The 55347-nt window shown below is 59.9% G+C and carries 55 protein-coding genes (1 of these 55 only partly in view); 27 read left to right on the top strand and 28 right to left on the bottom strand.

Annotated features, from left to right (window positions below; all coding sequences use genetic code 11):
- The 7 genes from V0R60_RS18095 to exaC form a co-directional block, all read right to left on the bottom strand.
- On the bottom strand, window positions 1-397 hold the beginning of the coding sequence (locus V0R60_RS18095) for a M90 family metallopeptidase (protein WP_136474310.1). The gene continues 419 nt to the left of window position 1, outside the view; only the first 397 of its 816 coding nucleotides appear in the window; its start codon is at window positions 395-397; the stop codon falls past the left edge of the window.
- A gap of 9 nt (window positions 398-406) precedes the next feature.
- Entirely contained in the window at window positions 407-1054 is a 648-nt protein-coding gene (locus V0R60_RS18090) for a DedA family protein (RefSeq protein ID WP_203479772.1), read from the bottom strand.
- A 268-nt stretch (window positions 1055-1322) separates the two neighbouring features.
- Window positions 1323-1781 (bottom strand): GNAT family N-acetyltransferase, encoded by a 459-nt coding sequence (locus V0R60_RS18085; RefSeq protein ID WP_330080442.1) that lies wholly within the window; start codon window positions 1779-1781, stop codon window positions 1323-1325.
- Between the two features lie 104 nt (window positions 1782-1885).
- A complete protein-coding gene (eutC, locus tag V0R60_RS18080; RefSeq protein ID WP_330080441.1) occupies window positions 1886-2707 on the bottom strand; it encodes an ethanolamine ammonia-lyase subunit EutC in 822 nt (273 codons plus the stop codon).
- An 11-nt stretch (window positions 2708-2718) separates the two neighbouring features.
- Window positions 2719-4113, bottom strand: a complete 1395-nt coding sequence (locus tag V0R60_RS18075; RefSeq protein ID WP_330080440.1) for an ethanolamine ammonia-lyase subunit EutB — start codon at window positions 4111-4113, stop codon at window positions 2719-2721.
- Between the two features lie 51 nt (window positions 4114-4164).
- Entirely contained in the window at window positions 4165-5613 is a 1449-nt protein-coding gene (eat, locus tag V0R60_RS18070; protein ID WP_330080439.1) for an ethanolamine permease, read from the bottom strand.
- Window positions 5614-5725: 112 nt separating this feature from the next.
- Window positions 5726-7246, bottom strand: coding sequence for an acetaldehyde dehydrogenase ExaC (exaC, locus tag V0R60_RS18065; RefSeq protein ID WP_330080438.1), 1521 nt, complete (start codon window positions 7244-7246; stop codon window positions 5726-5728).
- A 267-nt stretch (window positions 7247-7513) separates the two neighbouring features.
- Between exaC and V0R60_RS18060 the strand changes: the two genes are divergently transcribed.
- From V0R60_RS18060 to V0R60_RS18045, 4 genes are all read left to right on the top strand, one after another.
- Window positions 7514-9442: a sigma-54-dependent Fis family transcriptional regulator gene (locus V0R60_RS18060; protein WP_330080437.1), complete on the top strand. Its 1929-nt coding sequence runs from the start codon at window positions 7514-7516 to the stop codon at window positions 9440-9442.
- Window positions 9443-9508: 66 nt separating this feature from the next.
- Window positions 9509-10858, top strand: coding sequence for a UDP-N-acetylmuramate:L-alanyl-gamma-D-glutamyl-meso-diaminopimelate ligase (gene mpl, locus V0R60_RS18055; RefSeq protein WP_203479777.1), 1350 nt, complete (start codon window positions 9509-9511; stop codon window positions 10856-10858).
- Window positions 10855-11484 carry a flavin prenyltransferase UbiX gene (gene ubiX, locus V0R60_RS18050; protein WP_136474319.1) on the top strand — a complete coding sequence of 210 codons (630 nt, stop codon included), beginning with the start codon at window positions 10855-10857 and terminating at the stop codon, window positions 11482-11484. Before mpl ends, ubiX begins: the two co-directional genes overlap by 4 nt.
- On the top strand, window positions 11481-11768 hold the full coding sequence (locus V0R60_RS18045; protein ID WP_136474320.1) for a YceK/YidQ family lipoprotein: 288 nt from the start codon (window positions 11481-11483) through the stop codon (window positions 11766-11768). The genes ubiX and V0R60_RS18045 overlap by 4 nt, the downstream gene beginning before the upstream one ends.
- A 32-nt stretch (window positions 11769-11800) precedes the next feature.
- Here the strand turns inward: V0R60_RS18045 and V0R60_RS18040 are convergent, their stop codons facing one another.
- From V0R60_RS18040 to V0R60_RS18030, 3 genes are all read right to left on the bottom strand, one after another.
- The gene (locus V0R60_RS18040) at window positions 11801-12442 is read right to left on the bottom strand and encodes an oxidoreductase (RefSeq protein WP_136474321.1); all 642 of its coding nucleotides are present in this window, start codon (window positions 12440-12442) and stop codon (window positions 11801-11803) included.
- 26 nt (window positions 12443-12468) lie between these two features.
- The gene (locus tag V0R60_RS18035) at window positions 12469-14199 is read right to left on the bottom strand and encodes a C13 family peptidase (RefSeq protein WP_330080436.1); all 1731 of its coding nucleotides are present in this window, start codon (window positions 14197-14199) and stop codon (window positions 12469-12471) included.
- Window positions 14200-14286: 87 nt separating this feature from the next.
- Window positions 14287-14742: a MaoC family dehydratase gene (locus V0R60_RS18030; RefSeq protein WP_136474323.1), complete on the bottom strand. Its 456-nt coding sequence runs from the start codon at window positions 14740-14742 to the stop codon at window positions 14287-14289.
- 169 nt (window positions 14743-14911) lie between these two features.
- Here V0R60_RS18030 and V0R60_RS18025 point away from each other — a divergent pair, with 169 nt between their 5' ends.
- The 3 genes from V0R60_RS18025 to V0R60_RS18015 are packed head-to-tail and all read left to right on the top strand — an operon-like array spanning window position 14912 to window position 16587.
- Window positions 14912-15274, top strand: coding sequence for a CidA/LrgA family protein (locus V0R60_RS18025; protein ID WP_136474324.1), 363 nt, complete (start codon window positions 14912-14914; stop codon window positions 15272-15274).
- Window positions 15271-15987: an LrgB family protein gene (locus V0R60_RS18020; RefSeq protein WP_136474325.1), complete on the top strand. Its 717-nt coding sequence runs from the start codon at window positions 15271-15273 to the stop codon at window positions 15985-15987. Before V0R60_RS18025 ends, V0R60_RS18020 begins: the two co-directional genes overlap by 4 nt.
- Window positions 15988-15996: 9 nt before the next feature.
- Complete coding sequence (locus V0R60_RS18015; protein WP_136474326.1) at window positions 15997-16587, top strand: LON peptidase substrate-binding domain-containing protein; 591 nt, start codon at window positions 15997-15999, stop codon at window positions 16585-16587.
- Between the two features lie 4 nt (window positions 16588-16591).
- Here V0R60_RS18015 and V0R60_RS18010 read toward each other — a convergent pair whose 3' ends face one another.
- Together V0R60_RS18010 and V0R60_RS18005 are read right to left on the bottom strand one after the other, a co-directional pair.
- Window positions 16592-17908, bottom strand: a complete 1317-nt coding sequence (locus tag V0R60_RS18010) for a bifunctional DedA family/phosphatase PAP2 family protein (protein ID WP_136474327.1) — start codon at window positions 17906-17908, stop codon at window positions 16592-16594.
- A gap of 4 nt (window positions 17909-17912) precedes the next feature.
- Window positions 17913-18605: a DNA-3-methyladenine glycosylase gene (locus tag V0R60_RS18005; RefSeq protein WP_136474328.1), complete on the bottom strand. Its 693-nt coding sequence runs from the start codon at window positions 18603-18605 to the stop codon at window positions 17913-17915.
- 241 nt (window positions 18606-18846) lie between these two features.
- Here V0R60_RS18005 and V0R60_RS18000 point away from each other — a divergent pair, with 241 nt between their 5' ends.
- The 13 genes from V0R60_RS18000 to V0R60_RS17940 all read left to right on the top strand — a co-directional run bounded on the left by V0R60_RS18000 (window position 18847) and on the right by V0R60_RS17940 (window position 31213).
- Window positions 18847-20118 (top strand): glutamate-5-semialdehyde dehydrogenase, encoded by a 1272-nt coding sequence (locus tag V0R60_RS18000; protein WP_330080483.1) that lies wholly within the window; start codon window positions 18847-18849, stop codon window positions 20116-20118.
- A gap of 31 nt (window positions 20119-20149) precedes the next feature.
- The gene (nadD, locus tag V0R60_RS17995; protein ID WP_375547289.1) at window positions 20150-20806 is read left to right on the top strand and encodes a nicotinate-nucleotide adenylyltransferase; all 657 of its coding nucleotides are present in this window, start codon (window positions 20150-20152) and stop codon (window positions 20804-20806) included.
- Window positions 20807-20851: 45 nt separating this feature from the next.
- Entirely contained in the window at window positions 20852-21280 is a 429-nt protein-coding gene (gene rsfS / locus V0R60_RS17990) for a ribosome silencing factor (RefSeq protein ID WP_136474329.1), read from the top strand.
- 9 nt (window positions 21281-21289) lie between these two features.
- Window positions 21290-21757: a 23S rRNA (pseudouridine(1915)-N(3))-methyltransferase RlmH gene (rlmH, locus tag V0R60_RS17985; protein WP_136474330.1), complete on the top strand. Its 468-nt coding sequence runs from the start codon at window positions 21290-21292 to the stop codon at window positions 21755-21757.
- Between the two features lie 16 nt (window positions 21758-21773).
- Window positions 21774-23663 (top strand): penicillin-binding protein 2, encoded by a 1890-nt coding sequence (mrdA, locus tag V0R60_RS17980; protein ID WP_330080435.1) that lies wholly within the window; start codon window positions 21774-21776, stop codon window positions 23661-23663.
- 38 nt (window positions 23664-23701) lie between these two features.
- Window positions 23702-24805 carry a rod shape-determining protein RodA gene (gene rodA / locus V0R60_RS17975; RefSeq protein WP_168198505.1) on the top strand — a complete coding sequence of 368 codons (1104 nt, stop codon included), beginning with the start codon at window positions 23702-23704 and terminating at the stop codon, window positions 24803-24805.
- 17 nt (window positions 24806-24822) lie between these two features.
- Window positions 24823-25833 carry a lytic murein transglycosylase B gene (gene mltB, locus V0R60_RS17970; RefSeq protein WP_136474333.1) on the top strand — a complete coding sequence of 337 codons (1011 nt, stop codon included), beginning with the start codon at window positions 24823-24825 and terminating at the stop codon, window positions 25831-25833.
- The gene (locus tag V0R60_RS17965; protein ID WP_330080434.1) at window positions 25833-26831 is read left to right on the top strand and encodes a septal ring lytic transglycosylase RlpA family protein; all 999 of its coding nucleotides are present in this window, start codon (window positions 25833-25835) and stop codon (window positions 26829-26831) included. The genes mltB and V0R60_RS17965 overlap by 1 nt, the downstream gene beginning before the upstream one ends.
- Before the next feature lie 134 nt (window positions 26832-26965).
- Window positions 26966-28126 carry a D-alanyl-D-alanine carboxypeptidase family protein gene (locus tag V0R60_RS17960; RefSeq protein ID WP_136474335.1) on the top strand — a complete coding sequence of 387 codons (1161 nt, stop codon included), beginning with the start codon at window positions 26966-26968 and terminating at the stop codon, window positions 28124-28126.
- Between the two features lie 76 nt (window positions 28127-28202).
- Window positions 28203-28475, top strand: a complete 273-nt coding sequence (locus tag V0R60_RS17955) for a DUF493 domain-containing protein (RefSeq protein WP_038606559.1) — start codon at window positions 28203-28205, stop codon at window positions 28473-28475.
- A complete protein-coding gene (gene lipB, locus V0R60_RS17950) occupies window positions 28475-29122 on the top strand; it encodes a lipoyl(octanoyl) transferase LipB (protein WP_136474336.1) in 648 nt (215 codons plus the stop codon). The genes V0R60_RS17955 and lipB overlap by 1 nt, the downstream gene beginning before the upstream one ends.
- Window positions 29123-29124: 2 nt before the next feature.
- A complete protein-coding gene (gene lipA, locus V0R60_RS17945) occupies window positions 29125-30123 on the top strand; it encodes a lipoyl synthase (RefSeq protein WP_136474337.1) in 999 nt (332 codons plus the stop codon).
- A gap of 133 nt (window positions 30124-30256) precedes the next feature.
- On the top strand, window positions 30257-31213 hold the full coding sequence (locus V0R60_RS17940) for a S66 peptidase family protein (RefSeq protein WP_330080433.1): 957 nt from the start codon (window positions 30257-30259) through the stop codon (window positions 31211-31213).
- Between the two features lie 76 nt (window positions 31214-31289).
- On the opposite strand, the gene V0R60_RS17935 is transcribed toward V0R60_RS17940, so the two are convergent.
- From V0R60_RS17935 to leuS, 5 genes are all read right to left on the bottom strand, one after another.
- Window positions 31290-32606 carry a lytic murein transglycosylase gene (locus V0R60_RS17935; RefSeq protein WP_136474339.1) on the bottom strand — a complete coding sequence of 439 codons (1317 nt, stop codon included), beginning with the start codon at window positions 32604-32606 and terminating at the stop codon, window positions 31290-31292.
- A gap of 61 nt (window positions 32607-32667) precedes the next feature.
- Window positions 32668-32823 (bottom strand): alternative ribosome rescue factor ArfA, encoded by a 156-nt coding sequence (gene arfA, locus V0R60_RS17930; protein ID WP_136474340.1) that lies wholly within the window; start codon window positions 32821-32823, stop codon window positions 32668-32670.
- A gap of 90 nt (window positions 32824-32913) precedes the next feature.
- The gene (holA, locus tag V0R60_RS17925; protein WP_136474341.1) at window positions 32914-33951 is read right to left on the bottom strand and encodes a DNA polymerase III subunit delta; all 1038 of its coding nucleotides are present in this window, start codon (window positions 33949-33951) and stop codon (window positions 32914-32916) included.
- A 36-nt stretch (window positions 33952-33987) separates the two neighbouring features.
- A complete protein-coding gene (locus V0R60_RS17920) occupies window positions 33988-34593 on the bottom strand; it encodes an LPS-assembly lipoprotein LptE (RefSeq protein ID WP_136474342.1) in 606 nt (201 codons plus the stop codon).
- A 65-nt stretch (window positions 34594-34658) separates the two neighbouring features.
- Window positions 34659-37265 (bottom strand): leucine--tRNA ligase, encoded by a 2607-nt coding sequence (leuS, locus tag V0R60_RS17915; protein WP_136474343.1) that lies wholly within the window; start codon window positions 37263-37265, stop codon window positions 34659-34661.
- Window positions 37266-37503: 238 nt separating this feature from the next.
- On the opposite strand from leuS, the gene V0R60_RS17910 reads away from it, so the two are divergent.
- Together V0R60_RS17910 and V0R60_RS17905 are read left to right on the top strand one after the other, a co-directional pair.
- The gene (locus tag V0R60_RS17910; protein ID WP_136474344.1) at window positions 37504-37821 is read left to right on the top strand and encodes a hypothetical protein; all 318 of its coding nucleotides are present in this window, start codon (window positions 37504-37506) and stop codon (window positions 37819-37821) included.
- Between the two features lie 121 nt (window positions 37822-37942).
- Complete coding sequence (locus tag V0R60_RS17905; RefSeq protein ID WP_330080432.1) at window positions 37943-38701, top strand: YdcF family protein; 759 nt, start codon at window positions 37943-37945, stop codon at window positions 38699-38701.
- On the opposite strand, the gene lnt is transcribed toward V0R60_RS17905, so the two are convergent.
- The 5 genes from lnt to miaB form a co-directional block, all read right to left on the bottom strand.
- The gene (gene lnt / locus V0R60_RS17900) at window positions 38698-40215 is read right to left on the bottom strand and encodes an apolipoprotein N-acyltransferase (protein ID WP_330080431.1); all 1518 of its coding nucleotides are present in this window, start codon (window positions 40213-40215) and stop codon (window positions 38698-38700) included. The genes V0R60_RS17905 and lnt overlap by 4 nt on opposite strands.
- An 8-nt stretch (window positions 40216-40223) precedes the next feature.
- The gene (locus tag V0R60_RS17895) at window positions 40224-41063 is read right to left on the bottom strand and encodes an HlyC/CorC family transporter (RefSeq protein WP_136474347.1); all 840 of its coding nucleotides are present in this window, start codon (window positions 41061-41063) and stop codon (window positions 40224-40226) included.
- A 5-nt stretch (window positions 41064-41068) separates the two neighbouring features.
- Complete coding sequence (ybeY, locus tag V0R60_RS17890) at window positions 41069-41563, bottom strand: rRNA maturation RNase YbeY (protein WP_136474348.1); 495 nt, start codon at window positions 41561-41563, stop codon at window positions 41069-41071.
- Complete coding sequence (locus V0R60_RS17885) at window positions 41556-42557, bottom strand: PhoH family protein (RefSeq protein ID WP_136474349.1); 1002 nt, start codon at window positions 42555-42557, stop codon at window positions 41556-41558. The genes ybeY and V0R60_RS17885 overlap by 8 nt, the downstream gene beginning before the upstream one ends.
- A gap of 124 nt (window positions 42558-42681) precedes the next feature.
- The gene (gene miaB / locus V0R60_RS17880) at window positions 42682-44010 is read right to left on the bottom strand and encodes a tRNA (N6-isopentenyl adenosine(37)-C2)-methylthiotransferase MiaB (protein WP_136474350.1); all 1329 of its coding nucleotides are present in this window, start codon (window positions 44008-44010) and stop codon (window positions 42682-42684) included.
- A gap of 129 nt (window positions 44011-44139) precedes the next feature.
- Here miaB and V0R60_RS17875 point away from each other — a divergent pair, with 129 nt between their 5' ends.
- Window positions 44140-44466: a DUF1820 family protein gene (locus V0R60_RS17875; protein ID WP_038606593.1), complete on the top strand. Its 327-nt coding sequence runs from the start codon at window positions 44140-44142 to the stop codon at window positions 44464-44466.
- A gap of 9 nt (window positions 44467-44475) precedes the next feature.
- Here V0R60_RS17875 and V0R60_RS17870 read toward each other — a convergent pair whose 3' ends face one another.
- The 4 genes from V0R60_RS17870 to V0R60_RS17855 all read right to left on the bottom strand — a co-directional run bounded on the left by V0R60_RS17870 (window position 44476) and on the right by V0R60_RS17855 (window position 47955).
- On the bottom strand, window positions 44476-45024 hold the full coding sequence (locus V0R60_RS17870) for a tetratricopeptide repeat protein (RefSeq protein ID WP_330080430.1): 549 nt from the start codon (window positions 45022-45024) through the stop codon (window positions 44476-44478).
- A gap of 186 nt (window positions 45025-45210) precedes the next feature.
- Window positions 45211-46497, bottom strand: coding sequence for a glutamate-1-semialdehyde 2,1-aminomutase (hemL, locus tag V0R60_RS17865; RefSeq protein WP_136474352.1), 1287 nt, complete (start codon window positions 46495-46497; stop codon window positions 45211-45213).
- A 15-nt stretch (window positions 46498-46512) separates the two neighbouring features.
- Window positions 46513-47139, bottom strand: a complete 627-nt coding sequence (gene thiE / locus V0R60_RS17860) for a thiamine phosphate synthase (protein ID WP_136474353.1) — start codon at window positions 47137-47139, stop codon at window positions 46513-46515.
- Window positions 47140-47154: 15 nt separating this feature from the next.
- Complete coding sequence (locus V0R60_RS17855) at window positions 47155-47955, bottom strand: hydroxymethylpyrimidine/phosphomethylpyrimidine kinase (protein WP_136474354.1); 801 nt, start codon at window positions 47953-47955, stop codon at window positions 47155-47157.
- Between the two features lie 263 nt (window positions 47956-48218).
- Between V0R60_RS17855 and V0R60_RS17850 the strand changes: the two genes are divergently transcribed.
- The 4 genes from V0R60_RS17850 (at window position 48219) to V0R60_RS17835 (ending at window position 54110) form a co-directional block, all read left to right on the top strand.
- Window positions 48219-50201, top strand: coding sequence for a sensor histidine kinase (locus V0R60_RS17850; protein ID WP_136474355.1), 1983 nt, complete (start codon window positions 48219-48221; stop codon window positions 50199-50201).
- 82 nt (window positions 50202-50283) lie between these two features.
- On the top strand, window positions 50284-51936 hold the full coding sequence (locus V0R60_RS17845) for an acyl-CoA dehydrogenase family protein (RefSeq protein ID WP_330080429.1): 1653 nt from the start codon (window positions 50284-50286) through the stop codon (window positions 51934-51936).
- A gap of 32 nt (window positions 51937-51968) precedes the next feature.
- Window positions 51969-53474: an AMP nucleosidase gene (amn, locus tag V0R60_RS17840; protein WP_371922240.1), complete on the top strand. Its 1506-nt coding sequence runs from the start codon at window positions 51969-51971 to the stop codon at window positions 53472-53474.
- A 6-nt stretch (window positions 53475-53480) separates the two neighbouring features.
- Entirely contained in the window at window positions 53481-54110 is a 630-nt protein-coding gene (locus V0R60_RS17835; RefSeq protein WP_136474358.1) for a pseudouridine synthase, read from the top strand.
- Here the strand turns inward: V0R60_RS17835 and V0R60_RS17830 are convergent.
- Window positions 54107-54310, bottom strand: a complete 204-nt coding sequence (locus V0R60_RS17830) for a DUF2788 domain-containing protein (RefSeq protein WP_045182665.1) — start codon at window positions 54308-54310, stop codon at window positions 54107-54109. The genes V0R60_RS17835 and V0R60_RS17830 overlap by 4 nt on opposite strands.
- A gap of 55 nt (window positions 54311-54365) precedes the next feature.
- A complete protein-coding gene (locus V0R60_RS17825) occupies window positions 54366-54842 on the bottom strand; it encodes an Lrp/AsnC family transcriptional regulator (protein WP_136474359.1) in 477 nt (158 codons plus the stop codon).
- Window positions 54843-55347: the final 505 nt, after the last annotated feature.

Genomic DNA, 55347 nt, shown 5'->3' with positions numbered 1-55347 from the left:
CCGGGCCCTGTTGCCAGGCTTCACCGCTGTGCTCGCCGTTCCACTCATGCTCAACGCCGCTGGCATCGCGATGGCGCTGGGGGCTGAGGAAGTCGTCGGGGTAAAGCACTATTTCGTGAAAGCCCTGATACCAGTTCAGTTCACCCAGGTGCAGCAACGGCAGTTGGGCCTGGGCAGCCAGAAACAACCGCTGCTCGCCATCCAGTTCTACGCCGGGCAGGGCGCTCAGGTGTTTTTCATGCAGAAACAGTACGCAAGCTTCACGCAGCCAGTGGTCTTCGTCAGATGTCAGGCCGTCAAGCATCGGCAAGCGCTCACGAACCCGCTGCCAGCGCTGCGGGTCGATGGGATGGCGTGCCAGGGTACGGCGACGGCGCCAGGCGCTCAATGACCACATGGCCAGGGCTTAGTTGACCTTGGCGGGGCGGTGCATGCGGCTGCGCACGATGCCAATGATCATCGGCACCAGTGACAACAGGATGATGGCGACGATCATCAATGACAGGTTCTGTTTGATAAACGGGACGTTGCCAAAGAAGTAGCCGAGGGTTACCAGGCCGCCAACCCAAAGCACGGTGCCAGCAACGCTGAACCCCAGGAAACGTGGGTAATGCATTTTCGCGATACCCGCCACGAATGGGGCAAAGGTACGCAGAATCGGCAGGAACCGCGCCAGGGTTACGGTTTTGCCGCCGTGGCGGTCGTAGAAATCGTGGGTTTGCTGCAAGTAGTCGCGGCGGAAGATTTTCGAGTTGGGATTGCGGAACAATCGTTCCCCGGCTGTTCGGCCGATGACGTAATTGGTGCTGTCGCCAAGTATCGCCGCCACCATCAGCAGACCGCCTAGCAGTACCGGGTCCATACCGCCGCCAGCCGCCACTGCACCGGCGATGAACAGCAGGGAATCACCGGGCAGGAATGGCATAACTACCAGACCGGTTTCGCAGAAAATAACCAGGAACAGAATCGCGTAGATCCATGGGCCATAGTTGTTGACCAGTAAATCGAGGTAGGCGTCGAGATGCAGAATAAGGTCTAGCGGGTTGAAATCCATGTACAGCACCTGTGTTCTTTGAACCCGGTCGAGGGCATGCGATGGCTGGCAGTGCGGATGCGATCAGCCGCTACCCGAGTGATGGGTAAAGTTTCACACATTTAGGAGGGCGCATTATACGGAGGCGACGAGATTGTGCCTGAGCAGTTTGTAGCGGCGGGTTACCAAGATAGGAAGGTAGCGATATCAAATTCCGTAGGAGTGGGCTTGCCCCGCGATTGCAACATGGCTGACATCTGCAATCGCGGGGCAAGCCCGCGCCACTGGTTCAGTCTGAGCTGATCGGCAAAATGTAGCTTTTGAATTCCTGATCTTCGCGAAAACCGATGGATTCGTAAGTTTTCATCGCCACATCGTTGTCGAGGCTGGTGGAGGCCCGCAAGCGTACGGCATTGGTCTCTTTTGCCAGCTTTTTCGCTGCGCGCATGAGGTTGTCGGCCACCAACATGCGGCGGGAGTCTTCAGCAACGTAGATGTCGTTGAGAATCCATACGCGCTTGAGCGACAGTGAAGAGAAGCTTGGGTAGAGCTGACAGAAACCCATCAATTTGTTGTCGTCATCGTCGGGCAGCGCCAGGTAGATGATCGATTCGCCTCGGTCCAGGCGTTTTTCCAGAAACGAACGGGAGGAGTCCGGGTAGGGCAGCTGACCGTAAAATTCGCGGTATTTGACGAACAGCGGGGCGAGCAGGTCCAGATGTTCCAGGGTTGCTTTGATAATCCGCATTAGCAGGCCTCAGGGTCCATGGGAATTCGCGGCTAGTCGCCGGCCGCCTCGGCAGATGCTGCCTGAAGATAATTAGAAAGTGCAATCTACGAAGCGTTTGCCTTTCAAGGTTTGCTTAGCAGGAAGTTTCCTTTCTTCGATATGTCGGTGTCTGACTCAAGGGTGTGCACCTGTGCTTCGTCCTTCAGGTTGACCCCCGACAGTTGTCGGCGACAGGCTTCGCGCATCAGGTACAACAGGCGGTGCGCGGCCATGCCGTAGCTGAGCCCTTCAAGGCGCACGTTGGATATGCAGTTGCGATAGGCGTCGGTCAGGCCCACTTTGGGGTTGTAGGTGAAATACAGGCCGAGACTGTCAGGGGAACTCAAACCCGGGCGTTCGCCGATCAAAATCACGGTCATTTTTGCCCCGAGCAGCTCACCTACTTCGTCGGCCACGGCTACTCGACCTTGTTCCACCAGTATCACCGGTGCCACCGACCAGCCATCGGCAGTGGACTGTTCTTCGAAACGGGCGAGAAACGGCAGGGTGTGACGGTGGACCGCCAAGGCCGACAGACCATCGGCGACGACAATAGCCAGATCGACTCCACCCGGGTTGGCCGCGGCGTGTTCACGCAACTGCTGGGCCGAGTCCGGATGCAGGCGTCGACCCAGGTCGGGCCGTTGCAAGTAGCTGTGGCGGTCGGCCGCGGCGCTGTGCAATAGCAGGCTGTCGCGCTGGCGCTCACTCAACTGTGAGCGCAACCCTTGATGATCGAACGCCAAGTGCACGGCGTCGCGGGCTTGGGCGTGGGCAAATTGAAAGTCCAGTTGGGCGCTGGTCGGCAGGCTGGTGCCGGTGCGACCGAGGGCAATGCGCGCCGGGGTCAGTCGGCGCAGTTCCAACCAGGGATTGCTGCTGGTGTCCTGTGGGGTGTTGGCCATGAGCGCCTCGCTTATCCCAGTTGTGCCAAGGCCTGGCGGAAGGCCGGTGGCAGGTTGTCGCCAAATCGCACGCGGCCGTCGGCTTGGGTGAAGATGCCCATGCGTGCCAACCAGCTTTCGAATTCCGGTGCCGGTTTCAGGCCCAGGGTCTGGCGGGCATAGAGCGCATCGTGGAACGAGGTGGTTTGGTAGTTGAGCATGATGTCATCGGAGCCTGGGATGCCCATGATGAAGTTGATCCCGGCAACCCCCAGCAGAGTCAGCAGCGTGTCCATGTCGTCCTGATCGGCTTCGGCATGGTTGGTGTAGCAGATATCGCAGCCCATGGGCACGCCAAGCAGCTTGCCGCAGAAGTGGTCTTCAAGGCCGGCGCGGATAATTTGCTTGCCGTTGTACAGGTATTCCGGACCAATGAAGCCCACCACGGTGTTGACCAGAAACGGCTTGAAATGCCGGGCCACGGCATAGGCGCGGGTTTCACAGGTTTGTTGGTCGACGCCATGGTGGGCGTTGGCTGACAGTGCGCTGCCCTGGCCGGTTTCGAAGTACATCAGGTTCTGCCCCAGGGTGCCGCGATTGAGGCTAAGACCTGCTTCGTAGCCTTCCCTCAGCACATTGAGGTTGATGCCGAAGCTGGCATTGGCCGCCTCGGTTCCGGCAATCGACTGGAACACCAGGTCCAACGGTACCCCACGGTTGATCGCCTCGATCGAGGTGGTTACGTGGGTCAGTACGCAGGCTTGGGTAGGGATGTCGTAGCGCTGGATGATCGCGTCGAGCATTTCCAGCATGGCGCAGATGGACGCGATGCTGTCGGTGGCCGGGTTGATGCCGATCATGGCGTCGCCGTTGCCGTACAACAATCCGTCGAGGATGCTTGCGGCAATCCCGGCCGGCTCATCGGTGGGGTGGTTGGGTTGCAGGCGGGTGGACAGGCGTCCGCGCAGGCCCATGGTGCCGCGAAAACGGGTGACTACGCGGATTTTCTGCGCCACCAGCACCAGGTCCTGCACGCGCATGATTTTGGATACAGCAGCGGCCATTTCCGGCGTCAGCCCAGGCGCCAGGGCGCGCAGGCTGTGTTCATCGGCGTGTTCACTGAGCAGCCAATCACGCAGGCCACCCACGGTCAGATGGCTGACCGCGGCAAAGGCATTGGCGTCATGGGTGTCGATGATCAGCCGGGTGACTTCATCTTCTTCGTAGGGAATCAGCGCTTCGCTGAGAAAGTGTTTGAGCGGTATGTCAGCCAGTGCCATCTGCGCCGCCACCCGTTCGCCATCGTTGCTGGCAGCGACTCCGGCGAGAAAATCGCCCGAACGTGCCGGACTGGCTTTGGCCATGACCTCTTTAAGGCTTTCAAAACGGTAAGTCTGCTGACCTGCCGTGTGTACAAAACTTGCCATACAGAATCTCCAGAACGCCGCAGGCCTGGCCTGCGGCGCGGGTGGCGTTGATCAGTGCAAGGCCTCTTCGGCCTTTTGGATCGCGGCGAACTCTTCTTCCGGTGTTCCGGCTACCAGGTGGTGCCGGCTGTAAAACGCAAAGTACGCAATCAGTACGCCATAGATGACAGCGGCGCCAATCACAACCCGCGGATCAACCAGGAAGCCGGCGACTACGGCGATGCAAGCCAGCACCAGCGCCACGCCTGAAGTGAAGATCCCGCCCGGTGTGCGATACGGACGCTCCATTTTAGGGCGTTTGATACGCAGGGTGATGTGTGCAGCCATCATCAGTACATAAGACAGCGTAGCGCCGAACACGGCAACCAGGATCAGCAGGTCGCCCTGGCCGGTCAGCGACAGGCCGAAACCGATGATGCCGGGAATGACCAGGGCCAGCACCGGTGCCTTGCTTTTGTTGGTCTGCGAGAGTTTGCGTGGCAGGTAGCCCGCGCGGGACAGGGCGAAAATTTGCCGCGAGTAGGCATAGATGATCGAGAAGAAGCTGGCGATAAGACCGGCCAGGCCTACCAGGTTGACGAAGCTGCCCATCCAGGTCGAGCCGCCGTAGGCTTTTGCCAGTGCTTCGACCAACGGGTTGCCCGAGCTTTTCAGGGCTTCGGCACCCGCACCGCCAGGACCCACCACCAGAATCAGCAAGGCGAAGGCCAGCAGCACCAGCATGGCACCGATCAGCCCGCGTGGCAGGTCGCGCTTGGGGTTCTTGGTTTCTTCAGCCGCCAGTGGCACGCCCTCTACCGCGAGGAAGAACCAGATCGCGTAGGGGATTGCCGCCCATACGCCAACATAGCCGAATGGCAAAAAGCTGCTGGCGCCAACGGCGTCGGTCTGGGCAATGTCGAACAGGTTGTTCACATCGAAGTGCGGCACCATGGCGACCAGGAACACGCCTAGGGCAATGGCGGCGACGGCAGTGATGACGAACATCAGCTTCAGTGCTTCACCGACACCGAAGATGTGAATGCCGATGAAGATGATGTAGAAGGCCAGGTAGATCATCCAGCCACCGATGCCGAACAGTGACTGACAATAAGCGCCGATGAACACCGCAATCGCTGCGGGTGCGATGGCGTATTCAATCAGGATCGCCGTGCCGGTCAAAAAGCCACCCCAAGGGCCGAATGCGCTGCGGGCAAAGCCGTAGCCGCCACCGGCGGTGGGAATCATCGAAGACAGTTCGGCCAGGGAAAAACACATGCACAGGTACATGGTGGCCATCAGTAAGGTGGCGAGGAACATCCCACCCCAGCCACCTTGGGCCAAGCCAAAGTTCCAGCCGGCGTAGTCGCCGGAAATCACATAGGCAACGCCGAGGCCCACCAGCAGCACCCAGCCTGCCGCGCCTTTTTTCAGTTCACGTTGTTGGAAGTAGTCGGTGCCGACCTTTTCGAAGTCGACAGAAGAACCAGCCGGCACGCTGCCGGAGTGATCGCTTGGCATAGGGTTCACCTGTTTTTTTTATCGTCACCGGCGGATGCCGGTTTCTGTGGTGATGGTCTTGCATGAAGCGAGCCAGAGCGGTTCCGGGGTGAAACCGCTCTGTTCTTGCGGGTTAGAAGAAGCCCAGAGGATTGATGTCGTAGCTCACCAGCAGGTTTTTGGTTTGCTGGTAATGGTCGAGCATCATTTTGTGCGTTTCACGACCGACGCCGGACTTTTTGTAGCCACCGAACGCGGCGTGTGCCGGGTACAGGTGGTAGCAGTTGGTCCATACACGGCCAGCCTTGATGCCGCGACCCATGCGGTAGGCGCGGTTGATATCACGGGTCCAAACCCCAGCACCCAGGCCGAACTCGGTGTCGTTGGCGATTGCCAGGGCTTCGGCTTCGTCCTTGAAGGTGGTGACGCTCACTACCGGGCCAAAGATCTCCTCCTGGAACACGCGCATCTCGTTGGTGCCCTTGAGCAGGGTCGGCTGGATGTAGTAACCGGTCGCCAGGCTGCCTTCGAGTTTTTCTACCTTGCCGCCGGTCAGCAGTTCGGCGCCTTCTTTCTCGGCAATTTCCAGGTACGAGAGAATCTTGTCGAACTGCTGCTCGGAGGCCTGGGCGCCGACCATGGTGTCGGTATCCAGCGGGTCACCGCGCTTGATCTGTTTGATCTTCTTCATTACCTCCTGCATGAACGCCGGGTAAATGGACTCTTGAACCAGCGCGCGGGACGGGCAGGTGCACACTTCGCCCTGGTTGAAGAACGCCAGCACCAGGCCTTCGGCAGCTTTTTCGATGAAGGCAGGCTCGGCCTGCATGATGTCTTCGAAGAAGATGTTCGGCGATTTGCCGCCCAGCTCGACGGTGGAAGGAATGATGTTCTCGGCGGCACATTTCATGATGTGCGAGCCAACTGGGGTAGACCCGGTAAACGCGATCTTGGCGATACGTTTGCTGGTGGCCAGGGCTTCACCGGCTTCACGGCCATAGCCTTGCACCACGTTGAGCACGCCGGCTGGCAGCAGGTCGCCGATTACTTCCAGCAGCACGCTGATACCCAGCGGGGTTTGCTCGGCGGGCTTGAGCACGACGCAGTTACCGGCCGCCAGGGCAGGTGCGAGTTTCCAGGCCGCCATCAGGATGGGGAAGTTCCATGGAATGATCTGCCCGACCACGCCCAGTGGTTCGTGCAGGTGGTAGGCAACGGTATTGCCGTCGATTTCTGCGGCGCCGCCTTCTTGGGCGCGCAGGCAGCCAGCGAAGTAGCGGAAGTGATCGGCGGCCAAGGGAATGTCGGCGTTGAGGGTTTCGCGAATGGCTTTGCCGTTGTCCCAGGTTTCGGTAATCGCCAGCAGTTCGAGGTTCTGCTCGATGCGGTCGGCGATTTTCAGCAGGATCAGCGAGCGCGCCTGGACCGAGGAGGTGCCCCAGGCGTCAGCAGCCGCGTGGGCTGCGTCCAGTGCCTTTTCAACGTCTTCGGCAGTGGAGCGGGGGAATTCAGCAATCAGTTGGCCGTTTACTGGCGAGATGTTTTCGAAGTACTGCCCTTTGACCGGAGCAACGAACTCGCCACCGATGTAGTTCCCATAACGGCTCTTGAAGGAAACCTTGGAACCTTCGGTACCGGGATGTGCATAACGCATGGTGTGTCTCCTGGCTATTGTGTTTGTTGGGAGGATACATAGAGCATAGAGCAAGGCTTGGGCCAGTGTTGCTGGGCCTAATGAAATCAGTGGGTTACGTGATTTTGTGTGACGATCCCGGTTGCTGCTGTAGCAGTGTCGGTACAAGGGGAGTGACAGTTTGTACCGCTAATGGCACAGACGGTGACCTGGCGGTCACCTCAACATTGCAATGCGCGGGCGGGTGGAGGATGCTGGGTCTATCTCGTCTGCGGAGAACAATAAAAAGTGCAGAACAATCATCTCAGCCGGCATGCCCGGCAAGTGCTGACGGTGACTCAGGGCAAGGCCCAGACCCAAGGCCCCGGCAGTGATCCTTCTATTGCCCGTTCGTGGCTGCGTTGCGTTGAGGACTACCATCTCGATCCGGCCCTGAGCGTTGCGCCGACCGTTCTTGAGCATGGCCGCGTGCTCGAAAGTCGCGAGCGCTTGCAACAGGTGTTGCAGATCGCGGGCACCGAGATGAGCAGTTTGCATCAGCAATTGTCAGGGGCTGGGCATGCGGTGTTGCTCACCGACGCCCGTGGGGTGATCCTCAATTGCGTCACCGCCCCCACCGAACGACGTATCTTCGAGCGTGCCGGGTTATGGCTTGGCGCTGACTGGAGTGAAGCCTGCGAAGGTACCAATGGCATTGGCACGTGCCTGGTTGAGCGCCAGGCCCTGACCATCCATCAGGACGAACATTTTCGCGGCCGCCACACCGGCCTTACTTGCTCCGCCAGCCCGGTGTTCGACCCTCATGGCGAACTGCTGGCGGTGCTCGATGTTTCATCGGCTCGCCCGGATGTATCGCGGCAAAGCCAGTTTCATACCATGGCCTTGGTCAATCTCTCGGCGAAGATGATCGAGAGTTGTTACTTCCTGCGCTATTTCGAAAATCAGTGGCTGCTGCGCTTTCATCTGCAGGCCGAATCGGTCGGCTTGTTCAGTGAGGGTTTGCTGGCCTTCGATGGTGACGGGCGTATTTGTGCCGTCAACCAGAGCGCATTGAATCTGCTTGGGGCCATTCGTGGTGGTGTGCTGGGCAAGCCCGTAGAGATGTTTTTCGATTGTGCCCTGGATGAGCTGTTCAGTCGTGCGACCGTGCAGGCCAGCACCAGTTGGCCGCTGCGCACCCGCGATGGTCGTCTGTTGTTCGCCAGTTTGCGTGGGCAGGTGCGTGCCCCGGCGCGGCCGTTGGTGCCAACGCCGTTGCCGGGTAAAAAGATAGAAAAAGCTGAGAGCATCTGCTTGCTCGACCCGTTGCTGCAAAACGAGTTTCGCCGAGCGATACGGGTGTTCGAACGTGATGTGCCGTTGCTGATCAATGGTGAAACCGGTAGCGGCAAGGAAGCCTTTGCCAAAGCAGTGCATCAGGCCAGTGAGCGCCGCGACCAGGCGTTTGTCGCTCTGAACTGTGCCTCCATTCCGGAAAGCCTGATCGAGAGCGAGTTGTTTGGTTATCGCGGTGGCAGTTTTACTGGTGCGCGCAAGGAGGGCATGCGCGGCAAGCTTCAGCAGGCAGACGGCGGTACCTTGCTGCTCGATGAGATTGGCGACATGCCTTTGGCCCTGCAAACCCGATTGTTGCGGGTGCTGGAGGACCGCATGGTGGTGCCGATTGGGGGCGAACCCCAGGCTGTCAACGTGCGCATTATCAGCGCCACACACCGCAACCTGCTGGAGCGGGTTGAGGATGGCAGTTTTCGCGAAGACCTTTACTACCGCCTCAACGGCCTGGAGATCGCACTTCCGGCTTTGCGTGAGCGCAGTGACAAGTCGCAATTGTTGGATTTCATTCTGGCCCAGGAGGCGGGTGAGCAGGTGGTGAGCCTGGCTGCAGACTCACGGCGCGCGTTACTGGCGTTTGCCTGGCCGGGAAACGTGCGTCAGTTGCGTACGGTTCTGCGCACCTTGGTGGCGCTTTGTGATGATGGTTGTATTGAACATGCGCAGCTTCCGGCCGTTATTCGGGCGGAGCGGGCACTGCGCGGGGCAAGCCCGGTCTCACCGGGGGTAGGGGCGGCGCCTTTGGAGGATGCGGAGCGTGGGGCTCTGTTGGCAGCGCTGGAGCAACAGCGCTGGCACATGACGCATGTGGCCGCGCAGTTGGGGGTTAGCCGCAATACCTTGTATCGAAAACTTCGCAAGCACGGCATCGCCAGGCGCCTTTGAGCGAAACACAGGATGCGAATTCCTGCGCCCTGGGCTACCCTGCCTCGACGTTTTGTGAGGTCGATAATGCACATTCATATTCTTGGTATCTGCGGCACGTTCATGGGTTCTCTGGCAGTGCTGGCCAAAGAACTGGGGCATCGGGTAACGGGCTCCGACGCCAATGTCTATCCTCCCATGAGCACTCAGCTTCAAGCCCAGGGCATCGAACTGACCCAGGGTTATGACGCCGCCCAACTGGACCCGGCACCAGACCTGGTGGTAATCGGCAATGCGCTCTCACGCGGCAACCCTGCGGTTGAGTATGTGCTCAACAAGGGCTTGCCTTATGTGTCGGGCCCGCAGTGGCTGGCTGATCACGTTTTGCAGGGGCGTTGGGTGTTGGCAGTGGCCGGTACTCACGGCAAAACCACCACCAGCAGCATGCTGGCCTGGGTGCTGGAGCATGCGGGCATGAGCCCCGGCTTCTTGATCGGTGGTGTGCCACAGAATTTCTCGGTGTCTGCGCGGTTGGGCGGTACGCCGTTTTTCGTGGTCGAGGCCGATGAATACGACAGCGCCTTCTTCGACAAGCGCTCAAAATTTGTTCACTACCGCCCGCGTACCGCGATCCTCAATAACCTTGAGTTTGATCATGCGGACATTTTCCCAGACCTGGCTTCCATCGAGCGACAGTTCCATCATTTGGTGCGGACTATCCCGAGTGAAGGCCTGGTCATTCATCCAACTACCGAACCTGCCCTCGATCGCGTGATCAAGATGGGTTGCTGGACCCCGGTGCAGACCACCGGTGAAGGCGGGCAGTGGCAGGTCAAGTTGCTCAGCGCAGACGGCTCGCGTTTCGAAGTCAGCTTTGACGGCGAGCCGCAGGGTGTTGTCGAGTGGGAGTTGACCGGTCAGCACAACGTGGCCAACGCTTTGGCCACCCTGGCGGCAGCCCGTCATGTTGGCGTAGTGCCAGCCATGGGTATTGCTGCGCTCAGTGCGTTCAAAAGCGTGAAGCGGCGCATGGAGAAAGTCGCCGAAGTGCAAGGCGTTACTATCTATGACGACTTTGCCCATCACCCTACGGCCATTGCCACCACCCTCGACGGTTTGCGCAAGCGCATTGGCGATGCCCCGCTGATTGCAGTAATCGAGCCGCGCTCCAACTCGATGAAGCTGGGTGCCCACCGCGATGGTTTGCCGGAAAGCGTCAACGACGCCGATCAGGTGATCTGGTACGCGCCGCCCAACCTTGGTTGGGATTTGGCCGCCACTGCCGCGCAGTGCAAGGTGCCTGCCGTGGTTGCCGACAGCCTTGAAGCGATCATCGAGCGGGTCAAGAGCCAGGCCAAGCCCGGCACCCAAGTGGTGATCATGAGCAACGGTGGCTTTGGCGGTCTGCACGGCAAGTTGGCCGAGGCGCTGAAATGAGCGGGCCGGAACGCATCACCCTGGCGATGACCGGGGCGTCGGGGGCGCAGTATGGTCTGCGCCTGCTCGATTGCTTGGTGCGCGAAGACCGTGAGGTGCATTTTCTGATCTCCAAGGCAGCGCAACTGGTGATGTCCACCGAGACCGATGTGGTGCTTCCGGCCAAGCCTCAGGCGATACAGGCGTTTCTTACTGAGTACACCGGCGCTGCCGATGGGCAGATCCGGGTGTATGGCAAAGAAGACTGGATGTCTCCGGTGGCCTCCGGCTCCGGGGCACCGGCCGCGATGGTGGTGGTGCCGTGTTCTACCGGTACGTTGTCGGCAATTGCCACCGGCGCCTGCAACAACCTGATCGAGCGTGCTGCCGACGTCACCCTCAAGGAGCGTCGGCAATTGATTCTGGTACCGCGTGAGGCGCCATTTTCGACCATCCACCTCGAGAACATGCTCAAGTTGTCGAACATGGGGGCGGTGATCCTGCCAGCGGCGCCTGGGTTCTATCACCAGCCGCAGACGATCGATGACCTGATCGACTTTGTGGTGGCCAGAATTCTCAACCTGCTGAACATTCCCCAGGACATGCTGCCACGTTGGGGCGAGTATCACCTCGGCGCGGATGAATGAAGCGGCTGCTGGTTATCGCCTTGCTGGGTTTGTTGGTTAGCGGCTGCGCGACCGTGCGTACGCTGGATGCGGCCAAGCCGGGTGCGCCGCTGGTCTACAGTGGCACGCGTCTGGACTTGTACGCGATGCAAGGTGGTTGTTGCGCCATGGACCGCTTTGGCGCCGAGGCCCCGAGTTATCCGGGGTTGGATCTGCCAGGGAGCGTCTTGCTTGATACCTTGTTGTTGCCCTTGTCGGTTTTGACCGCGTTGGGCGTGGGGTTTCAGGCGACTGGAGGGTTGTAGCGGGTGGTTGTAACGCGGGGCAAGCCCCGCGATTATTTTCCGAGCTTACGCAGCTCGTCCGATTCGACAATGCGAATCCCATCCTGCTCTTCCAGCGCCAGGCGCCACAGCGCGCGGGCCAATTGGCAGGCTTCGATGCCGCGGTATTTGCCGGGAATCAGCTTTGACAGCGGACCGGCCACGCGCTCGGCCAGGCGCGGCTCTACCCGGTCGCCAAGCAGCAACGAAGGTCGGGCAATGGTCAATTGTGGCCAGTCCTGTGCCTTCAGGGCTTCTTCCATCTCACCTTTGACGCGGTTATAGAAAACCGAGGATTTCGAGTCAGCCCCCAAGGCGCTCACCACCAGCAGATGGCGCGCGCCCATCTCGCGAGCACGCTTGCCGAAGGCAACCACCATGTCCAGATCGACCGCGCGAAAGGCAGGTTCCGAACCCGCCTGCTTGATCGTGGTTCCCAGGCAGCAAAAGGCGATATCGACGCGACCGGCCAACTGCGGCAAGAAAATGGCAGGATCGCCGACCGGGTTTTCCAGGTGCGGGTGTTCGGCCAGGGGGCGCCGTGTAGGGGCCAGGACGCGGCTGACGGTAGGCTCGTTGAGCAACCGGTCGAGTAGATGTTCACCGGTAAGTCCGGTGGCTCCGGCAAGCAGGATGTGCTGAGGCGTCAAGTACATGATGTCTCTCCCTTGATACAGTCAGCTTAGTGGTTGCTGACACTTTTTGCATGCACTGTCTCTTTGCCTGCATTGCTTTGCAACGCCTTGCGCGCCTGTTGCTGGCGCAGCCGTTGCCAGTGTTCGAGCACCTCGCTGGGCGCCCAGATTTGCGGTTCGGAAGGGTCAAAACCTTCCGCTGCCTCACGTTCGGCAACGCTGGCCTTGGCCAGTTCAAAGGCCTGGCGCAGATCGTCTGTCTGGTTCAGAGCCTGAGCGAACAGCGCGTCGCCGAAATAGGTGAAGTCGGCTTCTTCCGAACAGCCAAAGGACACGCGGTCGGCGCGCGATGCCGTCATGATCAGGGTCTTGCTGTCTTTGAGCGAATCGATGTACCCACCGGAGTAGCAGGCGGAGATTACGATGATCTTGTCGCGATCCTTCAGTGGCGCCAGTGAATTGGCGAGCGCGTCGGCAGGCAGGTCGGCCAATTGCAGGCGTGGGATGTCGAGCACCAGTTCGTGGTCTGGGCTGCCATGGCTGGTCAGGTAGATAAAGACCAGATCTTCAGGGCCGGTTCGCTCGGCCAGCGTGCGCGCCGCTCGGGCAAGGTTCTCACGGGTCGCCAGGGCCTTGTCATCGAGATGATCGCGGTGGTTGAGCAGGTTTATCTGGCCCACCGCGCCAAAACGACTTTTCAGCAGTGCGCTGACATAGTTGGCTTCGCGCAGAAACACACTTTGTTTGCCGTCACCGGCCAGAGCCAGGCTGTACAGTTCGATCTCAGGCGTCGAGGCGGGCACTTTGGCGAGTGCTTGCTCCAGCAAGTGACCTTGATTGAGTAACGCCAGCTCCAATGGATCGGGTAGCAGTCGGCCCTGTTCGTCGCGCACACGTTGGCCATTGACCCAGTAGCCACTCTGGCTGCTGCCATCGGCTGAGGTCAGGCGGCCATGGCCGTGATAAGTATCGTTTTCGAAGCCCCCGACATACAGGCTACCATCGGCCAGTTGCAGGCGTCCCTGGCCCGAGAAGCGCCAGTCGTCGAAGCTGCCCTTGTAATGGCTGCCGTCGGCGCCGATCAGTTCGCCTTTGCCATTGAGGGTGCCGTCCTTGAACTGGCCGATCCAGACGTCGCCGTCTGTGCTTTCATACCGGCCACGTCCTTCCAGGTGATTGTCGCGAAAGGCCCCGATGTACTGGTCGCCTTCGGCGCTATTGAAGGTTCCGCTGCCTTCAAGCTGGCCGTCCTTGAAGTGACCGCTGAACTGGTTGCCGCTGATGTCGCTGCGAATGCCCTCGCCATTGGGCTTGCCGTGGGCGAACAAGCCCTGGTACTGGCTACCGTCGGCCAACTCCAGCTGTCCGGCGCCGTTGTACTGATCGTCCTTGAACTGGCCGCGATACAGCAGGCCGTTTTCTTTGAGGGTACCTTCGCCATCGCGGCGCCCCATCTTGAAACCGCCGGTGTAGCTGCTGCCCGTGGTTTTCAGGGTGCCTTGGCCGTGGAACAGGCCTTGCTGGAACTGACCGCGGTAAACCTCGCCATTGCTGCCGTGCCACTCACCCTGGCCGTGCCATTGGCCAGCCTGGAAATTACCGGCATACCAACTGCCGTTGGGGTAATCGATGCGTCCCTCGCCCTGGAGTAGACCATCGACCATCTGCCCACGGTAACGCCCGCCATCCGGCAACCGAGCGTCAGGGGGGAGCAGCGGCTCGCCATCACCACAGGCAGTGAGCAGTAGGGTCAGGGCAAGCGGAACGAGTGGGCGCATGACGGGGTCCGGACGAGTAAGACCCCGAGTATGCCGCACAATGTGCTGACTGAAACAGCCACAGAGCTGTTTCAGCATAAGGCAGCTTCAGACGAAGCAGAGCGTCAACGGTTCGGCGATATAGGCCGGCTTTTCCTGGCCTTCGATTTCCAGGGTTGCGGTAATCTTCAGCAGCCATTGGCCGGGCTTCTTTTCGATAGCCTCGGCCAGGTCGACCTTCAACCTGACATTGCTGTCGACTTTCACGGGTTGGATGAAACGCACGCTGTCGAGGCCGTAGTTGACCACCATTTTCAGCCCTTCAGGAAGTACCAGGATGCCTTCCATCAGCTTGGGGATCAGCGACAGGGTCAGAAAGCCGTGGGCGATGGTGCTGCCAAAGGGTGTTTTCGCCGCTTTCTCGGGGTCTACGTGAATGAACTGAAAGTCGCCGGTGGCTTCGGCGAACAGGTTGATGCGGTCTTGATCGATGGTCAGCCATTCGGAACGTCCCAGTTCCTTACCAACGTACTGCGAAAGCTCTGCAACAGGTACATAGGGCATCGTGACTCTCCAGATTGTTTTTGGTTTTGTTATGACTTTGGCAGATTCGAAAGTCTAAGATCATCACGCCTGCACAGAGCGGTCAAGTCGCCATGTTTTAGGCGAATATCAGGACATAGGCAGCTCGTTAGCGTGCTTATAATGGCCGCCAGGCCCGAAGGAGAAAGTTATGCTGTTGCGTGGTTTGACCTGGCTGGTGCTGTTTCAGTTGGTTGGAACGGCGATCAACCATTTGTTTGTGCCCATTTTGCCTGGGCCGATCATCGGTCTTTTGCTGCTACTGGTGTTTCTCATGATGCGTGGTGAAGTCGGTGCGCCCTTGAGCGAGGCAGCCAACAGCTTGCTGCGCTACCTGCCATTGCTGCTGGTGCCGCCAGCGGTGGGGGTGATGGTGTATGCGGCGGACATCGCCGCGGACTTTTGGGCCATCGTCGGCGCACTGGTGCTGTCTGCCCTGATCACCCTGGCCTTTGTCGGCGTGCTGATGCAAAAGCTTATCGCCCGCCAGGGCAAGCGTGAGGGGCAGCCATGAGCCTGGACTGGAGCGGCGCCGTGAACGCTGTCATTCACCACCCACTGTTCGGCATCGGCATAACTCTCGGGGCTTACCAACTGGTGTTGGCAGCCTATGAGAAAACCCGCTGGATTTTTTTGCAGCCGGTGTTGGTCTCGATGCTTGTAGTCATTGGCGTACTGCTCGCTTGTGGCCTTTCTTACAATGAGTATCGAAAAAGTACCGAGATCATGAGCATTCTCCTCGGTCCTGCGACCGTTGCGCTGGCCGTGCCGCTGTATCTCAATCTGCGACGGATTCGTCAGCTGTTCTGGCCTACCTTTACTACGCTGGTAATCGGAGGGGTGGTGGCGACGGGGGCCTGCGTTTTGCTTGGCTGGTGGTTTGGTGCCGAGCACATGATCCTGATGACCATGGCGCCCAAGTCGGTCACCTCGCCAATTGCCATGCTGGTGGCTGAGCAGATCGGCGGCGTCGCAGCTTTGGCGGCGGTGTTCGTGCTGATTACCGGTGTTATCGGCGCGATCTTCGGCCCCGGCCTGTTATCGCGCTGCGGGGTGCACAGTCCCGAAGCCCGGGGCATGGCGTTGGGTGTCACCGCTCATGCGGTGGGAACGTCGGTAGCCCTGCAGGAAAGTGATGAATGTGGTGCCTTTGCGGCACTGGCGATGAGCCTGATGGGGGTTGCCACCGCGGTGTTCCTGCCGTTGGCAGTCAGCCTGGTAGCTTGAGGACTTGCAATGACGTTACCCCTGTTTCCGCTCAATACCGTGCTGTTCCCAGGATGCTTCCTTGATTTGCAGATCTTTGAAGCACGCTATCTCGACATGATCGGCCGCATCATGAAGCAGGGTGGCGGCTTCGGAGTGGTGTGCATTCTCGAGGGGCAGCAGGTTGGCACAGCGCCCACAGGCTTTTCGCAGATCGGCTGCGAGGCGGTGATTCGCGATTTCCAGCAGCAGGACAACGGCTTGCTCGGCATCCGAGTCGAGGGCACCCGACGTTTTCGCGTGGGGCCGTTCGAGGTGCAGAAGGACCAACTGTTGATGGCCGATGTGTCCTGGTTGCCTGAGCTGGAGGACAGCCCCCTGGAGGATGATCACCACGATCTGCTCGCACTGCTGCAGGCCTTGGGCGAGCACCCGATGGTCGAGGCCCTGGGTATGCCGGTGACAGTTGCGGGTCAGCAGGCGCTGGCCAACCAGCTGGCCTACTTGCTGCCCTTTGTCGAGGAAGACAAGCTCGAACTGCTCGAGATCGACTCCCCGCAGCAACGCCTGGACGCCATCCAGGCATTGCTTGATCGGCTACAAGGGGAGCTGTTCGCCTGATCCGTCAGTATTGGTAGCGCAGCAGGGCGTGTGGCAGCGAATGCAGGCTGAAGAACGCCAGCAAGGCGACACACGCCGGCAGAATCAGCCACCAGACCTTCAACGGCAGGGCGGTAAGAGGCTCGCGGCGCTGGATCAGGGTCAGGCTGGTAGCGCAGATGCAGCAGGCAAGCATGGCGCCAGCGAGAATATCGGTTGGCCAATGCGCACCCAGATACACCCTAGAAAGTGCAATCGCCAATGCCGGCAAGCAGCCGAGCAAAATCCAGGTCAGGCGCATGCGCGCCGGTTGGCCGCGTCCTGCCAGTACCGCCAGCACCAGGAAGAACGCAAATGCTGCCGAGCTGTGGCCACTGGGCATACTGTAAGTTGTCAACGGATCGCTCAAGACCTCTGGGCGGGCGCGGGCAAACAGCCATTTCAGGCTGCCATTGGCCAGTGCCGTACCAATCAGCGTAACGCCGGCAAAAATCGCTGGTCGCCATTGTCGCGCCAATAGCAATAACCCGGTCAACAGCCCGCCAAGGATGAACTGGGTGCGAAAATCACCCATGCGCGTGATCAGTACCACGCTGCCATCGATGAAGGTGCTGCGATGCTCCTGGATCAGGGTCATCAAGCCCTGGTCGAACTCGTGCAGGTATGGCCAACCGAGAAACAAGGCTGCCAGTGCCACCAGGCTAAGCGCGGCAATTACCCGGGTGCCGTAACGCATGCTGCGCAGACTGCAGTTGATGCTCACACCCACCAGCAATGCCAGGCCGGCAGAAATCATCCCGGCATCGAGCCAGAAGCCTTCGGGCAGCGGCAGGCGCATCGCCGCACCTGTCGCCCAGCCGGGTAGCAGGTAGGCCACCGACCATCCGGCGCCAGCCAGCAGGCTGACGGCAATAAAGCGTGGCAGGGGCATGTCGAACATACCGGCGACCATCGGCAGCATGGGCCGTAGCGGCCCGATAAAGCGACCGACCAACAAGCTGGCGATGCCGTAGCGCTGGAAATAGCTTTCTGCGCCGCCGATCCATTCCGGGTGATGGCGCAATAGCGGTAGTCGGCGGATGTTCTGATGGAACTTGCGCCCCAGTGTATAAGAGATGGCGTCACCCAGCAGGCCGCCAAAGAATCCCAGCAGCAGGGTTTCACCCAGCGACAGGGCGCCACTGCCGGCCAATACAGCCACGGCGAACAGCAACACCGTGCCGGGCACGATGATGCCGGCGATCGCCAGGCATTCCACGCAGGCCACCAGAAAAATCGCCAAGCCTAGCCATTGCGGGTTGGCACCTAGCCAACCGGTAAGGCTGTCGAGCCATTGGCCCATCGTGTCAGTTTCCTTGTGTCAGTAAAAAATAGTCCCGGCCTTCGACTTGCCCCCGGCGCAGCGGGTTCCGTGTGCACTGGCGGGCAAAGTCGGCGTCAACGAAACGAAACAGCAGATGTTCATCGCGGCCAGTGGGAATGCCTAGGCGGGTTGTTTGGATAATGTGTTTCACATTGATACCGCAGTCTTCGACGAACAGTTGTTCAGGATCGAAGCGTTTGGCATCCCAGTTCGGCACCTTCAGGCCCAGGGCCTTGCATAGCAGGGTCTGCCCGGCGCACAGGCGCTCGACTGGGCGCGGTTCGCCGCTGGCGTCGGGGTTGTTCAGCTGCATTTGTGCCAGGCTGTTGTCGTCGGAGATTGCGTCGACAAATGGAAAGGCAGATTTGATCAGTACAGCGTTGCCGGGCCCGTGAGCGCTGAAGTTCAGCGAATCACCGCCGCGAGCATAGTACATGTAGATGTGCCCGCCATTGAGGAACAGCGCCTTGCGCTTCTCGGTGTAACCCAGCGATGCGTGGCTGCCTTTGTCGCTGAGGTAGTAGGCCTCGGTTTCAATGATTCGCGCCGATAGCCAGTAAGGGCCATGACGATGGCGGATGACCTTGCCCAGCAATGCCTTGGCCAGTTCCTGCGGGTCGCGGTCGAAGAAGCTGTCGGGCAAGGCCCGGGGCGGGCAGGGGGCGGAGTCGGGCATGCTGGCGGTTTCGCAGTAGTTAGTGGCCGATAATAGCAATTTCTTCCCGGCTTGGAGCGAGCTTGCCCGGCGGTGAGCTGCGCAACGGTCGCTGGTCCCCGGCCATCTGGCAGCGCGAGGCGAGCCCACTGCTACAGGTTTTGTATAAGTGTTTTCGACCATCCGCCTGTCACCGCTGGGCGTCGGGCGGCGTGACAGTTATACTCAGCCGATTTTCCCCTTCGCCAAGACCACTGAGCCCATGACTGAGTCCGTTCTTGACTACATGACCCGCCTGGGTCGCGCTGCCCGCGAGGCTTCTCGCGTCATCGGTCGTGCCAGCACCGCGCAGAAAAATCGCGCCTTGCAGGCTGCTGCCAATGCGCTGGACGCTGCTCGCGACGAATTGTCCGCTGCCAACGAACTGGATCTGGCCGCTGGCCGCGCCAACGGACTGGAAGCTGCCATGCTCGAGCGTCTGGCGCTGACGCCTGCGCGCATCGACAGCATGATCGTCGGCTTGCGCCAGGTGGCCAGTCTTCCTGATCCGGTCGGTGCCATTCGTGACATGAGCTACCGGCCATCGGGTATCCAGGTCGGCAAGATGCGCGTACCGCTGGGGGTGATTGGGATCATCTACGAATCACGCCCAAACGTGACCATCGATGCGGCCAGCCTGTGCTTGAAGTCGGGCAATTCCACTATTTTGCGCGGCGGTTCCGAAGCGATTCATTCCAATCGTGCCATTGCTGCCTGCATCCAGCGCGGCCTGGCCGAAGCCGGTCTGCCCGCTGCGGTTGTGCAGGTGGTAGAAACCACCGACCGAGAGGCAGTAGGCGCGCTGATCAGCATGCCTGAGTATGTCGATGTGATCGTGCCGCGAGGCGGTAAGGGCCTGATCGAGCGGGTCAGCCGTGATGCGCGTGTGCCGGTGATCAAGCATCTGGACGGCATCTGCCACGTCTATGTCGCCGAACATGCCGAGCTGGACAAGGCCCGACGCATCGCTTTCAACGCCAAGACCTACCGTTATGGCATTTGCGGTGCGATGGAAACCTTGCTGGTCGATCAGCGGGTCGCCGCGGACTTCCTGCCGGAAATGGCGAGTCAATTTCGGGAAAAAGGTGTCGAACTGCGTGGTTGCGAGCGCACACGCGAAATTATCGAAGCGCTGCCGGCCACTGAAGAAGACTGGAACACCGAGTACCTCGCCGCGATCCTGTCGATTCGCGTGGTAGACGGTCTGGACCAGGCTATCGAGCACATCAACCGCTACGGTTCGCACCACACCGATTCCATCGTTACCGAACACCAGGGCCAGGCCCGGCGCTTCACCGCCGAGGTCGATTCCTCTTCGGTAATGATCAACACCCCAACCTGCTTTGCAGACGGTTTCGAATACGGCCTGGGCGCAGAGATCGGTATTTCCACCGATAAGCTGCATGCTCGCGGCCCGGTCGGCCTGGAAGGCCTGACCTGCGAAAAATACGTAGTGATCGGTGACGGTCAACTGCGTGGACAGGAGTCGATCTGACTTGGCTGAGCGCAAACCGCTCGCCCCAGTCATGACGATGTCGACCGCCCGGCGCATTGGCGTGCTCGGCGGGACATTCGACCCGGTGCACATCGGTCATTTGCGCAGTGCGCTCGAGGTGGCCGAAGGACTGGCGTTGGACGAGCTGCGGCTGATGCCCAATGCTCGCCCGCCACACCGCAATACGCCGCAGGTATCGGCGCAGGACCGTCTGGCGATGGTCCGCTGTGCGGTGGAAGGCGTGCGGACATTGTCGGTGGATGCGCGCGAACTGGCGCGCGACACGCCGTCGTATACCATCGAGACACTAGAGCTGATGCGTGCTGAACTGGCCGCTACGGATCAACTGTTTCTGCTACTGGGTTGGGATGCATTTTGCGGCCTGCCCAGTTGGCATCGTTGGGAAGAATTGCTGCAACACTGTCACATCCTGGTACTGCAACGCCCGGATGCCGACGTCGAGCCACCGGATGCCCTGCGCAACCTGTTGGCCGCACGCTCAGTCAGTGACCCGCAGGCCCTGGTTGGGCCAGCGGGAAATATTGCATTCGTCTGGCAGACGCCGCTTGCGGTGTCAGCCACGCAGATCCGACAGCTGCTGGCCAGCGGCAAGTCGGTGCGGTTTCTGGTGCCGGACGCAGTACTGGCCTACATCGATGCGCACAACCTGTACCGTGCGCCGAACTGAAGGTGCTGCGAAGCGCCTCACACTATTGAGTTGAATGAGTTTTATATGACCAAGCAAAAACACAGTGCCGTAAGTGCCGAAGAACTGGTCGAACTGACCAAGGCCGCCCTGGCAGACGTCAAGGCCCAGGACATCCAGGTCATTGACGTGCGCGACAAGCACAGTCTGACCGACTACATGATCATTGCCACCGGTACCTCCAACCGCCAGATCTCGGCGATGCTGGAAAAGGTTCGCGAGCAGGTCAAGGCCAAGGGCATTCAGCCGTTGGGCGAAGAAGGCAAGGGCGACAGCGACTGGGTCCTGCTCGACCTCAACGACGTTATCGTGCACATGATGACTGCTGCAGCCCGTCAGTTCTACGACCTTGAGCGTCTGTGGATGGGTGCCGAGCAAAGCCGCGCCGCCGATGGCAAGCACCACAGCCCGGAAAACACCCACGCCTACTCCGACAATCTCAAAGACCGGGAATAAGGAAGGCTCGTGCGTCTGCGTCTTATCGCGGTCGGCTCGCGCATGCCCAAGTGGGTCGAGGACGGTTGGCATGAATATGCCAAGCGCCTGCCCTCGGAGCTTTCGCTTGAGCTGGTGGAAATTGCGCTCAATACCCGGGGCAAAAATGCCGATGTCGCTCGTCTGATTCGTCAGGAGGGTGAGGCTATGCTCGCCAAGGTCCAGCCAGGGGAACGGATTGTCACCCTGGAGGTCCATGGCAAGCCCTGGAGTACCGAGCAACTGGCGGTCGAGCTCGACCGCTGGCGGCTGGACTCACGCACGGTGAACTTTATGGTCGGCGGCCCGGAAGGGCTGGCGCCGGAAGTCTGTGCGCGGGCCGAACAGCGCTGGTCGCTGTCGCCGCTGACCCTGCCCCACCCATTGGTAAGGATACTGATCGGCGAACAGCTGTACCGCGCCTGGACCGTGTTGTCCGGGCACCCTTACCACAAATAGACCTGTAAGCCTTTCAATGACGCAGCCGATTCGCCTCAAGGATCACGAGAAAGACGCCCGTATGGTGCGCAGTCGCGTCGTGGTCGGTGCCGTGGCAATCGTCCTGCTGATCTGCGTGCTGATCGCTCGCCTCTATTACCTGCAGGTGATCCAGTACGAGTACCACTCGACCTTGTCGGAAAACAACCGAGTGCACGTGCAGCCGATTCCGCCTACGCGTGGGCTGATTTTCGATCGAAATGGGGTGATCATCGCCGATAACCGGCCAAGCTTCAGCTTGAGCATGACCCGCGAGCGTTCCGGGGATTGGCAGCAGGTGCTCGATGTGATCGTCGAAGTGCTGGAATTGACCCCAGACGACCGTACCCTCTTCGAGAAGCGTATGCGTCAGGGGCGCCGGCCGTTCGAACCGGTACCTATCCTGTTCGAACTCACCGAGGAGCAGATTGCCCGCATTGCGGTCAATCAATTCCGCCTCCCCGGGGTTGAGGTGGTGGCCCAGTTGGTGCGGCATTACCCTCAGGGTGCGCATTTCGCTCACTCGGTCGGCTATGTCGGGCGAATCAACGAGAAAGAGCTCAAGACCCTTGATCCGGTCAACTACAGCGGCACCCATCATATCGGCAAGACCGGGGTGGAACGCTTCTACGAGCCCGAACTGCATGGCCAGGTCGGCTATGAAGAGGTCGAGACCAACGCCCGCGGCCGCGTGTTGCGAGTGCTCAAGCGTACTGACCCGATTCCAGGCAAAGACATCGTTCTGAGCCTGGACATCAAGTTGCAGGAAGCCGCCGAGAATGCGCTGGCCGGTCGTCGTGGCGCCATTGTGGCCCTCGATCCGAATACGGGTGAGGTCCTGGCGATGGTCAGCCAGCCGAGTTTCGATCCTAACCTGTTCGTGACGGGCATCAGTTTCAAGGCCTACGCCGAATTGCGCGATTCAATCGATCGACCGCTGTTCAACCGTGTGCTGCGCGGACTGTACCCACCAGGCTCGACGATCAAACCGGCCGTGGCCATCGCCGGGCTCGACAGTGGCGTGATCACGGCGACGAGTCGGGTGTTCGACCCAGGCTACTATCAACTGCCCAATTACGATCACAAGTATCGTAACTGGAACCGTAGCGGTGACGGCTGGGTCGATCTCGACACCGCGATCATGCGTTCCAACGACACCTACTTCTACGACTTGGCACACAAGATGGGCATCGATCGCCTGTCGGCCTACATGAATCGCTTCGGTATTGGTCAGAAGGTTTCGCTGGACATGTTCGAGGAATCACCGGGGCTGATGCCTTCGCGCGAATGGAAGCGTGCGACCCGTCGTCAGGCCTGGTTCCCGGGTGAAACCTTGATTCTTGGTATTGGCCAGGGCTACATGCAGACCACACCGTTGCAATTGGCCCAGGCAACTGCACTGATTGCCAGCAAGGGCAAGTGGAACCGTCCGCACCTGGCCAAGACCATCGAGGGTTTGCCGCCTGTGGACGAAAACCCGATGGAAGACATCGTCCTGCGTGACAAGTCCGACTGGAACAAGGTCACCCACGGCATGGAGCAGGTGATGCACGGTGCCCGGGGTACTGCACGCAAGGCTTCCATCGGTGCGCAGTACCGGATCGCCGGCAAGAGTGGTACCGCTCAGGTGGTGGCGATCAAGCAGGGCGAGAAGTACGACCGCAACAAGCTTCAGGAACGTCACCGCGACCATGCCCTGTTCGTTGGTTTCGCCCCGGCAGACAATCCGAAGATCGTGGTATCGGTGATGGTCGAGAACGGTGAGTCTGGCTCTGGCGTTGCTGCACCCGTGGTGCGGCAGGTCATGGATGCCTGGCTGCTGGGTCCCGACGGCCGCCTGAAACCTGAATACGCCAACCCGTCCATCGCTCAGGAACCGGCCCCGTGATGAGTAATTTCGATCGCATGCTCTCCAGTGAGGATGTGATGCGCCGTCGCGCCAGCTTCCTTCAGCGCATCCATATCGACGGCCCCTTGCTGATCCTGCTGCTGACCCTGGCGGCTGGCAGCCTGTTCGTGCTTTATTCGGCCAGCGGCAAGAACTGGGATTTGCTGCTCAAGCAGGCCAGCTCTTTTGGCATCGGCCTGGTCTCGATGTTCGTCATTGCCCAGTTGGAGCCGCGGTTCATGGCGCGTTGGGTGCCGTTGGCGTACATCTGTGGGGTTATCCTGCTGGTGGTCGTCGACGTCATGGGCCATAACGCCATGGGGGCTACACGCTGGATCAACATTCCCGGGGTGATCCGCTTCCAGCCTTCGGAATTCATGAAGATCATCATGCCGGCGACCATTGCCTGGTACCTGGCCAAGCGCTCACTGCCGCCGCACCTGAAGCATGTAATGATCAGTCTGATCATGATTGGCGTGCCGTTCATTCTTATCGTGCGTCAGCCCGATCTGGGCACTGCCTTGCTGATTCTCGCTTCAGGCGCTTTTGTACTGTTCATGGGGGGGCTGCGCTGGCGCTGGATTCTCAGCGTAATTGCTGCAGCGGTGCCGGTGGCGGTGGCCATGTGGTTCTTTGTCATGCACGACTACCAGAAGCAGCGGGTCCTGACCTTCCTCGATCCGGAAAGCGATCCCTTGGGCACCGGCTGGAACATTATTCAGTCCAAAGCAGCCATTGGCTCGGGCGGGGTGTTTGGCAAGGGTTGGCTGCTGGGTACCCAGTCGCACCTGGACTTTCTCCCGGAAAGCCACACCGACTTCATCATCGCCGTGCTGGGCGAAGAGTTTGGCTTGGTGGGTATCTGTGCGCTGCTGCTCATCTACCTGTTGTTGATCGGTCGTGGCCTGGTTATTACCGCGCAGGCGCAAACCCTTTACGGCAAGTTGCTGGCTGGCAGCTTGACGATGACTTTTTTCGTTTATGTATTCGTCAATATCGGTATGGTCAGTGGCCTGTTGCCGGTTGTGGGCGTGCCGCTGCCCTTCATTAGTTATGGTGGAACTTCGTTGGTGACGCTGCTGTCAGCGTTTGGAGTTTTAATGTCGATCCATACGCATCGCAAATGGATTGCGCAGGTTTGAATAAGGTGAAAAATTAAATGCAAGCAATGCGTGGCTGGGCTGCTCGTTGTATGCCCTGGGTTGGCCTGCTAGGTCTGCTCGGTGGTGTCCAGCAAGCGTCGGCCGGGGACTATGACGGATCGCCTCAGGTAGCCGAGTTCGTCGCCCAGATGACTCGCGACTACGGTTTTGCCGATGAACAATTGATGGACGTGTTTCGCGAGGTCAAGCGCAAGCAGTCGATCCTCGATGCCATCTCTCGTCCGGCCGAGCGGGTAAAACCCTGGAAAGACTATCGCCCGATGTTCCTCACCGATGCCCGTGTGGCGCGTGGGGTGGATTTCTGGCGTCAGCATGAGGCGACACTGGCTCGTGCCGAACAGGAATACGGTGTTCCGGCCCAGGTGATCGTTTCGATTATTGGCGTTGAAACCTTTTTTGGTCGAAACACCGGCAATTACCGAGTAATCGACGCGCTCTCCACCTTGGGCTTCGATTACCCACCGCGTGCCGACTTCTTCCGCAAAGAATTGCGTGAGTACCTGTTGCTGGCCCGTGAAGAGCAGGTCGATCCGCTGACCCTGAAGGGCTCTTACGCCGGTGCCATGGGTTTGCCGCAATTCATGCCGAGCAGCTTTCGCGCCTACGCCGTGGACTTTGACGGCGATGGCCACATCAATATCTGGAACAACCCGGACGACGCCATCGGCAGCGTTGCCAGCTACTTCAAACGTCATGGATGGGTTGCCGGTGAGCAGGTCGTAAGCCGCGCTACTGTCAGTGGCGAGCGTGTCGATGAGGGGCTGACCCCGGGAATCGAGGCGGTCAAGACAGTTGCAGAGTTGCGGGCACTGGGCTGGTCAAGTCATGATGCGCTGCGCGATGATCTGCCGGTCACCGCTTTCCGGCTTGAAGGTGAGAACGGCCCTGAATACTGGCTGGGCCTGAAAAACTTCTACGCGATCACTCGCTACAACCGCAGCGTAATGTACGCGATGGCGGTACATCAGCTATCGGACCTGCTGGTTCAAGCACGGGGCGCCAAGTAATGCGCGTATTGTTTTCTGCTACATCTCTGAAACTGATCGGTTGTGCAGCCCTGGGCCTGATGCTGGCCAGTTGCTCTTCGAGCAAGCCAGCCCCGCAAAGCACCAATAATGTGGTGCGCGCCAAGCCGGGCCTGGACATCAACCGGGCCCACAAGGATGGTGCGCCGTGGTGGGATGTCGATGTCTCCAAGATCCCGGATGCCACGCCGACCGTGCACACCGGTAACTACAAAGCCAACCCGTACACGGTGCTGGGCAAAACCTATTTCCCGATCCAGGAGTCGCGCAATTACCGCGCTGAAGGTACCGCTTCGTGGTACGGCACCAAGTTCCACGGGCAGAACACCGCCAACGGCGAGGTCTACGACCTCTACGGCATGAGCGCTGCACACAAGACCTTGCCACTGCCGGCCTACGTCAAGGTGACCAACCTCGACAACCACCGCAGCGTGGTTTTGCGCGTCAACGATCGCGGGCCGTTCTATTCGGACCGGATCATTGACCTGTCGTATGCCGCCGCGAAGAAACTCGGTTATGCCGAAACCGGCACGGCGCGGGTGCGCGTCGAGGGCATCGACCCGAAACAATGGTGGGCCCAGCGTGGCCAGCCCGCGCCGATGGTGCTGGACCAGCCGCAGGTTGCGCAAACCCAGGCCTTGTCTGCCAGCACGGGAACCGTCGAACAATGGACGCCACCGCCGCAACAACATGCTGCGGCAGTGGTGCCTTTGCAGGTAGCCAGCAACAACGCCCAGGCCAGTAATGGTCTTTACTTGCAGGTCGGCGCTTTTGCCAACCCGGACGCAGCCGAGTTATTGCGCTCCAAGTTGAGCAGCATGGTCAGTGCGCCGGTTTTCATCAGTTCGATTGTGCGCAATCAGCAGACCCTGCACCGGGTGCGCCTGGGGCCGATCAATAGCCAGGGCGAAGCCCAGCAGATGCAGGACAGTGTGCGTCTGGCCAATCTTGGCCAGCCGAAAGTTGTGACGGCAGACTGACCGGGGGGACTGGTCGGTTTGTCATGCAAGCGAGCAGAGCAGCCATGTACAATGGTCGTTTTGCTCGCAAGGCCCAGTGCCTGAAGACATTTTGCCCTTATGGGCATGAGCTCATTAGCCATTTCGAGAGACGGATGAACATAACCAGCTTTGCCAAACGCCTTTGCCTGCTTGTACCGCTGATGATCACCCCTGCTGCCTTCGCGGCAGAGCAGATGATGCCGTCGCCGCCGCAACTGGCAGCCAAGTCCTACGTGCTCATGGAAGCTTCCAGCGGTAATGTCCTGGTCGCGAACAATGGTGACGAGCGTTTGCCGCCGGCCAGTCTGACCAAGCTGATGACCGCCTACATCGCGACCCTGGATATCCGTCGCGGGCAGATCGGTGAGAACGACCCGGTTACCGTCAGCGAAAACGCCTGGCGTACCGGTGGTTCGCGTATGTTCATCAAGGTCGGTACCCAGGTCAGCGTCAGCGACCTGCTGCATGGCATCATCATTCAGTCGGGTAACGACGCCAGTGTCGCGCTGGCCGAGCACATCGCCGGCAGCGAAGACGCCTTCGCCGACATGATGAACAAGACTGCTGCTGATCTGGGCATGACCAACAGCCACTTCATGAACCCGACGGGCCTGCCAAACCCAGAGCACTACTCGTCGGCTCACGACATGGCCGTACTGGCGCGCGCGATCATCCACGAAGATCCGGCTCACTATGCGATCTACTCGCAGAAGGAGTTCTTCTGGAACAACATCAAGCAGCCTAACCGTAACCTGCTGCTGTGGCGCGACAAGACCGTCGACGGTCTGAAAACCGGCCACACCGACGAAGCCGGCTATTGCATGGTGTCTTCGGCAGTACGTGACGGCATGCGTTTGATCGCCGTGGTTTTCGGTACCAACAGCGAGCAGGCTCGTGCTGCTGAAACCCAGAAGCTGCTGACCTATGGCTTCCGTTTCTTCGAAACCCAGACCTTCTACCAGAAGGGCACCGAGCTTGCTCAGGCGCAGGTATGGAAGGGTGCGGCCAACCAGGTCAAGGCCGGTCTGGCGCAAGACCTGACCATGACTTTGCCTAAAGGCCAATTGAAGAAGCTGGCTGCAAGCATGACCATGAACCCACAATTGACCGCACCCATCGCCAAAGGTGACGTGATCGGTAAAGTGGAAGTCAAACTGGATGACAACGTTGTACACAGTGCTGATCTGATCGCGCTGGACGCCGTTGAGGAAGCTGGTTTCTTCGGCCGTGTGTGGGATAGCATTCGTCTATTCTTCTACGGGCTGTTCAACTGATATCGTGACCTGCCACGCCCCCGCCAACTCACGCGGGGGCGTTGTTGTTGCCACGGCTTACGAGGCCGTTACTGCCATGACTGAAGCTGACAAATCGCACAAAATCGAATTCCCTTGCGCCGATTACCCGATCAAGGTCATCGGTGACACCGTGGTCAATTTCAAAGACACGGTAATCGAAATTCTGAAGAAGTACGCCGAGGTCGATCTCAAGACCCTGGCTGAACGTCAGAGCAAGGAAGGCAAGTACACCACTGTGCAATTGCACATTGTTGCCACTGGCGAAGACCAGTTGCACAACATCAATAGCGCCCTGCGTGCCACCGGCATCGTGAAAATGGTGCTCTGATGTCGAAAAGCCTCGGCTTTCGCGATTTGGGATTGTTGCCATACGAGCCGGTGCTCGAGGCCATGCGCCGGTTTACCGATCAGCGTGGTCCTGAAACCGGTGACGAAGTCTGGCTGGTAGAGCACCCGGCGGTGTTCACCCAGGGCCAGGCAGGCAAGTCCGAGCACCTGTTGGTGCCGGGGGATATCCCGGTCGTGCAGACCGATCGTGGTGGCCAGGTGACCTATCATGGTCCTGGCCAACTGGTGGCTTATTTATTGTTGGATGTTCGCCGGCTCGGGTTTGGTGTGCGTGATCTGGTTTCCCGGATGGAGCGCTGCCTGATCGAGTTGCTGGCCAGTTACGACGTCGAGGCAGCGGCCAAGGCCGATGCCCCGGGTGTCTATGTCGATGGAGCCAAGATCGCCTCCCTCGGCCTGCGGATTCGCAATGGCTGTTCTTTTCATGGCCTTGCCTTGAACGTGGACATGGACCTTGCGCCATTCCGCCGGATTAACCCCTGCGGGTATGCGGGGCTGGCTATGACCCAGCTGCGCGACCAGGCAGGCTCGATCGAACTCTCTGAGGTAAGGGCAAGGCTGCGCGGGCAGCTGGTCAAGCACCTCGACTATGCTGAGCAGACGACCCTTACGGGCGGAATCTTCTGAATATGACTACTGTTGTGCAAGAACCAGTGCAAAGCGTGACTCCAGCGCCCCGGCCGAAGGTCGAGGCGGGCGTAAAACTGCGTGGCGCGGAAAAAGTCGCGCGTATCCCGGTAAAGATCATTCCTACCGACGAATTGCCGAAGAAACCCGACTGGATCCGCGTGCGGATCCCGGTTTCGCCGGAAGTCGACCGTATCAAGCAATTGCTGCGCAAGCACAAGCTGCACAGCGTCTGCGAAGAAGCGTCTTGCCCGAACCTGGGTGAGTGTTTCTCCGGCGGCACCGCCACGTTCATGATCATGGGTGACATCTGCACCCGTCGCTGCCCATTCTGCGACGTTGGTCATGGTCGCCCGAAACCTTTGGATGTGGACGAGCCGAAGAACCTCGCCGTCGCCATTGCCGACCTGCGCTTGAAGTACGTGGTGATCACTTCGGTGGACCGCGACGACTTGCGTGACGGTGGTGCCCAGCACTTTGCCGACTGCATCCGTGAAATTCGCGCGCTGTCGCCGGGCGTCCAGTTGGAAACCCTGGTGCCGGACTATCGTGGTCGGATGGACGTAGCCTTGGCGATCACCGCCGAGACACCACCGGATGTGTTCAACCACAACCTGGAAACCGTGCCACGTTTGTACAAGGCCGCACGTCCTGGCTCCGACTACCAGTGGTCGCTGACCCTGTTGCAGAAGTTCAAGGAGCTGGTACCGCATGTTCCGACCAAGTCCGGCTTGATGCTGGGCCTGGGCGAAACCGACGAAGAAGTGATCGAGGTGATGCAGCGCATGCGCGAGCACAACATCGACATGCTGACGTTGGGCCAGTATCTGCAGCCATCGCGCAGCCACCTGCCGGTACAGCGTTTCGTCCATCCAGACACCTTCGCCTGGTTCGCCGAGGAAGGCCTGAAGATGGGCTTCAAGAACGTCGCTTCCGGACCTTTGGTACGTTCTTCGTACCACGCCGACCAGCAGGCGCATGAGGCCAAGATCAAGCTCTGATCCCGGCTTCGAACAATGCCGATGCCTGCTTGTAAGCGGCATCGGCATTTTTGTTTGTGGGACTTTTGCGCCTTAAACTCGTGAGTGAACCGCGCTAGAGTCGAAGGCCAAATTCAGATAAGGAGCTGTCTGGGTGAACGCTGTTTTAGATCATCAAGCGGATGCGTGTAGGGCTGATTCCAGGCTGCCTGCAGCACTGGCGAGCAATGGCCGTATCGCGATCATTGCCCCGGCGGGGCCGGCCCAGATCGACACGTTGAAAGCCATTCTATGGTTCGAAGCACGCGGCTATCAGTGCCGTATTTATCCCGGAGTGACTGAGGCACAAGGTTATCTTGCCGGCGACGATGCCGTGCGCCTGGCGGATCTGCATGCGGCCTTCGCTGCCGATGATGTCGATGCAATCATCTGCCTGCGTGGTGGCTACGGATGCATGCGCTTGCTCGATAAGCTCGATTACGCATTGCTGCGCAAACACCCCAAGCCCTTTGTCGGCTACAGCGACATCACTGCGCTGCACAGTGCGATTGCCCGACATGCCGGCTTCGTGACCTTCCACGGGGCGATGCTCAAGTCTGAATTGTTGGCAAACAAGCAGGCGCCGACTGTGCCTTCTCTTTTCGAACAGCTCACCGGGCGTTTGAAGCGTGGTGACGAGCTGGAACATTCACAGAGCCATCCTTTGACCGCAGTCCTCCCAGGCGCGGCTTCAGGGCGCTTGGTGGGCGGTAATCTGGCCATGCTTTGCGCAACCTTGAACACACCCGCTGAATTTGATTGCCGAGAGGGAATCCTGTTCATCGAAGACGTCAACGAGCCCTTGTACCGCATCGACCGGCTGCTCACCCAACTGCGCCTGGCGGGCAAGTTCGAAGGGCTGCGCGGGGTGCTGGTCGGGGACTTTGCCGGGTTGACCGTGCAGATGCTCACACCGCTATTGCGGGAGATCTTCGAGCCGTTGCAGGTTCCTGTGCTGGCGGGATGGCGCAGTGGTCATTGCGACCCCAATATCACCTTGCCGCTGGGAGCGCAGGTGTACCTGGATGCGGATCAGCGCTGTTTGCGTCTGACGCAAGATTTGTTTGCTTGATTGCAATCGCGGGGTAAGCCCACTCCCGTAGAGTTGGATAAGCTCTGTAGGAGTGGGCTTGCCCCGCGCTCAAGAGTCAACGCTGACGCAGGCTTTCCAGCAGCTTATGCGTCGGGTAGCCATCAGCCGGCCAGCCCATTGCCTGCTGGGCGTTGCGGATGGCCTTGCGGGTATTGGCGCCGATGATACCGTCGGCGCTACCGGCGTCGTAGCCTTTGGCGCTAAGCAGCGTCTGCAAGTCGACGCGCTCGCTACGGCTCAGAGGCAGGTCATCCTTGGGCCAACTGCCCGCAATGTAGCCGGAGCCTTCGAAGCGCTGGCTAAGCAGGCCGACCGCCATGGCGTACGAGGACGAGTTGTTGTACTTGAGGATGGCGCGGAAGTTATCCAGCACCAGGAACGCCGGGCCGCGGTAGCCTGCCGGCAGCAGTAGGGCAGCAGACAGCTGTTCGCTACCGGCTGGCAGGGTAGTGCCGACCGGTAGTTTCAGACCCAGTTGCATCCACTCTGAAACCGTCTTGCGTTGCGCACCGTCGGCCAACCAGTAGTCGAAGCCTGGCGCCAATTGCACTTCAAAGCCCCAGGGCTCGCCACGTTTCCAGCCCGAGCTTTGCAGATAGTGGGCGGTGGAGGCCAGGGCGTCGGCAGAGCTGCTCCAGATATCCCGGCGCCCGTCACCGTCAAAGTCCACGGCATGGGTGTTGTAGGTGGTGGGGATGAACTGGGTTTGCCCCATGGCACCGGCCCATGAGCCTTTCATCGCGTCAGGCTGGATGTCACCGTTCTGCAGAATCTGCAGTGCGGCAATCAACTGCGCCTGGGCAAAGGCGGGGCGCCGGCCTTCGTAGGCCAGGGTTGCCAGGGAGCGGATCACCGATTTGCTGCCTTGGAACTGGCCGAAGTTGCTTTCCATCCCCCATACCGAGACCAGTACGTTGCGGTCTACGCCATAGCGTTGTTCGATCTGGCCCAGCAACTCGTCGTTTTTACCCAGCAGGCTTTTGCCGTTGCGTACGCGCAGGGGTGAGAGCGCGCCGTCGAGGTATTCCCACACGGGCCGGGTAAATTCTGGCTGACTGCGGTCGGCCTTGATCACGTCCATGTCGGGCGTGACGCCGAGGAAGGCGCGGTCAAACGTGCTGGGGTTGATGCCCGCCTGCAGGGCCTGCTGACGGAAGCCCGCTTGCCATTGGGCAAAGGTTTGTAACGGTTGAATTTCGGTGCTGGTGTCGACGGCCGGATTCGGCACGGTTACAACCGGTGCCGGCTGGGCAGGGGCCAGCGGTAGCGCATCGGCGGCGGTGGGTTTTTCCGCGCAGGCGACAAGCAGGATGAGGCTGGAGGCAGCAATCAGCTGGCGAGGCTGCCAGCGACGGGAAAGACAAAAGGGCATGCACAGTTCCAGGTATTTCAGGTCAGGTGCCGACCATACCATGCCTGTCGAAATCTTGCTTTTATGCAACCAAAAAGTAAGAAGCCTCCCAATCTCTCGATTGGAAGGCTTCGCGGCGGTAGCTGCCTTTGCCTTTGCCTGGTCGTTCCTGGCGGCTGCGGAACAGAGGCTGGGCGATGATTGATTTGGCCTTGTTGGGCCGGGACTTTTTGCTCATGGCAGAAATCCTTTGGGGGGTGGGCTTGGGAGGCAATATAGGGGCGAACGTGTTGCGGGGCAAGCCTGCTCCTGCAGGGCAGGATTGATGTCACTCTGCTGGTAGTGGCAAGCGCTGCCCGGCCATCAGTAGCGACAATCGACTCAGGCTGGTCCAAGGGGAGCCTTGGGCCTGGCCTTTGATCTGCGCATCAATGCGCTGGGCATCTTGCAGCAGTTGGCTCCAGCGCTGCGCCGAGTGGCGTTGCAGTGCTTTGCTCATGAGCGGCTTGCGCTTGTCCCAGACCGGCGGTCGCGCCTGGCTGAACGCTTTGTCCAGCGGCACGCCCTGGCTGTATTGCTGGGACAGGCCAGCCAGTAAGCGCAGTTCCCGGGCCAGGGCCCAGAGAATTACGGGTGGTTCGACACCTTCGCCGCGCAGGCCTTCGAGCATGCGCAGGGCATGCGCAGCTTCGCCATTGAGGATGGCATCGACAAGACCGAAGACATCGAAGCGAGCACTGTCGGCCACCGCGGCTTGGACGGTCTCGACAGTGATCTGGTTGCCTTCGGCCAGCAGCTTGAGCTTTTCGATTTCCTGCGCCGCTGCCAGCAGGTTGCCTTCCACCCGCGCCGCAATCAGGTCCACGGCATCACGCTGGGCCGACAGTCCAGCCTGCGCCAGGCGCTGATTGATCCATTGAGGTAACTGCTGGGTGTCTACAGGCCAGATCTGGATGAACTGAACCTGCTGGCCCTCGACCAGCGCCTTGCCCCACTTGGTTTTCTGCGCGCTGCCATCAAGCTTGGGCAGGCTGATCAGCAGCAAGGTGTCTTCAGCGGGGCGTGAGCAATACTCGATCAATGCTGCGGCGCCCTTGTCACCGGGCTTGCCCGAAGGCAGGCGCAGCTCCAAAAGGCGGCGCTGGGCGAACAACGACAAGCTGGCGCCGGCCTGAAGCAGAGTGCCCCAGTCGAAGTTGGCATCGGCACTGAACACCTGGCGCTCATCGAACCCTTGCTGGCGCGCAGCAGCACGCACGGCGTCTGCGGCTTCCTGGCACAGCAATGGATCATCGCCACTGATCACATAGACCGGTGCGAGGTTTCCTTGCAGGTGTTTGTTGAGCTGGGCGGGGGCGAGTTTCATGGCGGCAGGCGGGGCACCGAAGTGCCCCGTTCAGACTCAGTTGACGGGCAGTTGCAGTGGCGACTGCTGGGGCGTTTCGTCCTGGGCGCGGCGGGCCGCTTCCAGGGCATCGGCTTCAGCCTTGGCGCGTGCGTCGGCTTCCACTTGCAGTTGGTCCAGCTGGGCTGGGGTCAACAGTTGCAGGCGTACCAGCATGTTCTGCACCAGGTCGCGGCGCATTTCTTCGCGGGTTTGCGAAGCTTCCTGGTCACCACCGGTGATGTTGTTGCCGTCATACACGTAGATCTTGCGCACTTCGAGCTTGTCGCTGAGCAAGTTGGTGTCATTGAGGCCATTGATGCTGTAGCTGAGCACTGTTGTCAGCTCATACTCGGCACTGCCCGAACCGCCCGTGTAGGTGGCTGCGCGCTGAGTTTCGGCTTCGTTGGTCAAGACCAGCTTGTACGGTGCGCCAGTGTAGACGTTCACGCCGCTGTTTTTCAGGGCCTGACGCAGTTGGGTCACGGTTTCGCCATAGGCGTTGCGTGCGCTTACGTCCAGTTCCTTGATGCTCAGTTCACTGGTGCCAGTACCACGCAGCTGGAAACCGCAGGCGCTGAGCATTACCGCCAGGCCCATTACCAGCAAATTGCGTTTGATCATCTTGTTGCTCCCTTGTGGGCCGATTCTGTGTACCGGCCCGCTGTTCAGGCGGGCCGGTTGTCCTGTCAGTTGGCGACGATGTTAACCAGCTTGCCCGGTACCACGATGACCTTGCGGATGCTCAGGCCTTCGGTGAAACGCAGCACGTTTTCGTTGCTGCGGGCAGCGGCTTCGACTTCTTCGCGGCTTGCTGCAGCCGGCATTTCGATTTGACCACGCAATTTGCCGTTGACCTGGATGACCAGCACGATGCTGTCCTGGACCAGGGCGCTTTCATCTACTGCCGGCCAGCCGGCGTCAATGACTGCGCCCTGGTGACCCAGGCGATGCCACAGCTCATGGCTGATGTGCGGGGTGATCGGTGCCAGCAGCAAGGCGACGGTTTCCAGGCCTTCCTGTACCAGGGCACGGTCCTGTTCGCTGGCTCGCGGGGCTTTTTCCAGCACGTTCATCAGGGTCATCACCTGGGCGATGGCGGTGTTGAACTTGTGGAATTGACCGACATCGGTGCTGGCCTGCTTGATGGCCGCGTGAATGGCACGGCGAATCACTTTTTGATCGTCGTCCAGCGCAGCGATATCCAGCTTGCCCGGCAGGCCTTGAGTGACATGGGCCTGAGCCAGGCGCCAGACGCGGCGCAGGAAGCGGTTGGAGCCTTCGACGCCGGAGTCGGACCATTCCAGGCTCATGTCGGGTGGCGACGCGAACATCATGAACAGTCGGCAGGTGTCGGCACCGTAGGCTTCGATCATCGCCTGCGGGTCAACGCCGTTGTTCTTGGACTTGGACATCTTCTCGGTGCCGCCGATCTCGACAGGCAGGCCGTCGGTTTTCAGGCGGGCGCCGATGATCTTGGCCTTGGCGTCACGTTCTACTTCTACGTCAGCCGGGTTGAACCAGTCCTTGCCGCCGTTGCTGGCGACGCGGTAGTAGGTATCGGCAACGACCATGCCCTGGGTCAGAAGGTTCTTGAATGGCTCGTTGGAAGTCACCAGGCCTTCATCACGCATGAGCTTGTGGAAGAAGCGTGCATAGAGCAGGTGCAAGATGGCATGCTCGATACCACCGATGTACTGGTCTACCGGAAGCCAATGGTTGGCTGCCTTTGGATCGACAAGGCCGCCCTCGTAGTTTGGCGAGGCGTAGCGAGCGAAGTACCACGACGACTCGACAAAGGTGTCCATGGTGTCGGTTTCGCGCTTGGCTGGCGTGCCGCATTTCGGGCAGCTGCACTCGTAGAATTCAGGCATGCGTGCCAGTGGCGAGCCTGCACCGTCCGGTACCACGTTTTCCGGGAGGATGACCGGCAACTGATCTTCAGGCACCGGTACATCACCGCAGGATGGGCAGTGGACAATCGGGATCGGGCAGCCCCAGTAGCGCTGGCGGCTGATGCCCCAGTCGCGCAGGCGGAACTGGGTGCGCGACTTGCCCAGCTCTTTCTTGATCAGCGCGACTTCGATGGCGTCGAACGCGCCCGGGAAGTCCAGGCCGTCAAACTCGCCGGAATTGATCAGCACGCCGTGTTCACCACAGGCGGCATCCCACTCGGTAGCCACTTCATCGCCCAGGCTGGTGCGAACCACGGCCTTGAGCGGCAGGTTGTACTTTTTGGCGAACTCGAAATCACGCTCGTCGTGGGCGGGAACAGCCATTACTGCGCCGTCGCCGTAGTGCATCAGTACGTAGTTGGCGACCCATACCGGCAGTTTTTCACCGGTCAGAGGGTGCTCGACGAACAGCGAAGTGGCCAGGCCCTTCTTCTCTTGGGTGGCGACGTCGGCTTCGGCAACGCTGCCGCTTTTGCATTCATCGATGAAGGCTTGCAACTGCGGGTTGCCCTGAGCAGCCTGGGTAGCCAGAGGGTGCTCGGCTGCAACGGCCACGTAGGTGGCGCCCATCAGGGTGTCCGGACGGGTGGTGAAAACCTTCAGCGCCCCGGCGTGGCCGATGCTGGCCTGATCGTACGGGAACTGTACTTCCATGCCGCGGGACTTGCCGATCCAGTTACGCTGCATGGTCTTGACCTGTTCAGGCCAACCCGGCAGTTCGTCGAGGCTTTCCAGCAGCTCGTCGGCGTAGTCGGTGATCTTGAAGTAGTACATCGGGATTTCGCGCTTCTCGATCAGCGCGCCCGAACGCCAGCCGCGGCCATCGATAACCTGCTCGTTGGCCAGCACGGTCTGGTCGGCCGGGTCCCAGTTCACGGTACCGTTTTTACGGTAGATCACGCCTTTTTCGAACAGGCGGGTGAACAGCCACTGTTCCCAGCGGTAGTAATCAGGCTTGCAGGTGGTGACTTCGCGCGACCAGTCGAAGGCCAGGCCCAGGCTCTTGAGCTGGGTCTTCATGTAGTCGATGTTTTCGTACGTCCACTTGGCCGGCGCGACGTTGTTTTTCATCGCGGCGTTTTCAGCCGGCATGCCGAAGGCGTCCCAGCCCATTGGTTGCAGGACGTTCTTGCCCAGCATGCGCTGGTAACGGGCAATGACGTCGCCAATGGTGTAGTTGCGCACGTGGCCCATGTGTAGCTTGCCGCTCGGGTACGGGAACATCGATAGGCAGTAGTACGATTCCTTGCCTAGCTGTTCACTGACTTCAAAAGACTTTTGCTCGTCCCAGTACGATTGGGCGGCGGCTTCGATTTCACGGGGCTGATAGAGTTCGTGCATGGCTACTTTGCGCTTAGAGATGGGAGACCTTATCCAGGCAGCGGGAAAACCGCTGCATCGGCAATCCGGTGTCAAAAGGGTGAACGACCTAGCATACATGACCGCCGTCCACCGAGGGAAACCCTGATTGCACTGCCAGAGCCGCTGCGGGCCGTTGGTCGCAGCGATCGGCTGCTTTTGCGAGTGACGCTAAGCTCACTTGTGGGGGGAGATATTTTATCTTCAATGAGGTGAACGGATGGGAGAGTCGCAGTTACAAGCAACGAAACCTGAGCTTTACGAACGGCTGATCGATCGTTTAGGGCTTGCTCTGGATGTCGCCAGAACCTCCGTTCGGCTACGCGATGAAGTGCCTGCTGAATTGGAATTGCGTGGCCTTAGCCGCGCTGAATTCGATGTAATCAAAGCCTATCTGGATTCCCTTCCAGGGGCTAGGCATGGATGCGCCGGCGCACAGCTACCACCGGAGCCGCCGTCTACGGCCAGAGTTGTCTGGCTCAAGGACAAGACCCGCTCCACCACGACGGCAAAATCCAGGGCGGCGCAGTTCAAATAGCCGCTCGGGTCCCAGGCGCAATGCGGAGTGCGCCCCCTTCGAAAAACCAGGATGATCGGCACCTGACTATTGTTGCCAGGTGCCGATCCTCTTAGGCTGCGCACCTCCATGGAGGTGACCTGTGCCTATTCGATACTTGATCAAACAACTGATCCTGCCGCCCGGCGTACTGTTCCTGTTGCTGATCGCAGCCTGGTGGCTGCGCCGGTCCTGGCCGCGGTTGTCTGCGCTGTGCTTTGTTCTGGGGTTGGGTGGCTTGTGGGTCATGAGCCTGCCGATCGTCGTCGAGCGTTCCGCGCGCCTGCTGGAAACTGAACCTGCCTTGAGCCATGAACAGTGGGCGAGCCTGGCTGAGCATGCCGATGCCATTGTCATCCTCGGGGCGGGGCGAGAGCGTGGCGATCCGGCCTGGGGCAGTGACCAGCCTACAGGGGTTGCCATGGAGCGTATGCGCTATGCCGCGCAGTTGGCCAAGGCGTCGGGTCTGCCATTGCTGACCAGTGGTGGTTTGCACTACGGCACCCCGCCCAGTGAGGCGCAGTTGATGGCCGAGGCGCTGCAGCGCGACCTGGGTGTCAGCGTGCGCTGGAAGGAGGAGAGCAGCCGTACCACGTGGGAGAATGCGCAAATGAGCGCAGGAATTCTGTTGCCCCAAGGTATTACGCGGGTAGTTGTTGTGACCCAGGCCTGGCACATGCAGCGTTCGCGCTGGAGTTTCGAGCAGGCGGGTTTTGCGGTGGTGCCGGCGCCGGTCGGCTTCCTGGGTCGCGATCATGCTCGACCATTTGGCGGTTGGCTGCCGGAAAGCAAGGCAATGTGGCAGAACGGCCAACTGCTCAATGAAGCGGTCGGCCTGCTTGGTTATCGGCTGTTCTACTAGACGGTCTTGGCGATCCGGCTGGCCAGCAGGGCCCAGCCCAACAGCAGTACGCTGACAATCACCAGTGGCCATGAGCGCCACTGCAGATACGGCGTGAGCTGCTGCATCGGAACCACTTCACCGTAGAGGATGCCGCGTTCGAACTGCGGAATCTGCGCGGTGATGCGCCCGAATGGATCGATCAGGCCGGTGACGCCGTTGTTGGTGGCACGGATCATCCAGCGGCCGGCTTCCAGTGCGCGCATCTGCGCCATCTGCAAATGTTGCAGCGGGCCGATCGAGGTGCCGAACCAGGTGTCATTGCTGATGGTCAGGAGGATATCGCTACGGGCGGCAAGGCTTGCGGCGAACTCCGGGTAGACCACTTCGTAGCAAATGTACGGCGCGATCTGATAACCCTTGGCCTGCAGCAGTGGCTGGTCTTCAGGACCACGGGCAAAGTCCGACATGGGCAGATCGAAAAAGGCGATCACACCGCGAAGCATGTCCTGCAGCGGCACGTACTCACCGAACGGCACCAATTTCTGCTTGAGGTAGGTTCCGTCGCCTTCACCTGTTACGGTGATGCCGTTGTAGTAGCGGCGCTGTTGATGCACTACTTCCCTGATCGGCACGCCGGTGATCAGCGCTGAGTGACGGTCGGCTGCGAAGCTGCCCATCATGTCCAGGTAGCCCTGGGCCTGGTCCTTGAGAATCGGTACGGCGGTTTCCGGCCAGACCAGCAAATCGACAGGCTTGGAGCTGAAACTCATGTCCCGGTACAGCGCCAATTGGGCGTTGACGTGCTCGGGGTTCCATTTCAGTTCCTGCTCGACATTACCTTGCAGGGCCGCAACCGTCAGGGGCTTGCCAGCTGGCTGCGTCCAGGCGTGGTCTTTGAGCGCCAGGCCCGCACCCCAAGGTGCCAGCAACAGAACGATGGCCGCGGCCAGGAACGATTTACGTGCACGCAAGCGCGACAGATTGCAAAGCAGTGCCGCGGTCAGCGCCAGGCAGAACGAAATCAGCCACATGCCACCCACCGGCGCCAGCCCAGACAACGGCCCGTCGAGTTGGCTGTAACCGGAATAGAGCCATGGGAAACCGGTCAGGAACCAGCCGCGAAACGCCTCTTGGCCCACCCACAGAGCGGCGAAGCACAGGGCATCGGCCAGGGGGGCTTCATTGCGGCGCAGCCAGCGCGCCCATATCCAGGCTGGCAGGGCGAAAAACCAGGCTATTGCAGCAAAGAACGCCACGAGTAGGCCGATGGCCAGAATTGGCGTCGCACCACCGTAGGTGTTGATACTGACGTAAATCCAGCTGGTTCCTGCGGCGTATAAGCCGAAGCCGAAGCACCAGCCACGGCCCAGGGCCTGACGAGGCGTCAGTTCGCGCAAACCGAGATAGAAGAGCCCGGCCGCCAGCAGTGCCAGCGGCCAGATATCGAATGGCGCCAGGGCTAGTGTGGTGATTGCACCGGCCGCCACGGCCAGCAGGTTACCGGGCCAGCCGGGGCGGGTGATCCAGCGCATGGTTGTCCTTAACGGGAGATAGGTGTCAGTCGCAGCAGGTGTATCCGGCGGCTATCGGCATTGAGGATGCGGAATCGGTACGGCCCGATTTCGGTGGTTTCGTTACGCTTGGGCAAATGGCCGAAAGCGCTCATCACCAAACCGCCCACGGTGTCGAATTCGTCGTCGGAGAACTGGCTGTCGAAGAACTCGTTGAAGTTTTCGATAGGGGTCAGCGCCTTGATCAGGAAGTCGCCACTTGGCAGCGGCTTGATGTAGCTGTCTTCCTCGACATCGTGCTCGTCTTCGATGTCGCCGACGATCTGCTCAAGCACGTCTTCGATGGTGACCAGGCCTGCCACGCCACCGTACTCATCGATAACAATGGCCATGTGGTTGTGGTTGGCGCGGAATTCGCGCAGCAGCACATTAAGGCGCTTGGACTCGGGCACGAAGGTGGCCGGGCGCAGAAGATCCTTGATGTTGAAGCTGTCGCCGTTTTCCTTGAGGATCAACGGCAGCAAGTCTTTGGCCAGCAGTACGCCAAGAACATCATCATGGCTCTCACCCACAACCGGGTAGCGCGAGTGCGCAGCATCGATTATCGCCGGGAGAAACTCGCGTGGCGACTGCGTGGCCTTGATGCTGATCATCTGCGAGCGCGGGACCATAATGTCGCGCACTTGCAGGTCGGCCACCTGAATGGCGCCTTCGACGATGGTCAGCGCCTCGCTGTCGAGCAGTTTGTTCTGGTGGGCTTCGCGCAGCAGCTCAAGCAGCTCCTGGCGGTTTTTCGGCTCATGGGCAAAAGCCTGGGTCAATTTGCCCAGCCAGGACTTTTGCCCGTTGCTCGATCGATCTTCGCTCATGGCGGTTACTCGTGATCCTTGCAGATATCAGTGTGGGGTGCGTCGTGTTCGTCGTCGGCGTACGGGTCCGGATGACCCAATTGCGCAAGCAACTCTCGTTCCAGTGCTTCCATTTCCTCGGCCTCATCGTCATCGATGTGGTCGTAGCCCAGCAGGTGCAGGCAACCATGGATAACCAGGTGCGCCCAGTGGGCCTCGAGGGATTTGCCTTGCTCGATGGCCTCGCGTTCGACCACTGCGATGCAGATCACCAGGTCGCCCAGCAGGGGAATGTCGAGCATGTCATCCGGTACATCGGCGGGGAAGGACAGTACGTTAGTGGCGTAGTCCTTGTGCCGATAGGTGTGATTGAGCTCACGCGCTTCGGTTTCGTCCACCAGGCGAATGGTCATTTCCGAATCAGCGGTGCGCTGGCGCAGGGCCAGTTCGCACCAACGTCGGAACTGGTCTTCGCTCGGGTGTGGTGCATCGCTTGCCAGCTGAAGATCGAGCTCAAGCATCGCGTTTGGTGCCTTCGCTGATGTCCTGTTGACGGCTGTCGAAGCGCTCGTAGGCTTCAACGATACGCTGCACCAATGGGTGGCGAACCACATCTTTGGGTTGGAAGTGGGTGAAACTGATGCCCGGCACACCCTTGAGCACGTCGATTACATGCGACAGGCCCGACTTGGTGCCACGGGGCAGGTCGACTTGGGTGATGTCGCCGGTGATTACCGCCGTGGAGCCGAAGCCGATACGGGTGAGGAACATCTTCATCTGCTCGACGGTGGTGTTCTGACTCTCATCGAGAATGATGAAGCTGTTGTTCAGGGTGCGGCCGCGCATGTAGGCCAGCGGGGCAATCTCGATGACCTGGCGCTCGATCAACTTGGCGACATGCTCGAAACCAAGCATTTCGTAGAGAGCGTCGTAGAGCGGGCGCAGGTATGGATCGATTTTCTGCGCCAGGTCGCCAGGCAGGAAGCCGAGTTTTTCGCCTGCCTCGACCGCTGGGCGTACCAGCAGGATGCGACGTACTTGCTCACGCTCCAGTGCATCGACTGCGCAGGCTACTGCCAGGTAGGTCTTGCCGGTACCTGCAGGGCCAATGCCGAAGTTGATGTCGTTGCCGAGGATTTCCTTCACATAAAGCTGCTGGTTGAGCCCGCGTGGACGAATCATGCCCTTGCGCGTGCGCAGGGAAACACTGACTTCGTTGATTGCCGGGTTTTCCAGTTCCTGCACCGCAGATTCCTGCAGGAACAGGTGAACCATTTCCGGAGACAGCTCAGTGGCCTTGGTCTCGCGATAGAGACGGCGCAGCAGCTGTTCAGCCGAGGAGGTGTGTTTAGGCTCGCCGATCAATTCAAATTGATTGCCGCGGTTGCGGATCTCGATGGCCAGGCGCTGTTCAATCAAGCGCAAATGCTCGTCGAACTGCCCGCACAAATTGGCGAAGCGATGGGCCTCGAAAGGTTCGAGGATGAAACGATGAGGTTCTATGGGTGCGTTCAAGGTCGTTTTTTTAGCCGCCCAACGGCAATGGAGATGAACTCAAGGATAACCTTAGCCGCTGCAGGGCGAAAGCGCTGAAACGATCAAGGGTCGCCGGGCCTGTATTCAGGCCCGGCAGGACAGCTTACTGCGCCAGAGAGCCGAACAGCGAATGTGGGCGAGCGTCGTCGATGCGAATGTCGACGAACTGGCCGATCAGCTTGGGATTGTCGCAGCGGAAGTTGACGATACGGTTATTCTCGGTGCGCCCTTGCAGTTGGCCTGGGTCGCGACGGGAGTAGTCGGTAACCAGGATGCGCTGCACGGTACCGACCATTTGTCGGCTGATTTCGAAGCCTTGTGTGTCGAGGCGATGTTGCAAGGCTTTGAGTCGCTCCTTTTTCACCTCTTCTGGGGTCTCGTCGGGCAAGTCGGATGCCGGGGTGCCAGGGCGCGGGCTATAGACAAAGGAGTAGGAGAAATCGAAGCCGACATCGGCGACCAGTTTCATGGTCTGCTCGAACTCTTTCTCGGTTTCGCCTGGGAAGCCGACGATGAAGTCGGAGCTGATGCAGATACCGGGTACGGCCGCCTTGAGCTTACGCAGCTTGGACTTGTACTCAAGCACCGTGTGGTTGCGCTTCATTGCCGCCAATACGCGGTCGGCACCTGATTGCACAGGCAGGTGCAGGTGCTTGACCAGTTCAGGTACTTCGGCGTGGGCCTGGATCAGGCTGTCGGAAAATTCCAGCGGATGCGAGGTGGTGTAGCGGATGCGGTCGATGCCATCGACCGCGGCCACCACCCTGATCAGCTCAGCCAGGTCTGCCAGGCGACCGTCGTGGGTCTGGCCGCGGTAGCCATTGACGTTTTGCCCCAGCAGCGTGACTTCGCGAACGCCGTTCTCGGCCAGGTGAATCACTTCGGACAGTACATCGTCGAAGGGGCGGCTGACTTCTTCACCGCGTGTGTACGGCACCACGCAGAAGGTGCAGTACTTGCTGCAGCCTTCCATTACCGAGACATAGGCAGTAGGGCCGTCGATGCGGGGTTCGGGCAAATGGTCGAACTTTTCGATTTCCGGGAACGACACGTCAACCTGAGGTAGGCGTGTGGTGCGAGCGGCATCGATCATTTCCGGCAGGCGATGCAGGGTTTGCGGACCGAATACCACGTCGACATACGGCGCACGCTTGCGGATCGATTCGCCTTCCTGGCTGGCGACGCAGCCGCCAACGGCGATGACCATGTCCGGGTTTTCTTCCTTCAGTTCGCGCCAGCGGCCCAACTGGGAGTAGACCCGGTCCTGGGCGCGCTCGCGAATCGAGCAGGTATTGAGCAGGATCACGTCGGCATCTTCGGCGCGTGCAGTGACCTCCAGGGCTTGATGTTCACCCAGCAGGTCGATCATGCGCGAGCTGTCGTACTCGTTCATTTGGCAACCGTGGGTTTCGATATAAAGCTTCTTGGCCATGGGAGATCATCAGGTAATTCGAAGAACCGCACATTATAAGGGGGTAGGGTGGCGGTTCCTAGCATTGTCGGTCTGGGGGCTATGTTATAGTTTGCCCATTCTTTACAACCTATGACTGTTCCCGCCTAAATGACCAAGCGCGAAGCTCCTATCTACAAAGTGATCTTTCTCAACCAGGGCCAGGTATTCGAGATGTATGCCAAGCAGATCTATCAGAGCGATCTGTGGGGTTTCCTGGAAATAGAGGAATTTGTTTTCGGCGAGCGTACTCAGGTCGTGGTCGATCCAAGCGAAGAAAAGCTCAAGGCCCAATTCGAAGGCGTGGTTCGCAGCTTTGTGCCGATGCACTCGATCGTGCGCATTGATGAAGTCGAGCGCCTGGGTACACCGAAGATCAGCGAAGCCCGTGGCGTCAGCAATGTGATGCCGTTTCCGATGCCAATGCCGGAAAAGTAAGACCCGGTTTCAGGGGAGTGGCGAGAAGGGCGTGCGTCCTTCGGCAGTCTGCAGTTCCAGCAGGTACTTGCGGAAAATCTGGCCCAGCACCTGGGTTGCCACTTCCAGATCCTCGCGGGGCATTTGCTCCGAGACTTCGTCGGCCAGGTCCAGTGCATCTTCTGCGCCGTTGACAGCCGCCATCTTCAGCACGATGTACGCCTGTACGTTGTTGGCGGCAACGCCTTCACCTTTGAAAAACATGCTGCCCAAGCGGTACTGGGCCTCGGCATGACCTTGCAATGAGGCTTGCTCGAAGTAGCTCAGGGCTTGCTTGAGGTCGCGCGGCGTGTTGGTGCCCTCGTAATAGAACTCGCCCAGTTCGTATTGGGCTTGAGCATCACCGTCGTGCGCAGCCTGCTGGCAGGCGGCCAGGGCTTGAGGCAGATCTTCAGGCTGGGAATTGAGGGTGCAGCGGCCCGTAGCCGGAATCAGCAACGAGTTACCGCCTGCGTAGACCAGCAGGGGCTGAAGAAGCAACAGGCAGCCCAGGGCAAGGGCGCGGCCGGTGCGGTTCATGGGGATCGACTTACCTCTGCAAAGCTGCGGCCAAAGTGTCTGGTGGCACATTATGGGATAAGCAACGCCTACCTTACAAAGTCTTTACTCGATTTTCTGCTGAGCAACCCTCGGTAGCGGCGGGCCGGCCCTGCGATTGTGCTATGTCAGCCACATCAGTTCGCGGAGCCAGCCCAGTCCTACCGTTTAGTCTTTGAGCTTGGCGAACGCGCGCTCAGCAGCATCCAAGGTGATTTTCAGCTCGGCTTCGCCATGGGCGATCGAGGTAAAACCGGCCTCAAAGGCGCTTGGCGCCAGGTACACGCCGCCTTCGAGCATCAGGTGGAAGAAGCGCTTGAAGCGCTCGGCATCGCTGGCCATTACATCATCGAAGGTGACGATGTCGTCAGCACCACTGAAGTACAGGCCGAACATGCCGCCGGCCTGGGTGGTGACGAACGGAATGCCTGCGGCATCGGCACGTTGTTGAAGACCGTCAAGCAGGCGACTGGTGTAGTCGCTCAGTTCGGCGTGAAAGCCAGGGCGGCTGATCAGTCTCAGGGTGGTCAGGCCAGCGGCCATGGCCAACGGGTTGCCCGACAGGGTGCCGGCCTGGTAGACCGGCCCCAACGGTGCAATCTGCTCCATGATCTTGCGCTTGCCGCCGAAGCAGCCCACTGGCATGCCGCCGCCAACGATCTTGCCGAAGGTCGACAGGTCGGGAGTGACGCCGTAATGCGCTTGGGCGCCGCCCAAGGCAACACGGAAACCCGTCATCACTTCGTCGAAAATCAGCACCACGCCGTGCTTGTCGCACAGCGAACGCAGGCCTTCGAGGAAACCTGGCGCCGGTGGGACGCAGTTCATGTTGCCGGCAACGGGCTCAACGATGATGCACGCAACTTCGTCACCGACGTCGGCGAGCATGGTTTCGACCGCGTCGATATCGTTGAACGGCAGGGTCAGGGTGTGCTTGGCGAAGGCTGCAGGTACGCCAGCGGAGCTTGGTACACCTTGGGTCAGCAGGCCGGAGCCCGCTTTTACCAGCAAGCTGTCGGAGTGGCCGTGGTAGCAGCCTTCGAACTTGATGATGCTGTCGCGGCCGGTGAAACCACGGGCCAGACGAATGGCGCTCATGGTCGCTTCGGTGCCGGAGCTGACCATGCGCACCATTTCCATCGACGGCACGATCGAGCAGACCAGATCGGCCATCTCGGTTTCCATGGCGGTCGGGGCGCCATAGGACAAGCCGTGTTCCAACTGCTTGCGCACGGAGTCGAGCACTTCTGGGTGGCTGTGGCCGAGAATCATCGGGCCCCAGGAGCCGACATAGTCAACATAGCGCTTGTCGTCTTCGTCGGTGACGTAGGCACCTTCGGCATGTTTGAAGAACAGTGGCGTGCCGCCAACGCTCTTGAACGCCCGCACCGGTGAGTTGACGCCACCGGGGATGTGTTTCTGAGCGTTGGCAAATAGAGTTTCGGAACGAGACATGATGGGCTCTCTCAATCAGGCAGATGCAAACAAAGCGTTGAAGGCGCGTGCGCGGCGGGTGACTTCCTGTGTGCTGTCAGCGCCGAACAGGCCATGAATCACTGCCAGCAGGTCGACGCCGTGGGCGATCAACGGGGCAGCGTTGTCCAGGTTGATGCCGCCGATCGCACAGATCGGCAGCTTGAGGCGGGTGCGCGCTTGTTCCAGCAGGGCGCTGTCGGCGGCTGGAACGCCCGGCTTGGTCACGGAATTGAAGAAGCGGCCGAAGGCGACGTAGCTGGCACCTTCGCGAGCGGCTTGCTCGGCGAGGTCCAGCTGGGCGTGGCAGGTAGAGCCGATGATCGCCTCGCGCCCGAGCAGGGTCCGGGCCGGCGTCAATGGGCCATCGGTTTGGCCCAGGTGTACACCCACCCCAAGGCGCGCTGCGAGTTCAGCATCGTCATTGATGATCAGGTGGGTTTTGTAACGGGCGCAGAGTTCAGCCAAGGCCTCAGCTTCGCGCAGGCGGCGGGCTTCATCCTGGCTTTTGTCGCGGTACTGCAGCAAGGTCACGCCGCCTTCAAGAGCTGCTTCGACATAGGGCAGAAACTTTCCGGCCAACAGCTGACTATCAGTGATTGCGTACAGACCGCGTAGCTTCATGTCGATGCCTCGAGCTCAGGAACAGAAATCCAGGGGTAAGCGGCGCGGCACATATTGGCCCTTGCCCAGTTGTTCGGCGTCACGCAGGGTTCGCCAGGTGTAGTCGAGGGCCGAGCGTACGGCACTTTGCAATTGTTCGCCCAGGGCCAGGCGGCCGGCCAGAGCGCTGGCCAGGGTGCAACCCGAGCCATGGTAGCTGCCCGGCAGGCGCTGGCAGGTCCAGGTGTGTTGCTGACCGTCGCGGCTGTACAGGCGGTTATGGATTTCGTGCTCGTCACCGTGACCGCCAGTGATCAGCAGGTGTCTGACGTAGGGCAACAGTTTTTCCGCGCATTCATCCGCCGTGCCCTCAGGCAGTTCGGCAAGGATGCGCGCTTCGGGAAGGTTTGGTGTAGCAATGGTAGCCAGCGGCAACAGTCGTTCGCGCATGGCGTAGCCGACCTCATCCTTGCCCAGGCGGCCACCACCGCCAGCACGCAGTACCGGGTCGCAGACCAGCGGTAGATGCGGGTGGGCACTGAGAAGCTCGACAACAGTGTCGACCATCGCCAGTGAGCCGAGCATACCCAGCTTCACCGCGGCTACCGTTGAGTCGGCAAGCACGGCATTGGCCTGGGCCAGTACCCACTCGCGGTCGAGCACACGAAAGTCGGTGACATTGACGGTATCCTGCACGGTCAAGGCGGTCACGGCGGGAGCGGCGTGACACCCTTGGGCGATCAGGGCTTCGATATCTGCCTGCAAGCCGGCGCCGCCACTGGGGTCGTGGCCGGAGAGACAGAGGACAACGGGGCGGGAGCTGTAGGTAGTATTCATGGTGCGCGAGCTTACCATCAATCGCTTTTGTCGGGTCTGCCCCCGCGCCCGGGTTTTTTGATAGAGCGCTCGCGTGTTGAGCTTTAATGCTCTGAAAGTGCCGTGCTAGAGCCTTTCTTGAGGATTTTTAAGTAGCCCCTGGCAGCTTGGAAAAGCTATGCTAGAGTGCTCGAACATACCGATAACGGTTACTGCCGGATCGCGTCGCCTCAAACGGACAGGAGGCTGCTGCGACATGACCGGACAGACCATGCTGGGGCTGTATGCGCTATTTGCTGATTGTTGTGCTGGGCTGGTTGCCAATGTTGGCCACAGCGATCGATTTTGATGACTCAACCCGCAGCCTGCCCCTGGGGCGAGTGATGCAGGTCTTCGAGGACCGCGAGGGTAATGCCAGCATCGCGCAGGTGAGCGCCCCGGCGTTCATTGAGCACTTTCGTACACATCACGCTGACGTATTGAATGCCGGTTACTCCAAGTCGGTGTTCTGGATCAAACTCGATCTGCGTTACAGCGCCCCGCCCGCTACCGCGCCGCGCAACTGGTTGCTGGAGCTTGCCTACCCGCCGCTGGACCATCTGGAATTGTACCTGGCCGATAGTGCCGGCGCTTTTCGCCTGGCCCAGCGCACGGGTGATGCGCTGCCGTATGACAGCCGGCAGATCAAGCAGAACGACTATCTGTTCGAAATGCCCTTCACGCCGGGGCAGGCCACTACCGTCTACCTGCGCCTGCATAGCCAGGGTTCGGTCCAGGCACCGCTGACACTGTGGTCCACCGAGGCTTATCTGGAAGCACAACCCACGCGGCTTTATGTACTCGGCCTGATCTACGGCGTGCTGCTGGGGATGTTGGTCTACAACCTGTTCATCTACCTCAGTGTCCGCGATACCAGTTACCTCTATTACATCCTTTATATCGCTTCGTTTGGTCTCTACCAGGTATCGGTCAACGGTGCTGGCGTCGCCTACTTCTGGCCAGACAATCCCTGGTGGGCGAACGCTGCTACACCATTGTTCATCGGAGCTGCCGGCTTATTTGGATGCCAGTTTGCCCGCACCTTTCTGCAAATGGCCCAACACAGCAAGGCCTTCGATGGCCTGCTCAAGGTGTTGATGGGCGGTGGTGCGCTGGTGATGCTGTTGTCGCTGGTCAGCAGCTACGGCATTGCCCTGCGCCTGGCCACTGTCCTGGCGCTGCTGTTCACTGTGAGTATCTTTGCCGCCGGGCTGTATGCCTGGTGGCGGGGCTTGCGCGTGGCGCGCTACTTCATTATTGCCTGGACGGCGTTCCTGCTCGGTGGCCTGGTCAACACCCTGATGGTGCTTGGCTACCTGCCCAATGTTTTCCTGACCATGTATGCCAGCCAGATCGGTTCAGCCCTTGAGGTATGTCTGTTGTCGCTGGCGTTGGCCGACCGTATCAACAGTATGCGTAACCAGCAGGCCCAGGCGCTGCGTGATACAGGCCGGGCACTGGAAGTATTGAATCGGCAGTTGTCCGACAGCAACCGCTTGAAGGATGAGTTCCTCGCGACGGTAACCCATGAACTGCGCACGCCGATGAATGGTGTGATCGGGTCGCTTGAGTTGATGCAGACAGAGCCCATGGGGCATGCGTTGGCCCAGTACCAGCACACCGCCAGCTCCGCTGCCCAGGACATGATGAGCATGGTTGATGACATCTTGATCCTTACCGAACTGCAGGCCGGTCGCTTGAGTGCGCAGAATGCGCCGTTCGGCCTGCGCAATCTGTTGCAGGAACTGCGTGCCAAATATGCCGCCGTGGCGTTGAGCAAGGGTTTGTACCTGAATCTGGATGTGCCGGCAGATCTGCCCGAAATGCTGGTCGGCGACCGCCACAAACTGGCCCTGTGCATCAGCTATCTATTGGATAACGGGATCAAGTTCAGCCACCAGGGCGGTGTCATGTTGCAGGTGCGCGGATGCTTGCAGGGCCCCGAACTGTTGGGCCTGGCCATCAGTGTCAGTGACACTGGTATCGGCTTTGACCGTTTGGCCGAGCCAGGCATCTATCAGCGATTCTTCCAGGTCGATGGCTCGATGAGCCGCCAGTACGGCGGTCTCGGTATCGGTCTGGCGATCTGCCGGCAACTGGCCGAATTGATCAACGCGCGCCTGCAGCATGAGTCGAGCCCAGGCGTGGGAAGCCGCTTCGAGTTGGGGTTGAGCCTTGCCTTGAGCCAACCGCAGGCACTGGCCGGAATGGGGGTAAATCGCGGCTAGTTAGGCGTATTTGTCACTTTGACCGCAGGGGAGGGCGTGATTCACTGAAATTTCAGTCATCTCCAGATCCAGGAGCCCCCTGATGAACCTGCACCAGTACGCTGAAACCCACGAAGTCACCAATCAGCCGCCATCGCTGGATGGCGCCAATCTGTATCGGATCGACCTGCCTTTGCAGCAATGGTCGCGGCACTTCGGAGCAGGCTGGGCGCAGGACCGAATTGATGCCTACGGGGCACTCGCCGGTGGGCCATTAATGGCTGCAGGCTTCCTGGCTAATCAGAACAAGCCGCAGTTTCATAGCCACGACCGCTATGGTCATCGTATCGATCTGGTGGAGTTTCACCCGGCGTACCATGACCTGATGCGCACGGCCATCGAACACGGCTTGCCTTCGCTGCCCTGGACAGCGCCACGCGAGGGCGCTCACGTCGCCCGCGCCGCGATGACCTATTTGCACAGTCAGGCCGAAGCGGGCAGTGGATGTCCGCTTACCATGACGTTCGCCGCCGTACCAGCGCTCAAGCTTCAGCCGGAGCTGGCGCAGTATTGGCTACCCAAGGTGCTGGCCACTGAATACGACCCACGCAATGTCGGCGACCGACACAAGAACGGCGTCACGCTGGGCATGGCCATGACCGAAAAGCAGGGGGGGACCGATGTCCGTGCCAACACTACGCGCGCCTACCCCGTGGGCGCTCCAGGACCGGGGCAGGCCTACGAATTGGTCGGTCACAAGTGGTTCTGTTCGGCGCCGATGTGTGACGCGTTTTTGACCCTGGCCCAGACCGACAAAGGTTTGAGTTGTTTTCTGCTACCGCGTCATCGCCCGGATGACAACCGCAACCAGTTCTATATCCAGCGCTTGAAAAACAAGCTCGGCAACTGCTCCAACGCCTCCAGTGAGGTTGAATTTCGCGGCGCCCTGGCGTGGATGATTGGTGAGGAAGGGCGCGGGGTGCCAACCATTATCGAAATGGTCGCCATGACCCGTTTCGATTGCATGGTTGGCTCCAGCGCTTTGATGCGTCAGGCCCTGACTCAGGCAGCCCATCACTGTGCTCATCGCCAGGTAGGCGGGCGTTTGCTGGCGCAACAGCCATTGATGCAAAACGTCCTCGCGGACCTGGCCCTGGAAAGTGAGGCGGCATTGGCCTTGAGCCTGCGCATGGGGCGCGCTCTTGATCAGCCGGATGACCCGCAACAAGCACGTTTCTCGCGCCTGGTTACGGCAGTGGGCAAGTATTGGATATGTAAGCGTGCGCCGGCAATGATCAACGAAGCGGCCGAATGCATGGGCGGCGCTGGTTATGTAGAGGACAGCATCCTGCCACGCTTGTACCGAGAGGCCCCGGTGAATTCCACCTGGGAAGGCTCAGGTAACGTCCAGTGCCTGGATGTGTTGCGCGCGTTGTCCAAAGAACCCGGTGTGCTGGATGCCCTGTTCGATGAGTTAGGCGATGGTCATGGTGATCCGCGCCTGGCCGTGCACATTGGCAACCTCAAGGCTGCATTCGCCGATACTGGCGATGTTCAATACCGCGCTCGCCAGCTCACCGAAGATATTGCTTTGGGCCTGCAGGCCAAGCTATTGCTCGAAGCCGGCAATGCTACCGTCAGCGATGCATTTATAGGCAGCCGTCTGGGCGGCAGTGGCCGGGTCTACGGGGTGCTGCCCCGAGGTGTGGATGTTGGCGAAATAGTGGCGCGCTCGACCCCGAATTGGCCGCTCTAACATGCGTGCCTTTGTAAGAATATAAAGGCAAGATGGTCACATGCATGTCAGACAGGAAGTACATTGTGAGCCGTACTGATGAAGCCTTCGTTGTCGTAGAAACCGCCGAGCAGGCCGTCGATCGTTTGGCGGCCCTGCACGAAGAGTCCACAGGGGCCTTGAGCCAGGCGCTCAAACGCTATCTCAAGGATCGCACCGAGCCAACCGCCCAGGAACGCGCATTGTTCCGCTACCCGGAATTGCGTCTGACTTATGAGTACCACGGTGAGGTCCCGGCGATAACCCGCGCCTACGCCAAGGTCCAGTTGCCTGGCACTTATAGCGTGACCGTGACTCAGCCTGCGGCTTTTCGCAGCTACTTGCTGGAGCAACTGAAGCCGCTGATGCGTGATTTCACCGTCACCGTCGAAGTGGGCGTCAGCCAACAGAATATTCCTTACCCCTATGTGGTCGAGCAGGGCGATGAATTGGCGGGTAGCGGGATCACCGCGGCTGCGCTGGCGCGGGTTTTCCCGAGCACCGATCTGTCGGCGGCGACCGATGGCATCGCCGATGGTCTCTATGACTGGGCCAATGTCGATCCGTTGCCGCTGGCGCTATTCGATGCGGCGCGGGTGGATTTCTCCTTGCGCCGCCTGGTGCATTACACCGGCAGCGACTGGCGCCATGTGCAGCCGTGGATTTTGCTGACCAACTATCACCGCTATGTTGACCAGTTCGTTACCCATGGCCTGGAGCGTCTGCGCGAAGACCCGCGTTTTGTACGCATGGTTCTTCCGGGCAACGTGATCATTGAAAAGAGCATGGACAACGGTGAGGCCCAGGCGCTGGTCGCTGGCGTGGTCTGGCACCGCTACCAGATGCCGGCTTATCACTTGATTGCCGCTGATGGCGATGGCATCACCCTGGTCAATATTGGCGTCGGCCCTTCCAACGCCAAAAACATTACCGATCACCTGGCCGTGTTGCGTCCACATTGCTGGTTGATGATTGGCCATTGTGGAGGCCTGCGTCAGTCACAGACCATTGGCGATTACGTGTTGGCTCACGCTTACATGCGCCGTGACGGCATTCTTGATCGTGTCGTACCGCCACACATTCCTATTCCGGCACTGGCCGAAGTGCAACTGGCGTTGCAGGAAGCCGCAGCACAAGTCACTGGCGAGCGTGGCGAGGAGCTGAAAAAGCGCCTGCGAACCGGCACCGTGTTGACCTATGACGATCGTAACTGGGAGTTGCGCTGGGCTCAGGAGCGACCGTTGATCAACCTGTCGCGGGCGGTGGCAGTGGACATGGAAAGCGGCACCATCGCCGCCCAGGGCTATCGCTTGCGGGTGCCGTACGGCACTTTGCTGTGTGTTTCGGACAAGCCTTTGCACAGCGAGATCAAGCTGCCAGGTTCGGCCAACGCCTTCTACAATCGTGCTGTCAGCCAGCACTTGAAGATCGGTATCGCCGCACTGGACCTGCTGCGTACCGAGCTGCATTCGCTGCACTCGCGTAAACTGCGCAGTTTCGACGAGCCGCCGTTCCGCTGAGGCCCCATGCCGTTACCCCCACGTTCCAAGCCGCGTAAAACCGCGGCCAAACCCTCCGGCCCGCGTCGCCAGTCCAAGGCGCCGCCGGCCGAGCCGCGGTTGATTCTGTTCAACAAGCCCTTCGATGTGCTGACCCAGTTCAGTGACGGCGAGGGGCGCGCAACCCTCAAGGACTTCATCGAAATTCCGGGTGTCTACCCGGCTGGGCGTCTGGACCGCGACAGTGAAGGTTTGCTGTTGCTGACCAATGACGGCCAGCTACAGGCGCGCATAGCCGACCCGAAGCACAAGTTGGCGAAAACCTATTGGGTGCAAGTCGAGGGTGAACCAAGCGCAGAACAGCTGCAGCGTTTGCGTGAGGGTGTCGAGCTTAACGATGGCCCCACCTTGCCTGCCGAGGCCCGTCAGCTCGAAGAGCCGCAGCTGTGGCCGCGCAACCCGCCGGTTCGCTTTCGCAAAAGCGTGCCGACCAGTTGGCTGGAGTTGGTGATCAAGGAAGGACGCAACCGCCAGGTGCGGCGCATGACCGCTGCCGTCGGGCTGCCGACCCTGCGCTTGGTGCGCGTGCGGATCGGCGACTGGACGCTGGACGGTCTGGATCAGGGGCAATGGCGGGAAGTGCCTGCCAGGCGCTAGACGCCTTCGATATAGCCGATCACTACGCTTTTGATGATGAAGGCGAGGATACCCAGGCCAAGCACGAAAAACAGAATGAACGTGCCGAACTTGCCGGCTTTGGATTTTTTCGCCAGGTCCCAGACGATAAAACCCATGAAACCAATCAGGATGGTGACCAGGATGGTCATCATCCACTCTTCGAACAACGCAGGATCCATCGGTACTCTCCGGCAAGTTGAGGCGCGCAATTATACGCCTCGCTCGCCAGTCTGACTAACGCAGGTGCGTTAACGGTAGCTCGGTGCTGGCCAGAACCTGGTTGAGCACGAAACTGGAGCGCACGCTGGTCACCCCTTCAATTCGGGTCAGGTGCCCCAGAAGCAGCTTTTGATAGTGGTCCATGTCGGGGACCACTACTTTGAGCTGGTAGTCGGCGTCCATCCCGGTCACCAGGCTGCACTCCAGCACTTGCGGCAGGCTGCGAATCGCTGTTTCGAAGGCTTCGAAACGTTCCGGCGTGTGGCGGTCCATACCGATCAGCACATAAGCCGTGAGGCTCAAGCCCAGTTTCTTTCGATCGAGCAGGGCTACCTGGCGGGAGATGTAGCCGTCGTCTTCCAATTGCTTGACCCGTCGCGAGCAAGGCGAGGGTGACAGGCCGATACGTTCGGCCAGTTCCTGGTTGGAGATGCGTGCGTCGCGCTGCAATTCGGCAAGAATACTCAGGTCGTAGCGGTCCAGTTTGCTCATGGAACATGCCTTTTCTGTTTCGATTGCGTTGAATTATCAATCCTTAGGTAAAAATTGCGCAAGTGCTATTTGAATGAGCAATCTTCGCAATCCTCTGTCGCCGCGCTAATCCTATGATTACACCCAGAATCACTGCCCGGACTTCAGTCCAGTGCAGCTGGCCTTATCGGGGCAGCTGCGGCCAGCAACCCAACAGGGTTGTGCTCGGCCCCCGGGCTACACACTGTTCACAAGACAGCGTGAGGTGAGCCGACGTCACAAGCGTCGAGCACGGACAAAATTCTCAAAGGGAGGCCTCAGGTCTCCCTTTTTTATGGTTCTTCACGAAATCCCGGGGGCATGATCTTTGGGCTGGGCTGGGCTGGGCTGGGCTGGGCTGGGCTGGGCTGGGCTGGGCTGGGATTTGAGGCTGTGAGCTTATCCATTCGATGCGGCGGCGCTGTTGGCCCCTTCCGCCCTTACGGCGGGTCCCTTTTGTCTTGGCAAAAGGAACCAAAACCGTGTG

The sequence above is a fragment of the Pseudomonas auratipiscis genome, assembly GCF_036324085.1.
GTDB classification, from domain to species: domain Bacteria; phylum Pseudomonadota; class Gammaproteobacteria; order Pseudomonadales; family Pseudomonadaceae; genus Aquipseudomonas; species Aquipseudomonas auratipiscis.
Note: the sequence above shows the minus strand (reverse complement) of the source record. Positions and strands in the feature narration are given on the sequence as shown.

What these genes read in the sequence shown, in the direction of transcription:
- mrdA (WP_330080435.1), top strand. Translation starts at nt 21,774, where the DNA reads ATGACGCAGCCGATTCGCCTCAAGGATCACGAGAAAGACGCCCGTATG.
- V0R60_RS17955 (WP_038606559.1), top strand. Translation starts at nt 28,203, where the DNA reads ATGACTGAAGCTGACAAATCGCACAAAATCGAATTCCCTTGCGCCGAT.
- V0R60_RS18035 (WP_330080436.1), bottom strand. Translation starts at nt 14,199, where the DNA reads ATGCGCCCACTCGTTCCGCTTGCCCTGACCCTACTGCTCACTGCCTGT.
- V0R60_RS18020 (WP_136474325.1), top strand. Translation starts at nt 15,271, where the DNA reads ATGAGCCTGGACTGGAGCGGCGCCGTGAACGCTGTCATTCACCACCCA.
- V0R60_RS18090 (WP_203479772.1), bottom strand. Translation starts at nt 1,054, where the DNA reads ATGGATTTCAACCCGCTAGACCTTATTCTGCATCTCGACGCCTACCTC.
- V0R60_RS18000 (WP_330080483.1), top strand. Translation starts at nt 18,847, where the DNA reads ATGACTGAGTCCGTTCTTGACTACATGACCCGCCTGGGTCGCGCTGCC.
- V0R60_RS18010 (WP_136474327.1), bottom strand. Translation starts at nt 17,908, where the DNA reads ATGGGCCAATGGCTCGACAGCCTTACCGGTTGGCTAGGTGCCAACCCG.
- V0R60_RS17845 (WP_330080429.1), top strand. Translation starts at nt 50,284, where the DNA reads ATGAACCTGCACCAGTACGCTGAAACCCACGAAGTCACCAATCAGCCG.
- V0R60_RS18025 (WP_136474324.1), top strand. Translation starts at nt 14,912, where the DNA reads ATGCTGTTGCGTGGTTTGACCTGGCTGGTGCTGTTTCAGTTGGTTGGA.
- V0R60_RS17850 (WP_136474355.1), top strand. Translation starts at nt 48,219, where the DNA reads ATGCGCTATTTGCTGATTGTTGTGCTGGGCTGGTTGCCAATGTTGGCC.
- eat (WP_330080439.1), bottom strand. Translation starts at nt 5,613, where the DNA reads ATGCCAAGCGATCACTCCGGCAGCGTGCCGGCTGGTTCTTCTGTCGAC.
- arfA (WP_136474340.1), bottom strand. Translation starts at nt 32,823, where the DNA reads ATGAGCAAAAAGTCCCGGCCCAACAAGGCCAAATCAATCATCGCCCAG.
- V0R60_RS17960 (WP_136474335.1), top strand. Translation starts at nt 26,966, where the DNA reads ATGAACATAACCAGCTTTGCCAAACGCCTTTGCCTGCTTGTACCGCTG.
- exaC (WP_330080438.1), bottom strand. Translation starts at nt 7,246, where the DNA reads ATGCGTTATGCACATCCCGGTACCGAAGGTTCCAAGGTTTCCTTCAAG.
- V0R60_RS18040 (WP_136474321.1), bottom strand. Translation starts at nt 12,442, where the DNA reads ATGTACTTGACGCCTCAGCACATCCTGCTTGCCGGAGCCACCGGACTT.
- ubiX (WP_136474319.1), top strand. Translation starts at nt 10,855, where the DNA reads ATGAGCGGGCCGGAACGCATCACCCTGGCGATGACCGGGGCGTCGGGG.
- V0R60_RS17870 (WP_330080430.1), bottom strand. Translation starts at nt 45,024, where the DNA reads ATGAACCGCACCGGCCGCGCCCTTGCCCTGGGCTGCCTGTTGCTTCTT.
- rsfS (WP_136474329.1), top strand. Translation starts at nt 20,852, where the DNA reads ATGACCAAGCAAAAACACAGTGCCGTAAGTGCCGAAGAACTGGTCGAA.
- nadD (WP_375547289.1), top strand. Translation starts at nt 20,150, where the DNA reads ATGACGATGTCGACCGCCCGGCGCATTGGCGTGCTCGGCGGGACATTC.
- eutC (WP_330080441.1), bottom strand. Translation starts at nt 2,707, where the DNA reads ATGGCCAACACCCCACAGGACACCAGCAGCAATCCCTGGTTGGAACTG.
- lipB (WP_136474336.1), top strand. Translation starts at nt 28,475, where the DNA reads ATGTCGAAAAGCCTCGGCTTTCGCGATTTGGGATTGTTGCCATACGAG.
- miaB (WP_136474350.1), bottom strand. Translation starts at nt 44,010, where the DNA reads ATGGCCAAGAAGCTTTATATCGAAACCCACGGTTGCCAAATGAACGAG.
- V0R60_RS17910 (WP_136474344.1), top strand. Translation starts at nt 37,504, where the DNA reads ATGGGAGAGTCGCAGTTACAAGCAACGAAACCTGAGCTTTACGAACGG.
- ybeY (WP_136474348.1), bottom strand. Translation starts at nt 41,563, where the DNA reads ATGCTTGAGCTCGATCTTCAGCTGGCAAGCGATGCACCACACCCGAGC.
- V0R60_RS17830 (WP_045182665.1), bottom strand. Translation starts at nt 54,310, where the DNA reads ATGGATCCTGCGTTGTTCGAAGAGTGGATGATGACCATCCTGGTCACC.
- rodA (WP_168198505.1), top strand. Translation starts at nt 23,702, where the DNA reads ATGCGCCGTCGCGCCAGCTTCCTTCAGCGCATCCATATCGACGGCCCC.
- V0R60_RS17965 (WP_330080434.1), top strand. Translation starts at nt 25,833, where the DNA reads ATGCGCGTATTGTTTTCTGCTACATCTCTGAAACTGATCGGTTGTGCA.
- V0R60_RS17895 (WP_136474347.1), bottom strand. Translation starts at nt 41,063, where the DNA reads ATGAGCGAAGATCGATCGAGCAACGGGCAAAAGTCCTGGCTGGGCAAA.
- V0R60_RS17920 (WP_136474342.1), bottom strand. Translation starts at nt 34,593, where the DNA reads ATGATCAAACGCAATTTGCTGGTAATGGGCCTGGCGGTAATGCTCAGC.
- hemL (WP_136474352.1), bottom strand. Translation starts at nt 46,497, where the DNA reads ATGTCTCGTTCCGAAACTCTATTTGCCAACGCTCAGAAACACATCCCC.
- V0R60_RS18045 (WP_136474320.1), top strand. Translation starts at nt 11,481, where the DNA reads ATGAAGCGGCTGCTGGTTATCGCCTTGCTGGGTTTGTTGGTTAGCGGC.
- V0R60_RS18030 (WP_136474323.1), bottom strand. Translation starts at nt 14,742, where the DNA reads ATGCCCTATGTACCTGTTGCAGAGCTTTCGCAGTACGTTGGTAAGGAA.
- amn (WP_371922240.1), top strand. Translation starts at nt 51,969, where the DNA reads ATGGTCACATGCATGTCAGACAGGAAGTACATTGTGAGCCGTACTGAT.
- V0R60_RS17835 (WP_136474358.1), top strand. Translation starts at nt 53,481, where the DNA reads ATGCCGTTACCCCCACGTTCCAAGCCGCGTAAAACCGCGGCCAAACCC.
- V0R60_RS17825 (WP_136474359.1), bottom strand. Translation starts at nt 54,842, where the DNA reads ATGAGCAAACTGGACCGCTACGACCTGAGTATTCTTGCCGAATTGCAG.
- lnt (WP_330080431.1), bottom strand. Translation starts at nt 40,215, where the DNA reads ATGCGCTGGATCACCCGCCCCGGCTGGCCCGGTAACCTGCTGGCCGTG.
- lipA (WP_136474337.1), top strand. Translation starts at nt 29,125, where the DNA reads ATGACTACTGTTGTGCAAGAACCAGTGCAAAGCGTGACTCCAGCGCCC.
- holA (WP_136474341.1), bottom strand. Translation starts at nt 33,951, where the DNA reads ATGAAACTCGCCCCCGCCCAGCTCAACAAACACCTGCAAGGAAACCTC.
- V0R60_RS17855 (WP_136474354.1), bottom strand. Translation starts at nt 47,955, where the DNA reads ATGAATACTACCTACAGCTCCCGCCCCGTTGTCCTCTGTCTCTCCGGC.
- leuS (WP_136474343.1), bottom strand. Translation starts at nt 37,265, where the DNA reads ATGCACGAACTCTATCAGCCCCGTGAAATCGAAGCCGCCGCCCAATCG.
- mltB (WP_136474333.1), top strand. Translation starts at nt 24,823, where the DNA reads ATGCAAGCAATGCGTGGCTGGGCTGCTCGTTGTATGCCCTGGGTTGGC.
- V0R60_RS18005 (WP_136474328.1), bottom strand. Translation starts at nt 18,605, where the DNA reads ATGCCCGACTCCGCCCCCTGCCCGCCCCGGGCCTTGCCCGACAGCTTC.
- V0R60_RS17935 (WP_136474339.1), bottom strand. Translation starts at nt 32,606, where the DNA reads ATGCCCTTTTGTCTTTCCCGTCGCTGGCAGCCTCGCCAGCTGATTGCT.
- V0R60_RS18015 (WP_136474326.1), top strand. Translation starts at nt 15,997, where the DNA reads ATGACGTTACCCCTGTTTCCGCTCAATACCGTGCTGTTCCCAGGATGC.
- mpl (WP_203479777.1), top strand. Translation starts at nt 9,509, where the DNA reads ATGCACATTCATATTCTTGGTATCTGCGGCACGTTCATGGGTTCTCTG.
- V0R60_RS18085 (WP_330080442.1), bottom strand. Translation starts at nt 1,781, where the DNA reads ATGCGGATTATCAAAGCAACCCTGGAACATCTGGACCTGCTCGCCCCG.
- V0R60_RS18075 (WP_330080440.1), bottom strand. Translation starts at nt 4,113, where the DNA reads ATGGCAAGTTTTGTACACACGGCAGGTCAGCAGACTTACCGTTTTGAA.
- thiE (WP_136474353.1), bottom strand. Translation starts at nt 47,139, where the DNA reads ATGAAGCTACGCGGTCTGTACGCAATCACTGATAGTCAGCTGTTGGCC.
- V0R60_RS17875 (WP_038606593.1), top strand. Translation starts at nt 44,140, where the DNA reads ATGACCAAGCGCGAAGCTCCTATCTACAAAGTGATCTTTCTCAACCAG.